Annotated in this window: 51 protein-coding genes, 2 pseudogenes and 1 riboswitch (2 of these 54 cut by a window edge); of the genes and pseudogenes, 15 read left to right on the top strand and 38 right to left on the bottom strand. The window is 55.2% G+C overall.

The features are described 5' to 3' along the window. Both EI42_RS14745 and EI42_RS14740 read right to left on the bottom strand, forming a co-directional pair. Window positions 1-744, bottom strand: the 5' end (the start) of a protein-coding gene (locus EI42_RS14745; protein ID WP_111323294.1) for a PAS domain S-box protein. 2,052 nt of this gene lie to the left of the window's left edge; only the first 744 of its 2,796 coding nucleotides appear in the window; its start codon is at window positions 742-744; the stop codon falls past the left edge of the window. 225 nt (window positions 745-969) lie between these two features. Next, window positions 970-3,999 carry a winged helix-turn-helix domain-containing protein gene (locus EI42_RS14740; protein ID WP_170142636.1) on the bottom strand — a complete coding sequence of 1,010 codons (3,030 nt, stop codon included), beginning with the start codon at window positions 3,997-3,999 and terminating at the stop codon, window positions 970-972. 184 nt (window positions 4,000-4,183) lie between these two features. Here EI42_RS14740 and EI42_RS14735 point away from each other — a divergent pair, with 184 nt between their 5' ends. Then, on the top strand, window positions 4,184-4,885 hold the full coding sequence (locus EI42_RS14735; RefSeq protein WP_111323290.1) for a response regulator transcription factor: 702 nt from the start codon (window positions 4,184-4,186) through the stop codon (window positions 4,883-4,885). Next, entirely contained in the window at window positions 4,878-6,431 is a 1,554-nt protein-coding gene (locus EI42_RS14730) for a sensor histidine kinase (protein ID WP_170142635.1), read from the top strand. The genes EI42_RS14735 and EI42_RS14730 overlap by 8 nt, the downstream gene beginning before the upstream one ends. 50 nt (window positions 6,432-6,481) lie before the next feature. Here EI42_RS14730 and EI42_RS14725 read toward each other — a convergent pair whose 3' ends face one another. The 3 genes from EI42_RS14725 to EI42_RS14715 form a co-directional block, all read right to left on the bottom strand. Then, window positions 6,482-7,300 carry an AAC(3) family N-acetyltransferase gene (locus EI42_RS14725; protein WP_111323286.1) on the bottom strand — a complete coding sequence of 273 codons (819 nt, stop codon included), beginning with the start codon at window positions 7,298-7,300 and terminating at the stop codon, window positions 6,482-6,484. 200 nt (window positions 7,301-7,500) lie between these two features. Then, window positions 7,501-8,328: an AfsR/SARP family transcriptional regulator gene (locus EI42_RS14720; protein ID WP_211326178.1), complete on the bottom strand. Its 828-nt coding sequence runs from the start codon at window positions 8,326-8,328 to the stop codon at window positions 7,501-7,503. A gap of 298 nt (window positions 8,329-8,626) precedes the next feature. Continuing rightward, on the bottom strand, window positions 8,627-9,103 hold the full coding sequence (locus EI42_RS14715; RefSeq protein WP_111323282.1) for an SRPBCC family protein: 477 nt from the start codon (window positions 9,101-9,103) through the stop codon (window positions 8,627-8,629). 365 nt (window positions 9,104-9,468) lie between these two features. On the opposite strand from EI42_RS14715, the gene EI42_RS14710 reads away from it, so the two are divergent. Further along, on the top strand, window positions 9,469-10,623 hold the full coding sequence (locus tag EI42_RS14710) for an acyl-CoA dehydrogenase family protein (RefSeq protein WP_170142633.1): 1,155 nt from the start codon (window positions 9,469-9,471) through the stop codon (window positions 10,621-10,623). A 260-nt stretch (window positions 10,624-10,883) separates the two neighbouring features. After that, on the top strand, window positions 10,884-11,399 hold the full coding sequence (locus tag EI42_RS14705) for a hypothetical protein (protein ID WP_111323278.1): 516 nt from the start codon (window positions 10,884-10,886) through the stop codon (window positions 11,397-11,399). A 44-nt stretch (window positions 11,400-11,443) separates the two neighbouring features. Here the strand turns inward: EI42_RS14705 and EI42_RS14700 are convergent, their stop codons facing one another. Then, entirely contained in the window at window positions 11,444-12,649 is a 1,206-nt protein-coding gene (locus EI42_RS14700) for an MFS transporter (RefSeq protein ID WP_170142632.1), read from the bottom strand. A gap of 611 nt (window positions 12,650-13,260) precedes the next feature. Here EI42_RS14700 and EI42_RS33275 point away from each other — a divergent pair. From EI42_RS33275 to cax, 3 genes are all read left to right on the top strand, one after another. Beyond that, window positions 13,261-13,419: a hypothetical protein gene (locus tag EI42_RS33275; protein WP_211326177.1), complete on the top strand. Its 159-nt coding sequence runs from the start codon at window positions 13,261-13,263 to the stop codon at window positions 13,417-13,419. A gap of 170 nt (window positions 13,420-13,589) precedes the next feature. Beyond that, entirely contained in the window at window positions 13,590-16,736 is a 3,147-nt protein-coding gene (locus EI42_RS14695; RefSeq protein WP_111323274.1) for a transglycosylase domain-containing protein, read from the top strand. Between the two features lie 340 nt (window positions 16,737-17,076). Beyond that, a complete protein-coding gene (cax, locus tag EI42_RS14690; RefSeq protein WP_170142631.1) occupies window positions 17,077-18,228 on the top strand; it encodes a calcium/proton exchanger in 1,152 nt (383 codons plus the stop codon). 158 nt (window positions 18,229-18,386) lie between these two features. Here cax and EI42_RS14685 read toward each other — a convergent pair whose 3' ends face one another. The 4 genes from EI42_RS14685 to EI42_RS14670 all read right to left on the bottom strand — a co-directional run bounded on the left by EI42_RS14685 (window position 18,387) and on the right by EI42_RS14670 (window position 22,229). Continuing rightward, window positions 18,387-18,746, bottom strand: a complete 360-nt coding sequence (locus EI42_RS14685) for a zinc-ribbon domain containing protein (RefSeq protein WP_111323270.1) — start codon at window positions 18,744-18,746, stop codon at window positions 18,387-18,389. Between the two features lie 391 nt (window positions 18,747-19,137). Beyond that, on the bottom strand, window positions 19,138-20,337 hold the full coding sequence (gene rocD / locus EI42_RS14680) for an ornithine--oxo-acid transaminase (protein WP_111323268.1): 1,200 nt from the start codon (window positions 20,335-20,337) through the stop codon (window positions 19,138-19,140). 57 nt (window positions 20,338-20,394) lie between these two features. Further along, the gene (proC, locus tag EI42_RS14675; protein ID WP_170142630.1) at window positions 20,395-21,276 is read right to left on the bottom strand and encodes a pyrroline-5-carboxylate reductase; all 882 of its coding nucleotides are present in this window, start codon (window positions 21,274-21,276) and stop codon (window positions 20,395-20,397) included. 515 nt (window positions 21,277-21,791) lie between these two features. Continuing rightward, window positions 21,792-22,229: an Hsp20/alpha crystallin family protein gene (locus EI42_RS14670; RefSeq protein ID WP_111323264.1), complete on the bottom strand. Its 438-nt coding sequence runs from the start codon at window positions 22,227-22,229 to the stop codon at window positions 21,792-21,794. A gap of 286 nt (window positions 22,230-22,515) precedes the next feature. Between EI42_RS14670 and EI42_RS14665 the strand changes: the two genes are divergently transcribed. Next, entirely contained in the window at window positions 22,516-22,821 is a 306-nt protein-coding gene (locus EI42_RS14665) for a GlsB/YeaQ/YmgE family stress response membrane protein (protein WP_111323262.1), read from the top strand. Window positions 22,822-22,884: 63 nt separating this feature from the next. Here the strand turns inward: EI42_RS14665 and EI42_RS14660 are convergent, their stop codons facing one another. The 7 genes from EI42_RS14660 to EI42_RS14630 form a co-directional block, all read right to left on the bottom strand. Beyond that, window positions 22,885-23,451 carry a hypothetical protein gene (locus EI42_RS14660; RefSeq protein WP_111323260.1) on the bottom strand — a complete coding sequence of 189 codons (567 nt, stop codon included), beginning with the start codon at window positions 23,449-23,451 and terminating at the stop codon, window positions 22,885-22,887. A gap of 331 nt (window positions 23,452-23,782) precedes the next feature. Then, window positions 23,783-25,366 (bottom strand): aldehyde dehydrogenase (NADP(+)), encoded by a 1,584-nt coding sequence (locus EI42_RS14655; RefSeq protein ID WP_174843894.1) that lies wholly within the window; start codon window positions 25,364-25,366, stop codon window positions 23,783-23,785. Between the two features lie 18 nt (window positions 25,367-25,384). Next, entirely contained in the window at window positions 25,385-26,305 is a 921-nt protein-coding gene (locus EI42_RS14650; RefSeq protein ID WP_111323256.1) for a dihydrodipicolinate synthase family protein, read from the bottom strand. Further along, a complete protein-coding gene (locus tag EI42_RS14645; RefSeq protein WP_111323254.1) occupies window positions 26,302-27,582 on the bottom strand; it encodes an NAD(P)/FAD-dependent oxidoreductase in 1,281 nt (426 codons plus the stop codon). Before EI42_RS14645 ends, EI42_RS14650 begins: the two co-directional genes overlap by 4 nt. Beyond that, window positions 27,579-27,815 carry a (2Fe-2S)-binding protein gene (locus tag EI42_RS14640; protein ID WP_111323462.1) on the bottom strand — a complete coding sequence of 79 codons (237 nt, stop codon included), beginning with the start codon at window positions 27,813-27,815 and terminating at the stop codon, window positions 27,579-27,581. The genes EI42_RS14645 and EI42_RS14640 overlap by 4 nt, the downstream gene beginning before the upstream one ends. After that, window positions 27,772-28,932, bottom strand: coding sequence for an NAD(P)/FAD-dependent oxidoreductase (locus EI42_RS14635; protein WP_111323252.1), 1,161 nt, complete (start codon window positions 28,930-28,932; stop codon window positions 27,772-27,774). The genes EI42_RS14640 and EI42_RS14635 overlap by 44 nt, the downstream gene beginning before the upstream one ends. Further along, window positions 28,916-29,866 (bottom strand): proline racemase family protein, encoded by a 951-nt coding sequence (locus EI42_RS14630; RefSeq protein WP_111323460.1) that lies wholly within the window; start codon window positions 29,864-29,866, stop codon window positions 28,916-28,918. The genes EI42_RS14635 and EI42_RS14630 overlap by 17 nt, the downstream gene beginning before the upstream one ends. A gap of 299 nt (window positions 29,867-30,165) precedes the next feature. Between EI42_RS14630 and EI42_RS14625 the strand changes: the two genes are divergently transcribed. Further along, window positions 30,166-30,951, top strand: coding sequence for an AraC family transcriptional regulator (locus tag EI42_RS14625; RefSeq protein WP_111323250.1), 786 nt, complete (start codon window positions 30,166-30,168; stop codon window positions 30,949-30,951). A gap of 101 nt (window positions 30,952-31,052) precedes the next feature. On the opposite strand, the gene EI42_RS14620 is transcribed toward EI42_RS14625, so the two are convergent. Both EI42_RS14620 and EI42_RS14615 read right to left on the bottom strand, forming a co-directional pair. Continuing rightward, window positions 31,053-31,559 (bottom strand): GNAT family N-acetyltransferase, encoded by a 507-nt coding sequence (locus EI42_RS14620; RefSeq protein WP_111323248.1) that lies wholly within the window; start codon window positions 31,557-31,559, stop codon window positions 31,053-31,055. Window positions 31,560-32,050: 491 nt separating this feature from the next. After that, window positions 32,051-32,734, bottom strand: coding sequence for an SDR family NAD(P)-dependent oxidoreductase (locus EI42_RS14615; protein WP_170142629.1), 684 nt, complete (start codon window positions 32,732-32,734; stop codon window positions 32,051-32,053). A gap of 209 nt (window positions 32,735-32,943) precedes the next feature. On the opposite strand from EI42_RS14615, the gene EI42_RS14610 reads away from it, so the two are divergent. Beyond that, window positions 32,944-33,885 (top strand): LLM class flavin-dependent oxidoreductase, encoded by a 942-nt coding sequence (locus EI42_RS14610; RefSeq protein ID WP_111323244.1) that lies wholly within the window; start codon window positions 32,944-32,946, stop codon window positions 33,883-33,885. A 115-nt stretch (window positions 33,886-34,000) separates the two neighbouring features. Here the strand turns inward: EI42_RS14610 and EI42_RS14605 are convergent, their stop codons facing one another. Further along, entirely contained in the window at window positions 34,001-34,960 is a 960-nt protein-coding gene (locus tag EI42_RS14605; RefSeq protein ID WP_111323242.1) for a trypsin-like serine peptidase, read from the bottom strand. 862 nt (window positions 34,961-35,822) lie between these two features. On the opposite strand from EI42_RS14605, the gene EI42_RS14600 reads away from it, so the two are divergent. After that, window positions 35,823-36,248, top strand: a complete 426-nt coding sequence (locus EI42_RS14600) for a hypothetical protein (protein WP_111323240.1) — start codon at window positions 35,823-35,825, stop codon at window positions 36,246-36,248. Window positions 36,249-36,472: 224 nt separating this feature from the next. Here EI42_RS14600 and EI42_RS14595 read toward each other — a convergent pair whose 3' ends face one another. The 9 genes from EI42_RS14595 to EI42_RS14560 all read right to left on the bottom strand — a co-directional run bounded on the left by EI42_RS14595 (window position 36,473) and on the right by EI42_RS14560 (window position 44,801). Continuing rightward, complete coding sequence (locus EI42_RS14595) at window positions 36,473-37,570, bottom strand: Gfo/Idh/MocA family oxidoreductase (RefSeq protein WP_111323238.1); 1,098 nt, start codon at window positions 37,568-37,570, stop codon at window positions 36,473-36,475. A 19-nt stretch (window positions 37,571-37,589) separates the two neighbouring features. Then, window positions 37,590-38,648, bottom strand: a complete 1,059-nt coding sequence (locus EI42_RS14590; protein WP_211326176.1) for a glycoside hydrolase family 130 protein — start codon at window positions 38,646-38,648, stop codon at window positions 37,590-37,592. 42 nt (window positions 38,649-38,690) lie between these two features. Next, window positions 38,691-39,602: a carbohydrate ABC transporter permease gene (locus EI42_RS14585; RefSeq protein WP_111323236.1), complete on the bottom strand. Its 912-nt coding sequence runs from the start codon at window positions 39,600-39,602 to the stop codon at window positions 38,691-38,693. An 11-nt stretch (window positions 39,603-39,613) separates the two neighbouring features. Continuing rightward, the gene (locus EI42_RS14580; RefSeq protein ID WP_346268193.1) at window positions 39,614-40,375 is read right to left on the bottom strand and encodes a carbohydrate ABC transporter permease; all 762 of its coding nucleotides are present in this window, start codon (window positions 40,373-40,375) and stop codon (window positions 39,614-39,616) included. A gap of 216 nt (window positions 40,376-40,591) precedes the next feature. Continuing rightward, window positions 40,592-41,896, bottom strand: coding sequence for an ABC transporter substrate-binding protein (locus EI42_RS14575; protein WP_111323232.1), 1,305 nt, complete (start codon window positions 41,894-41,896; stop codon window positions 40,592-40,594). A 110-nt stretch (window positions 41,897-42,006) separates the two neighbouring features. Beyond that, entirely contained in the window at window positions 42,007-43,023 is a 1,017-nt protein-coding gene (locus tag EI42_RS14570; RefSeq protein ID WP_170142628.1) for a LacI family DNA-binding transcriptional regulator, read from the bottom strand. 62 nt (window positions 43,024-43,085) lie between these two features. Next, the gene (locus EI42_RS33270) at window positions 43,086-43,295 is read right to left on the bottom strand and encodes a hypothetical protein (protein ID WP_211326174.1); all 210 of its coding nucleotides are present in this window, start codon (window positions 43,293-43,295) and stop codon (window positions 43,086-43,088) included. A 63-nt stretch (window positions 43,296-43,358) separates the two neighbouring features. Then, window positions 43,359-43,874, bottom strand: coding sequence for a hypothetical protein (locus tag EI42_RS14565; protein ID WP_111323228.1), 516 nt, complete (start codon window positions 43,872-43,874; stop codon window positions 43,359-43,361). Window positions 43,875-43,970: 96 nt separating this feature from the next. Continuing rightward, entirely contained in the window at window positions 43,971-44,801 is an 831-nt protein-coding gene (locus tag EI42_RS14560) for a GNAT family N-acetyltransferase (RefSeq protein ID WP_111323226.1), read from the bottom strand. Window positions 44,802-45,272: 471 nt separating this feature from the next. Here EI42_RS14560 and EI42_RS33860 point away from each other — a divergent pair. After that, window positions 45,273-46,568: pseudogene (locus tag EI42_RS33860) on the top strand (erythromycin esterase family protein); the annotation flags it as partial. Between the two features lie 110 nt (window positions 46,569-46,678). Here the strand turns inward: EI42_RS33860 and EI42_RS34690 are convergent. Together EI42_RS34690 and EI42_RS34880 are read right to left on the bottom strand one after the other, a co-directional pair. Then, window positions 46,679-46,888, bottom strand: a pseudogene (locus EI42_RS34690) (hypothetical protein); the annotation flags it as partial. Beyond that, on the bottom strand, window positions 46,840-47,106 hold the full coding sequence (locus EI42_RS34880) for a hypothetical protein (protein WP_170142627.1): 267 nt from the start codon (window positions 47,104-47,106) through the stop codon (window positions 46,840-46,842). The pseudogene EI42_RS34690 and the gene EI42_RS34880, both read right to left, overlap by 49 nt. Window positions 47,107-47,160: 54 nt before the next feature. On the opposite strand from EI42_RS34880, the gene EI42_RS14540 reads away from it, so the two are divergent. Further along, window positions 47,161-47,385 carry a hypothetical protein gene (locus EI42_RS14540; protein WP_111323220.1) on the top strand — a complete coding sequence of 75 codons (225 nt, stop codon included), beginning with the start codon at window positions 47,161-47,163 and terminating at the stop codon, window positions 47,383-47,385. A gap of 145 nt (window positions 47,386-47,530) precedes the next feature. On the opposite strand, the gene EI42_RS14535 is transcribed toward EI42_RS14540, so the two are convergent. The 3 genes from EI42_RS14535 to EI42_RS14525 all read right to left on the bottom strand — a co-directional run bounded on the left by EI42_RS14535 (window position 47,531) and on the right by EI42_RS14525 (window position 50,129). Beyond that, window positions 47,531-48,421: a metallophosphoesterase family protein gene (locus tag EI42_RS14535; protein ID WP_111323218.1), complete on the bottom strand. Its 891-nt coding sequence runs from the start codon at window positions 48,419-48,421 to the stop codon at window positions 47,531-47,533. 206 nt (window positions 48,422-48,627) lie between these two features. Beyond that, complete coding sequence (locus tag EI42_RS14530; protein WP_111323216.1) at window positions 48,628-49,536, bottom strand: DUF362 domain-containing protein; 909 nt, start codon at window positions 49,534-49,536, stop codon at window positions 48,628-48,630. A gap of 104 nt (window positions 49,537-49,640) precedes the next feature. Further along, the gene (locus EI42_RS14525) at window positions 49,641-50,129 is read right to left on the bottom strand and encodes an Lrp/AsnC family transcriptional regulator (RefSeq protein ID WP_111323214.1); all 489 of its coding nucleotides are present in this window, start codon (window positions 50,127-50,129) and stop codon (window positions 49,641-49,643) included. Between the two features lie 151 nt (window positions 50,130-50,280). Between EI42_RS14525 and EI42_RS14520 the strand changes: the two genes are divergently transcribed. Continuing rightward, window positions 50,281-51,114, top strand: coding sequence for a tryptophan 2,3-dioxygenase (locus EI42_RS14520; RefSeq protein ID WP_111323212.1), 834 nt, complete (start codon window positions 50,281-50,283; stop codon window positions 51,112-51,114). A 16-nt stretch (window positions 51,115-51,130) separates the two neighbouring features. Next, window positions 51,131-52,405: a kynureninase gene (gene kynU, locus EI42_RS14515; RefSeq protein ID WP_111323210.1), complete on the top strand. Its 1,275-nt coding sequence runs from the start codon at window positions 51,131-51,133 to the stop codon at window positions 52,403-52,405. A gap of 25 nt (window positions 52,406-52,430) precedes the next feature. Here kynU and crcB (EI42_RS14510) read toward each other — a convergent pair whose 3' ends face one another. The 4 genes from crcB (EI42_RS14510) to EI42_RS14495 form a co-directional block, all read right to left on the bottom strand. Further along, complete coding sequence (crcB, locus tag EI42_RS14510) at window positions 52,431-52,880, bottom strand: fluoride efflux transporter CrcB (RefSeq protein ID WP_111323208.1); 450 nt, start codon at window positions 52,878-52,880, stop codon at window positions 52,431-52,433. After that, window positions 52,877-53,260 (bottom strand): fluoride efflux transporter CrcB, encoded by a 384-nt coding sequence (gene crcB, locus EI42_RS14505; RefSeq protein ID WP_111323206.1) that lies wholly within the window; start codon window positions 53,258-53,260, stop codon window positions 52,877-52,879. Before crcB (EI42_RS14505) ends, crcB (EI42_RS14510) begins: the two co-directional genes overlap by 4 nt. A 71-nt stretch (window positions 53,261-53,331) precedes the next feature. Then, window positions 53,332-53,441: riboswitch (Fluoride riboswitch) on the bottom strand. Between the two features lie 44 nt (window positions 53,442-53,485). After that, a complete protein-coding gene (locus EI42_RS14500) occupies window positions 53,486-55,804 on the bottom strand; it encodes an ArnT family glycosyltransferase (RefSeq protein WP_111323204.1) in 2,319 nt (772 codons plus the stop codon). A gap of 122 nt (window positions 55,805-55,926) precedes the next feature. After that, window positions 55,927-57,671 carry the 3' portion of a M3 family oligoendopeptidase gene (locus tag EI42_RS14495; RefSeq protein WP_111323202.1) on the bottom strand. Its footprint extends 61 nt past the window's final position, so 1,745 of the gene's 1,806 nt are visible here — the last part of the coding sequence; the start codon falls outside the window, past its right edge — the gene reads right to left on this strand; it ends in the stop codon at window positions 55,927-55,929.

The raw sequence follows: 57,671 nt of genomic DNA, 5'->3' as shown, positions 1-57,671 counted from the left end.
CGCTTTCTGGATTGCTTCCCGGCCCTCGGGAGCGATATCGTCAAGCAGGGAGTTGGTCAGGATGGGCCGCTTCGTTTGCACGATCTCCCCTATAAGCTTCGATTGAAGCGGAATGCGCATATGCTCAACCCGGTTCTCTATGGGCACCCCGGCATCCGCCTGAAGCTCCAGCACCTTTTCTTGCTCATCAAGCGTCCAGATACAGGCCCGCTCTGCTCCAAGGTTCTTGACAAGCGCTGCGGCACAGTGTTTCAACATCTCCTGCAAGGACAACTCGCGGGTAAGCGCTATGCTAACATCCATGTTCAACTGAGCCAAGCGCAATTGTTCTTCCAATGCAGCTTGTATCTGATGATATGCTGTTACCTCACTGGTAAGAACAAGAAAATGATTCAATGCGCCCTGAGCGCCAAAAACAGGCAGAATCGTCACATCCCACCAATGCCTCTCACCCTTTTCGTCACGCATATCGCAGGTAACTGTTTTTATCTTTCCTGATCGTGCATCCTTCAGCATATCTTCTTTCTGTAATGGCGCGTATCGTTGCCAGAAGTGGAGCCATTCCTGCTCTTCTGCGGTCACAGTGGCAGGGCTTTCAGTCGAGGAAAGAAGTGGCTTCCCTTCAAGGTCAAGTCGATGCATGGAGGTAGGGCGAGAAAGGCACAGCGGTGACTCCCCCACCTGCTGAACTATATCTGGCGAAACAGAGGGGAGATTCTTCTTTTTATTGAAAGACCTGGTCATCGGGGTCGCTCCTTTTAGAGAAGGCCTCTCCTTCTACTCGATAGTCATTCATCCATTCTCAAATAGAAAGCAGGAAAAACACTTTCCACCATCTGTAAACTCAACTATAGTATGCGCTCTTACGCTTCGCTTTTTGCTATCGACGTGTTGTTTTCCCTCTATAGAGTAGATCACGTTTGTGACTGCTCTGTGAGTTCACCGCAAACACAACAAAAAGCTTTCTCACTACTTCTGCTGAGGCAAGAGCTGGAGCGCTCTGGCAACTGAGCATGCCTGCTGCCGCGTATTGACGCCAAGCTTCCGATATATACTGCTCACCTGCGTCTTGATCGTGTTGACCGAAACAAACAGCGCACGCGCAATGTCGCGGTAGGAGAGTCCTGAGGCAAGCAGACGCAAGACATGGAGCTCCCGGGCACTCAGCGGCTCAACTGGCTCCGCAGGCTGTGCTGAGTCCGCCGCCCTGACAATCTTCTGTATGACGAGCTGGAGCGGTCTTTCATGGAAATGCGGCGCATGCTGCTGCAAGAGGGACAACAGCGCAGGTCCCTCATCCAGAAAGCGACGCAAGAACTGGACACCGCTTTCAGCGCGGGCCTGCTGCAATGCTGCATGCAGCAGGCTTCTGGACGTTTGCTGTTTTGTTGCCTGAGCAAGCAGCAGACGTATTTCCAGCACATCACCCTGGCGATCGTCCTGTAAGGCAGCATCAAGCAAGGGGGCAAGTATAGCGTGAGCATCCGCACAACGACCTTCCGCCAGCGCCAGACGAGCAACCATACACTCCTCGCGCTCGTGTAGCAGACGCCTATGAGCATGCCTGTCTCGTTGACGATCATTAGCCCACTGACGCACCGCTTCAAGGTTGCCATTCAGCCAGTAGAGCTGTACCAGTGCCAGGCGAACTTCACTCAGAAGAGAAAGGCGCAGTGGCCAATCCAGCGCTTGCAGCCGTTCCAGGAGCGCCTGTAGCCGCTGGATGGCGTGCTCGCTCTGGTTGCCTGCCTGTTCTAGACGAGCAAGCAAGAGTTCAGCATGCATAAAAAGCTCCTCGTCACCGATCCGCCCGGCATAGGTCTGTATCTCCTGGACGGCCTCTCTGGCATTCTCCACTTCATTCCACTCATAATGGATCGCCGCAAGATTCAACCGCAAACGCATCACATCGTCCTGATCTCCCTGTTTGCTTGCTTCTAGCAGAGCGTGCTGATAATGAGCCGCGGCCTGGCGCAACCTGCCTCTAGCCACCAGCACAGCACCCTGCAACGCAAACTGCGCGCGCGCTAATCCCTTATTCCCGCTCTTCTCAGCGTTTGCCAGTGCCTCCGCGAAATAACGTGATGCATCCAGCAGATGACCCTCGTAGAGCGCCCCGATACCGATAATGCCCAGACAACTACTTCGCCAACCCTGCTCTTCTGGCAGCAACCAGGTAAGAGCCTGATGAGCCCAGGTAACAGCTTCCCGCATCTCGCCTCGCTGCCGAGCAAGCGTCGCCCGAAAGGCGAATACTTCTCCCAGACGAGAGAGATTCCCCTCACTCCTGAACCCCTGCTCGGCTCTTTGCAACGGCTCTTCAAGCTCTTTCATCTCTTGAGGAGGGCGGTTATTCAAAAGTGCCGCAAACAGTTGCGCCTCCGCATAACGCAAGCAGAGCAACGGATAACGCCAGAGCAACGGCTTCGGGAGCTGCTTGAGCCAGCGCAACAGCGTATAGTGCTCGTTGACCAGATGAAAATAGCGCAGTCCAACCCGAAACTGCGATTCGCTGACCATGCGCAGAATAAGCGCCGCGGCCCGCTCCATATCCCGCACCTGAAGCGAGCATTCAACCGCATCGACAAGCAGCCCTTCCTGTTCAAACCAGAAGCTCGCTTGTTCCAATGTCGCCTGTACCGCCTCATCACCCAGACGACGCCGCGCTTCAGCCTGCATAGCCTCAGCAAACAGCGGGTGATAGCGATACCAACGCCCTTCGCTATCGAGCGGTTCCAGAAACAGGCCGCTCTGATACAGCCGTTCCAGTAGATATGTCCCTTCGTCAGCCAGCCCGAGCACTGCATCACAGAGCGAACCTGCAACTCGTGGCAAGCCGCCAGTCAGCAGTAAGAAACGCTGCAGGGGCTCGGGTTGCGCATTGAGAGCCTCTGTCACAAAATACTCGCGAAGCGGGCGTGTGCTCCCTGCAAACCGATCGAGCTCCCGCAACGATTGCCGACCCTGAAGCGCCAGTGCAAGGAGCCGCAACCCGGCAGCCCATCCTTCAAGCCGCGCGTCAAGCCGATGTAGCGTTTTCTCGTCTGGCAGGCGCTCAAGAAACTGGCGCAGAAAAAGCCGCTCCTCCTCAAGCGAGAAACGTAGATCGCTTGCCTGAACTTCCCCCAGTTCGCCCCGAGCACGAAAGCGTGCAAGCGGCAAAGGAGGTTCCGAGCGACTGGTAAGCAGAACGTGTAAAGAGGGCGGAAGGTGTTCAAGAAAGAAGGCAAGCGTCTCATGAATACGAGGCATCGTGATGAGATGGTAATCTTCGAGCACCAGAATCCCAGGCTGATCGCTCTCAGCAAGCGCGTTCAGCAGAAGGGTCAGCGCGTTTTCAGGCTGTTGTAGCAGGGAGGCAAGGAGTTCCCGAGCCGTACAGGTAGCATCCTGATGCAGCGTCTGGCAGGCTGTTATCACATAGCGCCAGAAGCGTGACAGATCGTTATCTGCCTCATCAAGCGCAACCCACGCAACGGGCAACGCCTGGCGCTGTAACCACTGACAGACGACAGTTGTCTTGCCCGAACCAGCCGGAGCTGTAACCAGCAGCATCTGACGCTCACCAAGCGTGTCAAAGAGCTCAAGCAGCCGCTCCCGTCGAATCAACGAGGCAGCCAGGCGCGGCATTCGCAACTTGGCCGCAAGCAGCGGCGGATCCGCAGGCTCGGCTTCAGTCTCTTCTGCAAGCTTTTGCGCGATACGCTCAAGATGCTCTAACGTTAGCCAAGCATCGCGCCCGATATACAGCTTATGCGTGCGTCCGTTGCGCCGGCGATATCCATACCAGTAGCCCGAACCACGCTTGCGCGACTCCTTCCGCACCGTCATATGCCCATGTCTGCCCACAAAGCGAAATCCCGAGCAAGCGGCCAGATTGGAAAACCAGTCTGCGTCCTCGGTCTCGCTCCGATACAGGCACGTCTTCCCCGCTGTTTGCAGCTCGTAGGCCTGCTCCTCCTCGCACCAGACAATCGCCGTCAATCCACGTTGTGCCATCGCATCCCTCCTTTGATTACCCAACACCGGAAGCATTACTATAGCAGAACGAACGCCTCCTGACAATCCATCAGTGTTGGGTAATGTTCAGGGTGATTTTAGCTCAACGGAGCTTGCTGTCAGAACTCTGTCAGAATAATACGGGATACTATGGTATGGTGATTCTGGCAAAAGGAGAGAACTCATGCGTATTCTGCTGGTCGAAGATAATTACCAGCTTCATCAGCTCTTAAAAAAGAGCTTACAAAACGAGGGCTACGCTGTGGATGACGCGTTCGACGGGCTTGCGGGCCTGGAATATGCGGAAATCGGGCCATATGACGCTATCATCCTGGACATTCTGCTCCCCAACAAAGATGGTCTGAGCATCTGCCGCACGCTTCGCAGTCAGGGAAAACGAACGCCGATTCTGATGCTTACTGCCCGTGATGCCGTCTCTGATCGCGTGAAGGGACTGGATAGCGGGGCTGATGACTATCTGGTAAAACCGTTCGACATGAGCGAGCTTCTAGCGCGGCTTCGGGCGCTCTTGCGTCGCGATGCTCCTGATAAAAGCGGCGTGCTGCGTGTGGGTGACCTGATCGCTGATCCTGCCACCCACTATGTTGAGCGCGAAGGCTGCCCCATCGTCCTCTCAACGCGTGGCTTTTCGCTGCTCGAATACTTCATGCGACACCCAAATCAAGTGCTAACGCGTGAAATGGTCTCTGAGCACCTTTGGAGCTACGATGTGATAGGAACGCTCAATGCCGTTGATGTTGCAGTACGCCGCTTACGCCGTCAGATCGATGAGCCTTTCACTTTCAAAATGCTGGAAACCGTTCGCGGCGCGGGTTATCGCTTACGCGCCCCCGACTTTGGAAAGGAATCAACAAAGCATGGATGATGCAAAAATTTACGAGCCAGCAAGCAACCGACCTCTCACACGGCTATTCAGCTTTCTCACAAGCATTCGCTTTCGGCTGGTGCTCTGGTATGTTGGCATAACCGCTATCCTGCTCGTCATCTCGGGCGGGCTACTGTACTATACCCTTGCGCAGACGCTCTATCAGCGGGACGAGGCCCAATTTTCCAGCCAGGTTATGCAGCTCGGGAATACAGTACAGAACTGGTACCAGGTCACTGTTCAAGAGGGGAAAAATGGGAATGAGGAAACAGATGTGCAATTAAGCAGAATACAACAAGACCAGATATTCGAGATAGCACAAAAGGATCTTCCTCAGGACGCAGGGGTTGCTATTTACGATCAAAACGGGAATCTCGTCACCTCATATGGGGCGGTTCTGGGCATATCACTGGAGCCACTGAATCACATGGTCAGTAGCTATAGCTGTCAAACCGAACCCAAACAGCCTGAGATACAGGTCTGCAAGATGCAGCTTCTCACGGCTCAGGGACTGCCTGCCGGGTCTCTCGTAGTGGGACGTCAGATTGACTCACAGGTCATTCTCCAGCGCGTCCTGCTGAACCTTTCGCTTGTTATTCCCTTTATTCTCATTATTCTCGCCATTGGTGGCTATTGGATCGCGAGTCGGGCAATGCGGCCTGTTCATATAATTACCAGCACTGCCCGCCAGATCGGAAAAACAGATCTCAGCCGCCGCCTCAACCTGAAGAAGCGCGACGAACTGGGTGAACTGGCAGCGACCTTTGACAGCATGCTCAATCGGCTGGAAAAGCTTTTCGAGCATCAGAGGCGCTTTACTGCCGATGCCAGTCACGAGCTCCGTACCCCTTTAACGATCATGAATGTAGCAGTTAATCAGGCGCTCACGGGGCAGCGCAAGCCCGATACCTATGAGGAAGCTCTTTCACAAATCGAGCGTTATGAAAGCGCATTACAAACGGTACGCGCCGAGAACGAGCATATCAGCCGCCTCGTCAATGATCTGCTGCTGCTGGCACGCGCTGAAACAGGACAGGCCCTGCTTGAAAAGACGCGGGTCGATCTCAGTGAAGTCGTGCTTGATGTGGTCGAGCGTCTCGCACCCCTTGCCCAGGAAAAGGGCTTACACCTCTCGCTTGGAGAATTGCCCGAAGTACCAGTGACCGGCGATCGCACGTACCTTGTCTCGATGCTGCAAAATCTGGTCGAGAACGCGATCAAGTACAGTGCCGGGAAAGGGTCAGAAGTGCACATTGAATGTGGAACAGGCAAGAAAGACGGCTGGTGCTGGCTCCGCGTTGAAGATGATGGGCCTGGCATCGCTTCGGAACACCTCTCGCACCTGTTTGAACGCTTCTATCGCATCACGGTGAAGCGAGCAGACACCGAGCAACCGGAGGAGGCACCACGTGGTAGCGGCCTGGGTCTGGCTATCGTGCAATGGGTTGTGAAAGCGCATGGGGGGCGCATTCTGTTGGACAGCGTTGAGGGCAAAGGCTCACGCTTCGAGATCTGGCTACCTCTGCGCCGCAGCGACCAAGACTAGCTATCACCTTTTCTGCTGGAAGAGAGGGAAGTTGTTTCCCCTCTTCCTTTTTAGCTATCATGCCTTCTACGCTCTGTAAACCATTCTACCGTGAAATCGACCAGAGGGCGCATCGGTATCAGTTTCGTTTCTGCAAGGCCAATATGCCCTGTGATAACCAGATTCGTATGCTGCTCAAAGTCAGCACCGATTAGTGGAAAAATATCCGAATCAACCTCAATATCCTGATACACCTTCCAGACGCGTTCACCATTCTCATAGAGCGCCGCACCCTGCTGAACAGGTACCTGTCCGGGCGCTCGATGCTCCGCCAGATGCATCGACGTATTGCTATCATACCCGACGCCTAGCAGCAAAATCCAGCCATCCAGCTCGTAGAGCCGAGCCAGCGGTGACCCTTCGCCAAATGGGTAATCGAGCGAGTGAGAACCGACCAGCGCTTGCGCGTGCTTGCCCCAGGCGGCAAAAGAGACGGCAGGGTGAGAGCTACGCATGACGCCAGGAAAAGTCCGAAAAGCCTCAACAATAGCACCCATCGAACGTGTTGGTGTGATACGAGGATCATATGCAGGCATTGTATCACGAATAATTTGCCACCATTCGCGTGGAACAGGTGGATTGCTCCAGTTCGACGGCTCACTATTTCCTGCACTCTGGGTCGGCATCATCAGGGTACCATCGGGGGTAAGAGCGTCCATGAGAGCCTGCACGACAGTGATAGGACCACCACACACCCAACCAAGCGAGCTCAGCGAGGAATGGGTAATGATCGTCATGCCCGGCTTCACACCGAGCGCGCGAAATTCCCGGGTAAGGCGGGCCCGTGTCAGGGGGGAGGGGGTTCGCTCAACCAGATCTTTTTCTGACATACACTCTTCTATCCTTTATAGCTCTACATATATGTATCATTTCTTCGCTTTTTCAAGGAAAGGCAAACACAGAAGATTTCCCTATTATATCCATTCTTGCATGTTTTCGCAATGAAGGACTTCCAAAAATGATAAAACCAGGCGCTATTCATACGTGAAAAGCGCGCTCGTCTCTCACTCACGGTGAGAAGTGAGTATAGCTAGAGCTCTTCATTTTGCAGGGAACAGGGCTCAACTCCCAGTTCAGCTTTAAAAAAGTGACGGAAGCCGTGCAGCGTCCGAGAGGCGGCGGAATAATTCCCCTGAAGTCGATAAATACTGAGCAGCTTTTTGATTGCAGGTTCATGCAAGGGGTCAATCGCGAGGATCTGATAGGCATACTCGGCGGCATCATCCAGCTCGCGCTTCTCCATTGAGATGTCAATAAGGCGTGTGAGCATCTGAAGGTGTAGCCGCTCGTACTGGCTTCGGAAGGGGATCAGGTGCTCTTCATAAATATCTTCGGGCAAGAAGCCACGTTCAAAATAACTGACCAGCTTTCGATAGAGGAAAGCTGCCCGGTTGCTATTGCCATCGCGTTCCTGCTCTTTCGCCTCATCGAGCAGGCGCTGCACTTCCCAGACATCGCACCACCAGGAGGCGTCACGGCGAAAGAGATAGAAATTATTCGCCAGCCGACAGATATACTGTGACTCCTGACCGCGATCAATACAGGGTTCAAGCAGATAACGCAAATAGTGGATATTCACCCTGAGATTTCGGTGTGCAGCCTCGGCAGGGGTATCGGGCCAGAACAGTTCAACCAGATAATCGGAGGAAAAAGGCCGATCGGGATGCAGTAGAAACCACTTTAAGAGCGAACGAATCTTGTTGCGCCGCCAGATAGGGCCTTCCACAACCCTGTTCTGTTGAATCAGTCGAAAAGGACCGAAGAAATACGCCCGAAACGCCGCCTGCTGTTCCTGTCTTTGTGCTAATAGAACCGCCAGTAAAGCCGGTTCAGTGGTTGCCTCCTCAAACATGCTCATCCTATCCTTTCTTCCACGTTTCTCCAGAGGCCAGCCAGTATCCGGCATGGGTTTGCCTCAAGCAAGCCAACAAAGACATTATACACTTCACAGGATAAAGCGACAAATAGGGACATGTGCCTCTATCTTTAGAGTGGAATTTGCGGCCCGCTCATCGAGATTTCTTCCAGCAAAAAGAAGAGAAGGCCGGAGCTCACCCGACCTTCCCCCACGCTACATTACATCCATGCTCAAAACAAGGTCATTCGCACAAGTTCATCATATCGCGCAGCGTACAGGACTGAAATACAGCAGGTTTTTAAAACAGCCGCTCCTGAACAGCAGAAGTCCACAGCCGCTCCACTCTTTCTTTCATCACAGCTTGTTGCTGTCTGGCTTGCTCGCTAAAATAATTGACTGCCTTTTCATCGGATATGGGCGCACACTCCTGTAACGAGAACTCCTGCTCCCAGGTCATCACAGTGCTGTGCTCCTCAATGGGGTCATACCACCAGCGTATAACCAGACGTGCAAGCGGCTCATCAGAAGAGAGCAGCTCCGCAACGGTCAGACGGCGTTCCTGGCTGATATGGCGCACCATCTCCCGGCTACACTGCTTTCCCTGCTCATCAGGATGAGTTGTCAGGCGAAACGTGACCGTATCAGGCCCCTCATCGAGCACCGTACAGCTCTCATACTCACAAAAGAGGGTCGGCCAGGTGCGCACATTGCTGGTCAGACGAAAGACATCATCAAGAGGCGCGGCGATTACAATAGCGTTCCGAAGATATCCCATAACTGCATTCTCCTCTGGATCGTGATAGTATTTCTCGGCCAGGATTGCTTGATCATACGAATAATTCTCTGTCCTTCACTTACAATGGAAATGATACGCCGTTATAGTTCCTTCAGAGTTCTCAACTTGAAACTCTCAGGAAACTTTCCCTCTGGATACTGGAACGGAAAAGGCTTCACAGGCCCTTACACGATCCTGTACACTGATTCTTACAGAGATGTGTACACAGTCCGGTACACTGCTTCTTACAGTGAGGCTGACACGAGCGATTACACACTATCCGGCGTGTCAGCATGAATGGCGATCCGGGAGCTTTGCAAGCCAGCAGAGAGGCACAACCTGACACAGGTGATACAGCAAAAGATATGACAGAGGCAATAGATCAAGAAATAACCGATATAGTGAAGGGCGTTCAAGCGCTGCTTCCCATAATACAGGCGCATCGAGAGCAATCAGAGCAACAACGGAAACTGGCGCAAGAAATCGTGCAGGCTTTTCTTGAAAGCAGGCTGGTTCGGCTGCTCATGCCCGCTCAGTGGGGTGGACACGAGCTCTCGTTAGACGCGCTTGCCGCGACCATGACCGAGCTTGCGCGTGCAGACGCCTCAGCCGGATGGTGCTGTTCGCTCTACTGCATCCATAGTTGCTTGCTTGCTCTATTTCCGCAACAGGCGCAGCGCGATGTATGGGAAGCGCAACCCGATACCCTGCTTGCGGCCTCATTCGCCCCTCATGGCACGGCACGTCAGGTGAAAGGAGGCTACCAGATCAGTGGCGCGTGGCCGTGGGCAAGCGGCGTCGACTATTGCTCATGGGCGATACTCAACGCGGCTCTCGGGCAGGATCACCCCCAGGGCAGCGCGTTTTTTCTGGTTCCCCGCCACGATTTTCTGATAGAAGATACCTGGCATGTCTGCGGCTTAAGCGGCTCGGGAAGCAAAACAATCGTTCTACATGAGGCTTTTGTCCCCGAATACCGCCAGCTTCCATACACCGATTTCCTGAGCACTCACACGCCTGGTTCACAACTCTACACTGCTCCACTCTATCACCTGCCGCACTCGATCGCCTTTCCCATCGCACTGATCGCGCCAATTCTGGGAGCAACTACGGGAGCCTATGAGCAGTGGCGTGAGGCGCTTGAAGAAGGTCAGACGCTGTTCACACGACAACGCGTCGCCAACCTGACCCATGTTCAGATTCGCGTGGCGGAGATCAGCGTGCAGCTCGATAGCGCCCGGCTCCTGCTACAGCGTGGCCTCGACACCATTCGCACAGGCGGCCCATTCTCCTCGCACCAGATTGCCCGTCAGCAACGGGACTACGCCTGGATTGCACATCTCTGTCGACAGACAGTGGAACAAATGTACATCACCAGTGGAGGCAGCGCGATTTTTACCAGCAATCCATTACAGAGATACTGGCGCGATGTCCACGCGATGACGGCTCACGCTGTGCTGAACTTCGAGACCGCAGGAACCCGCTTCGGTCATCTGGAGCTGGACCCCATGCTGCATTAATCCTCACATATCACCCCGCAAGGATCCCCCGTCACAAAAGCATGGGGCTCCCGAGTTTTCTCAGATGGAGAAAACTCACAGCACCCTATATTTTTGCGCAATTCTATGGTATACTCCCAACAATCCAGAACAAGGCAGAGAGGTATAGAGAAGAAGCGCAATTCCCAAGAGAATGAACAAATACAAACGACAGTGCCACGCGTATAGATAGAGATATTCCAGTATTACCGCAATGGTAAGTGGAAAGGAGCAGAGAGCGCATGTCGCGAGAACTTTCTTCACCTCCCCGGATGGTTACCAGACCTCTCACCAGAACCCTGCTGACAGGCGGGATTGACGCGCTTTTCGTCCTCTTTCTTGCCTTTACTCCGCCCGCGCTGGCAGCGCCTTCATCGGCTGGACCCGGCACACCCTTCCTTCAACTTGTGCTGTTACTTATCGCGATCCTGGCAGCCGGCCTCAGTGCACTCTTCTGGCGGCTCCTGGTCGTGCGACGTGAGCACTACACGCTGAAACACTTTCTCATCGCCAGCCTGCTGACCGTCGTCCTGTTCTTTCCGCTTGCCTGGGCAATCCGCCTCTACGGTGAATTCCTGTTCCACGGCTCGGTGACAGGCATAGGCGTGCTACAACCTACCAAGCTTGCAGGCATCACGGGAGAACTGCTGACGCTCACCTTACTCTCCTATTGCACTTCGGGCCTCTTTATGCTGATGTTCAGTACAGCGGCGAAGATGGTACTGACGAAGCTGCTCCCTGATGAACGCTATTCCTGAAATGGACGGCAGAAAGGAAGCTTCCCTTCTGCCATCCAGAACGCCTACAAGCGAGCGCGGCGCATATGCGGACTCAGGGTAAACAGACTTGCGACCAGAATCAATATCAGCCAACCAAGCAGCACTGTCGACGTCGCACCCAGACGCTCCAGCAACAGACCCGTCAGCAATTGACCAAGCGGATTCGTCAGGCTGGTAAAAATTCGGCAGGCGCTGATGACGCGGCCCCGCAATTCATCGGGAATGACACGCATGCGATAGCTAAAGTAGGGCACATCTTCCAGCGGATCAACCAGCCCGATCAGCCCATTCACCAGCCCAAGCATCCAGCCACTCCCGCCAAGCAGACTAAGAGGCCAGAACAGCACAAAGCACCAGCGCACCAGAATCACCGACCAGCCAACCGGAAGCCGCAAGAATGGCGCGATCAATGCGCCGGCAATCGCGCCCAATCCATCAGCCGCGAAAATCAGCCCGACCCAGACATCAGGAACGTGATAGCTCTTCGCAAGCACCATCAGGATCAACACCTCTCCGGGCAAGACCAACGCAGCCAGCACACTGCACAGGTTCATCGTCCGCAGCACCGGCTCCTTCCACATCCATACCATGCCCTCCATAATCTCAAGAAGAAGATGCTGCCGCTTCTGGGGCGCTCTGGCAGGTAATTTCACCTGAAAAAGGGTAAACAGCGATACCAGATAGGATATGGCATCAAACAGGAACGGCAACAGGTGTGAGGCCGCATAGAGCACTCCGGCAAGCGAGGGACCGACCAGCCCGGTGATGCTCTCTGTGACCTCTTCCTGCGCCTGTGCGGCTCCAAGCTGTGTTTTCTGTACAAGAGCGGGCAAGCTGGATACATGCGCAATGCTGAAGAAAACAAGCAGTATGCCCTCCAGCAACGCACTCAACGCAAGCAGCCAGATCGATATCAGGCCAGAGAAGAGCATACCCAGGAGCATAAGCAGGTTCAACAAGCGCCCAAGATCACACCAGATCATCACGGCTTTGCGATTCCAGCGGTCAACCAGCGCCCCGGCTATCAGGTACAACAGATTTGGCAGTGTACGCATCATTCCAACGATGCCAGCCGCCGCCGGAGAGTGGGTCAGCGAGAGGACCAGCCAGGGAAAGGCGATCTGCGAGATGTTCCCACCAATACTTGAGACAGCCTGCCCAAACCAGAACACCACATAGGTGCGATTTCGCCAGAGGGCAGGGATAGATTGTCCTTCTTTCTCTTCCACGGGAAAGAGTCCTTTCATTCAAAAAGGCGCGGGAGAGAACAGACAGCACCACATCGCGCAAAATAGCAGAAAAAGAGCACAGAGCGCACGGGTAAGCGGTGGAGTTCTCACCCGGCGCGGATCGAAAAGAGGAGCAGGATGCAACGTCCCGAAGCAATGCTGCTCGGGCTTTCAAACAGGATGCACCCTGTCAGGCCGACGTAAACCCTGGTGCCGGGCTTACGCGGCGGAGGTGTTTGTCTTGTGATTGCGGTTCCGGTGAATCAGCCAATCAGGCCGAAGTAGAATGGAGTTCATAAGTATGAGTATACGCAAAAACGAGAGCGCCGTCAACTGATGCTCCATCCTTTTTAAGAATCAGTTTGACGAATGAAAGCACTCAATTTTACCTACCCAAAAGGCACAGAACACGCCATATCGTACCACTACTTCGTTTTATTGAATGGATGGGTTCAAGTCAGAGATCCCTGAGAGCGATACAGGAACCGATACTCTTGTGTTCTGCAAGTACCAGATACACTGGTATCAAAAGCAACATATTGTATACTCATAGCATACAGACCTGCACCTTGAGAAACGTTCGCAGGAACCCCTACGGAAAGGCTTGCATCATGCTCAACAATTCTATACGATTGGTCTGTCCCCGGGCGCAGCACCACATCGGACATATGATCGGCAAAACAGCTTTGTGGGCTTCTTCGGGCAAGAAGTCACAGGCTAAATTGGTGACTCCGGTTAACTTTATTGCTCTATTCCGTCTGATGATGTGAGGGTACATTGGTCGTCTGCCTGTGTTGAGGCAGAGCAGGCAAGTCGGGGCTCCTTCAATGAGGAAAAAATCACAAAAGCAGGATATACAGCTAAAAAATGGAAAATCTGATTGTACATACATGTTTCAGCACGCAAAAAACCACTCATTGCAAAAGAATGAGGGGACATTATGAGCAATAATTGGAGCCAACCAGGATTCTCAAATAACGACCAGCAGGGGCCACAGAACAAGCCTCGAACTGGTCTTCTCAGTAGTTACCGTCAGCAGCAAAATGGCGCGGGCCAACCACCTTCAGCACCCGGCATTGGGCCTAATCCGCCGTCGCCAGTGCCACCGGGCTCAAGCTGGCCAGGGCAGCCGGGCGGGCCTATGCCACCCAAAACGCCAACAAAATCGCTGTTAAGTGGTGCCTGGAACCAGCCACAGCCGGGGTTCGCGCCCCCTTCTCAACAGCCGACACAGCAGCCGGGGTTCGCGCCCCCTTCTCAGCAGCCGACACAGCAACCAGGGTTCGCGCCCCCTTCTCAGCAGCCGGGGTTCTCCCAACCAGCACAACAGCAGTACGGCTGGATGGCAAACGCCCAGCAAACACCCACAAGCCCGCCTCCGGTGCAGCCCGGGCCCGACATCAACAAGCGGAAGCCTGGCAACAAAGGGAGCAAGAAAACCAAAAAGCGTGGCTGGATCGGGAAACGCTGGGATAGCTGGAGTCAGAAACACCCGAAAGGCGCAAAAGCGGCCCGCTGGACCTCGCTTGCGCTCTTAATCGCAATACTGATATCAACAATAACCGGTGGCGTACTTGGTTTTCAGTATTTTCAGCAGCAGTCAGACCGTCTTGATAGTCTGGCAAATAAGAATATCCAGCAAAATACGCGTATCTATGACCGATATGGAAATCTGGTCGCTGAGGTCTACGACTCTCAATCCGAGGGCGCGGGACGGCGCATTCCCGTCTCTTATCAGGACATACCGCGTGTGCTGGTCGATGCACAGACAGCCGTCGAGGATGCTTCTTTCTGGGACAATGCAGGCTTCGATCCGATCGGCATTGTACGCGCCGCGATTACCCGTACGGGCGGCGGCAGTACGCTGACCCAGCAGGTGATCAAGAACCTGAGCGGTGACGATAGCCATACGCTGACCCGTAAAGCGACCGAGGCAATTCTTGCTTACAGCCTGACACAGAAATATCCCAAGTGGAAGATTCTTGAAATGTACTTCAATGTCGCAGGCTATGGAGCGCAAAACCTCGGAGTCGAATCGGCCGTCGAGAATTACTTTCATCTCAAGCAAGAATGCGACAAAAACTTTAAGTGTAAGCCTGGCATCTCCAAGCTTGAATATAACGACAAAGGCCAGAAGGACCCGCTTCTCGGGCTGGCTCGTGCCTCGCTGCTTGCCGGTCTTCCTCAGAACCCGGTCATCTTAGATCCGACCCGTGGTCAGAAGAGCAAGGCCGCAGCGCTGGAGCGCCAGAAAATCGTGCTTCAGCGAATGATCGATACAAAGGTCAACGTTGAGGGCCTGGGAGTGGTGACACCTGAGCTCGCGAAGAAAGCCAGTGATCTCACGGCCAAAATGGACTTCACACCCTATCGGACGATTAAAAAAGCGCCCCACTTTGTCGACTGGATTCAGACCCAGATGGAACAGATTCTCGGCAATGGAGACATCCAGCTCGGGCACCGCCTCTTCCTGACAGGCGGCTTCAACATCCATACGACAATTGATATGTCGCTCCAGGAGTTCGTTGAAAACGCCGTTGAGCGCCATCTGTACAAAGCGGAGATACAGCCCTTCAGTAACGGTCTGTTTGCCGTAGCAAAGGACCAATATAACCTGAACTCGTCGGCTGTGGTGGTACTGAACGCCAAAACGGGCGAGGTGCTCGCAATGAACGGGAGCCCCGACTATTACAGCACTGATGCCAAAGTAGGCGGTCAGTATAACATCGCGGCTGCTGGAAGCGGGCGACAGGTCGGTTCAACGATCAAACCGCTGATCTATGCCACCGCCTTTATGATGGGCATGTCCCCGGCGACGGTCCTGCCCGACTATCAAACGTTCTTCCCGAACGGCTTGCCCGCAGGAACGCCCGCGCCGACCAGTCCCGAGGATCAGTCAGGTATGTATCACCCGACCGACTACGGTGCGAAATACAATGACCAGCAGTCGTCCATTCGTCTCGCAACGGCAAACTCGTTCAACGTCCCTGCCGTGAAAGCGCTGGCCTATGTGGGCGTGGACAACTTTATCAACATCTCGAAGAAGCTCGGCCTGACCACGCTCAACAAAGACGCCAAGCTGACGCAGGCACTTGGTACCACCAACGGAACGCCGCTCCAGATGGCAAGCGCCTATCAGACCTTTGCCAATGAAGGCGTGCGCATTCCGCCCACCGGTGTCCTGGACGTCTGGGACAACTACGGTCATCAGCTCTATCATTATGATGTCGCGAAAGCCAAGCATATTCGCGTCTTCTCACCTGAGATCTCATACCTGATGACCTCGGTCCTTACCGATCAGAAAGCTCGTCACTTCGAGTTTGGAGATGAAACGACGCTCTCGTTCTGGGACTGGGACGGTGAGTGTTCCAATCTGGAATGGGAATGGAGCAACGGCGTGCTACCGCGCTGTCAGCATGAGGTTGCGGCCAAAACCGGTACAACCGACGACTTTAAAGATAACTGGACGGTCGGTTACACGCCGAACGCCGTGGTGAGTGTCTGGTCCGGTAACGCAAACGGCGAACCGATGAGCGGTGGTGAAAACGGTGGACCAACCGGTATCACCGGTGCAGGCCCGATCTGGAACAGCGTCATGGAATATGTTTCCGGTCGCTCCTGCGATGATATTAATCAGAAGTTCACCGGGGACAAGATCAAGTGTCCCACCAAGCCGTTCGATCCGAAAGCAGCCGGGCTCTCGCAGCAGACCCACTTCAATAAACCGGCAAAAGTGGTGCAGACCTGCACCTATTCACCGGTTGATGGCCTGCTTGCCAAAAACGGCGAACAGAGCGTCTGTGACTATTCTATCCAGGGTCTGGAACCACAGACAACCGGCGTCGTTCCGCCTAAAATCACGGTTACCGACGATAACAACAAGGGTGACAAGGGCGACGATGACGATGACAAGGATAAAGGCGGCGACAAGGGCGATCCAACCCCGACACCGTCTGTCACAGCAACAACGGAGCCTTCACCAACGGCAACGGAGACGACCACACCGGATCCAAGCCCGACGGTAACAATCCCTCCATCGCCGACGGTAACCTTGCCACCTTCGCTTGATGGAAACAAACAACACTGACAGCACTGAGGGAGCAGGTTTCTTGCCTGCTCCTCTCTTTTCCCTCTCACAAAGCCCTCTTGCTTCTCTCCTCATATACCGTTATACTGCACCATATATCAGGTTTTCTTCGGGAGCGCAAAAAGCCATTTGATGATGATACGCCCTTTGCGTTCTGTAAGAGGGAACAATCTATCAGGTGAAAGGGGAAACGTGGACACAGCCGCAACCTTCGCGCATACAATGCTCCCTTCCTTCCACGGGGAGCATCATTGTATCTTCCTCTTTTCGCCTCTCTCTGCCATTCAGGTAGAGCTGTTTCCATTTTTCGATATTCTTTGTTGAAATGTTAGGAGACGATATGCAGCGTTGGCTTTATCTGCTCATTCTTGCCGCACCGGCAGCCGTTATCGCCGAATTCCTCCACGCATCGCCTCTTGTTGTCTTTCTGCTGGCCGCTCTGGGCTTGATCCCGCTGGCTGGCTTGATTGGCTTATGCACGGAAGCCCTGGCCGAGCGCCTGGGACAGAGCATCGGAGGCTTACTGAATGCCACTTTTGGTAACGCCGCTGAAATCATCATAGGACTGGTCGCACTCACCGCCGGACTCCCTGAAGTGGTGCGTGCCTCTATTGCCGGTTCCATTATCGGAAACGCGCTCCTTGTGCAGGGGCTTTCCATGTTCTATGGGGGGTGGAAATATCGCAAACAGCGCTTTAACTCGCGCGTCGCCGGTCAGTACGCCGCGATGCTTGCTCTGGCCGTCATCGGTATGGCGATCCCCTCACTGCTTGCTGTTGTCGGCGAAGGCATGCGCCCCGGAGATGTCATCGTCCGGGGGAACCAGCTTCATCAAATCAGCATCGGAGTTGCAATCATTCTGCTCCTCTGTTACGTCGCCTACATCGCCTACTCGGTCTTCGGCCTTCGCGCGCATCCTCGCGACGTGCAGCCGGTTACCGCTCACGAGGCCGAGGCAGAACCAGAGCAGCACACAGAGGCCAGCAAACCCGCTACAGGCGTGTTCGCGAAATTTGGCACGTTATGGAAGGGCACGCTCTGGCTTCCCATCCTTGTGCTTGCGCTGGCAACCGCCGTCACTGCATGGATGAGTGAAGTGCTGGTTGGCACGATTGAGCCGCTGACCCATCAGATCGGGCTGAATCCGTTCTTTGTCGGTCTGATCATCATCCCGCTGGTCGGCAACGCCGCGGAGCACTTCACCGCTGTGACCTCCGCCGGACGTAACCATATGGAGATCTCGCTTGCTATTACCGCTGGTTCGTCCATTCAGATCGCGCTGCTGGCCGCGCCAATTCTGGTGCTGGTTGGTGCGATCATCGGCGTTCCTCTGGATCTCAACTTCACCCTGTTGGAAGTCGCGCTGTTCGGGCTGGTGGCCGGATTGCACGCGATTATCAGTCTTGACGGTGAATCGACATGGCTTGAAGGATTGCTGCTCTTTGCCTTCTATCTGATACTGGCTGTCAGCACCTTCTTCACTCCGGTCTAAGGCCCTCGCACGCTTCTTCGGCCTGAGATCAGCGGAACAGGCAGGTCTCAGGCTGACTGACAAAGCAGACGCCTGTTGGCTCATAAAAAAAAGCCAGGAGCCCAAAAGCCCCTGACTTTTTGCGATGTTCTTCTTTTTACTTGCAGAGCAGTGCGTTTTTACCAGCGAGAACGGCGGTTTCCACCACGGCTACCACCCCGATCCGAAGGGCGCTGTGACTGGAAACAGTCGCTACAGTAGACCGGACGATCGGCACGAGGCTCGAAAGGAACCCGTGCTGTATTCCCGCAGCTTGCGCAGGTCGTGGTATACATCGGGCGCTCCTCACGATAGGAATCGCGCTGATAACCACCACCACGGCTACCACCCATGCGACCCTTGCGGGCAGCACGACACTCGGGGCAGCGAGAAGGGGGATTCATCAGTCCACGGCTTGCGTAGAACTCCTGCTCTCCGGCAGTGAAAATGAATTCCTGATTGCAGTCGCGGCAATACAGTTTCTGATCGGTCGTTTGCATGTTCTTGATTGCTTCTTTCTTTACTTGCTTGCGGGGGCAATCCCCCAGACAAATGCTACGTGTGTATTGCGCACGGCTTGCAATAGGTTTGTTTCTCTACTTCTCGCACGGAGCACTCTACACTCTCTATCAATGATAACACAAACCTGGCAAGGATCATTCCATTTGCGAAGTCTGCTTCACATCATCGATAATCTTTTTCAGTATATCCCATACTGTCAAGAGGCAACAAAAAAGGGGTCATCCAGCGCTACAGGCCCCCTGAGCTGGTCCTTTCGTCAAAAACGCCCCCGGATCTTTTTTCAAAGTGCGCCATATATCCAAAAATTCAAATATAGTTGCCCTGAAAAAGAAGCAGAGCAGTCTGCGCGACTCCCCTGCTTCCATATGCCTAGGCCTCTAACACGCTGATGATCTGATCCAGCGCCCAATCAAGCGTCTCGCGCTCGATCACAAGCGGCGGAGCGAAGCGGATCACGTTCTCGTGCGTCTCCTTACAGAGCAGGCCACGCTCCTTCAGCAACTCGCAGTAGTGGCGTGCACCGCCCGCCTGCGGCATCAGCTCAATGCCGATCAGCAGCCCTTTCCCGCGAACCTCCTTCACCAACGGGCTGGAAAGCCGTCTCAGCTTCCCAAGCGCGTACTCGCCCAGTTCTGCCGAGCGCTCAATCAACCCCTCGTCAACCAGTACATTGAGTGCCTCGATCGCGACCGCCGCCGCAAGCGGGTTTCCACCGAAGGTCGAGCCATGCTCGCCTGGCACAAAAAGATCCATCAACGCACGATCCGCCAGAATCGCGCTGACCGGATACATGCCACCACCGAGCGCCTTCCCGATCGTCACGATATCGGGGCGGATGCTCTCGTGCTGGAACGCGAAGAGTTTCCCGGTTCGACCAAGCCCGGTCTGAATCTCGTCGGTAATCAGCAGAACGTTGTGGCGCTCACAAAGCGTCCGCACCGTTTGCAGGTATCCGGCAGGCGGCACATTGACCCCCGCCTCGCCCTGAATCGGCTCAAGCAGAACAGCCGCGGTGTGTGGCGTGATGGCCGCCTCAAGCGCGTTTGCATCGCCATAGGGCACCGTCACAAAGCCGGGCGTAAACGGGCCGAAGTACTTGCGATAGTGCTCCTCGGTCGAGGCCGAAATGGCCGTGATGGTGCGACCGTGGAAATTGTTTTCTGCAACAATCACCTCGGCCTGATCCAGCGGCACCTGCTTGACGACATAGGCCCACTTCCGCGCAAGCTTGAGCGCCGTTTCGACTGCCTCAACACCGCTATTCATCGGCAACGCGGCGTCAAAGCCGGTCAGCCGCGTGAGCCGGTAGAGGAATAACGGGTACTGGTCATTCTGAAAGGCACGCGAGGTCAGAGCGAGCTTTTTCGCCTGCTCGATCATCGCGTTCACCAGGCGAGGATGACAGTGACCCTGATTCAGGGCAGAGTAGGCGCTGAGCGCATCGAGATACTTACGGCCCTCGGTGTCATAGACCCAGACGCCTTCACCCCGCGTCAGAATGATGTCCAGAGGCTCATAGGTGTGAGCGCCATGAGCACGTTCAAACTCCCATAATTCGCGTACATCCATATTTCATTGTTCTCCTTGTTGATGCCGTATCGATTATATATCGAGAAAAAAGGTTCTCTAATGCCGTTTTGATGCAGGTAACGAGGAGGAAGAGATGTTACCTGTCGATGAGGGGATATGTATTTCCTGACCCATTTCAAGCGCTCGTTGGGTCGCTCGCTGCACAGCTCTCACGAACAGAGGCTTCAAGCCGCCCTGCTCCAGAACTGCGATTCCCGCCATAGTGGTTCCGTTCGGGGACGTCACCTGGCGGCGTAAGGTGGCCGGGTCCTCGCCGGTCTCCTGCAACATCTTTGCCGATCCAGCAAGCGTCTGGAGCAGCAACGAGCGGCAGATATCCGGAGCAAGGCCACAGGCTTCGCCCGCTTCCATCAGGGCCTCAACAACATAGTAGAAGTAAGCCGGGCCGGTTCCCGAAAGACCGGTGACAGCGTCCATCAGCGCCTCATCCACAACAACCGAGCTTCCGATTGCTGAGAACAAACGCTGTGCGATTTCCACATGCTCGGCAGTCGCCTGACGCCCCCGACAGAGCGCGGTCGCCGACTCACGGACAAAGCTAGACGTATTGGGCATTGCGCGTATGATCGGCACAGGTTTTCGGACAAGTTGCTCGATTGCCTCCGTACTCACGCCCGCAGCGACCGAGATCAGCAATTGAGCAGGCGTAAGGAAGGACGCAATTTCCTGTAAAGCGGCGACCACATCAAATGGTTTCACCGTCAGCACCACAAGAGTGGCCTCCCGAATGCTTGCCTCCTTCTCCCGACAAATAGTAACTCCATACCGCTCCTGAAGAGCCGCTAACCGTTCAGGGTGTGACCGATTGCTAATCGTGATCTGCTCAGGCGCAAGCAAACGTGCGTCGAGCAGCCCCTTGATGAGAGCTTCAGCCATAGAGCCAGCTCCGAGAAGCATCAAACGCTCTCGTGTACTCATCAGAATCCCAATCCTTTCTTGCACACCGAGGTCGGCGGACCAGAGCAAGCCCGGGAAAGATGCATGCATGCCAGGCTCCAGCGCCGCGTTCTCCTCTCAAACCACAAACCCGTCAAACAGGTATAAAAAAACGCCCTCCCGTCCTGAAGGACGAAAGAACGCGCTTCCGTGGTACCACCTTCGTTAGCAACAGAATGAGGCGCACAGCATGAGGCTCATTGTACCGTTGCTATCTCATGGCCCCGCTAACGGAGGGCAAACCCGGCTGATTCCTCATCAGCAGCTCAGGGGTGGGTTCCATCTGCTTTGTGGCGGTATCTCTCAGCTGCCAGATATCCACTCTCTGTGCACCCAGACAAATGTACTGGTCCCCATCACAGCAATTTCTTATCTTCTTACATGTGTACCATAGATTGTCCCCTGTCGTCAAGTACCCCCACCAATTTGACCGATACAGAGAAACGCGTTCAGCCCGATGGCATGCGCTCTTTCCCTGTATCCGGTCACAGAAAAAACTAGTGAACCTGCTTTGAAGCGGCTTCAGGGCGCACACAGACAGGAGGACGTCCGGCATTGCCGCGATGCTGTCCATGTGTCGCCGACATGCGCTCAAGAGTCAGACGAGCCGGACGCGTTTTCGAGCCGACCGGCAGCGTCACCGTCACGACTCCATTCCCATAAGTCACGTTGGCGCACTGTGCATCAACAGGCACGATGAGCTCAAGATCCCGGTAATATCTCCCAACACTCCATTCATCAATCAATAGCTCTTTCTCATTGTTATCTTTCAAAGCCCCGCGGAGCTTCCCCTGCAAAATCAGGTGGTTCTGGCTCGTGACTTCGATAGAGATATCATCCGGCTCCAGCCCTGGCATCGGCGCAACAATCATCACGCGCTCAGCCGTGCGATAGACTTTGACCGGTATCTGCTGTTGTCCAGCTTGCTCTTTCATAATCGCTTTCCCTTTCCTTCGTGACAGCACCAATCAGCGGAGGCTGGCACATCACGCCTCTCTAGAAAGCATTATACCCTCTACACTCTACATGCAAACGACACACGCCGCGCTCAAGCATAGCTGGAAAATGGCCGCTGAGAAAGAAGATGAGAATTGGCTTAGAGTATAGCCAGATTCGTTAAAAGATGAAACGATATACAGGGGAATCTCCGTGTCTATCAGTACAGTTTCACGTTTTCAGCAAAGCTGCCGTCATGCTGGTCGAAGAAGAAGGAGGGGAAACATGAACATAGCTCTTGCAGCATTCCTTTTCGGGGCCATCCTCGATCCCGGTGGAGTCATTGCCTGGTTGCTCATCGGGCTGATCGCAGGCGCAATCGCAGGAACGGTAATGCGTGGCAGCGGGTTTGGGTTGCTCAGCGATATTATAGTCGGGCTTATTGGTGCATTTCTTGGAGGCCTGCTCATGGAGCTCCTTGCACCGAACGCGATCTTCGGGTTCTGGGGAAGCCTGATCGTTGCCATTATCGGAGCCTGGATCCTGCTCGCCTTGCTCCGTGCCTTCAAAGACTCCCGCCGCGCTTTATAAGCCCTCACGCGAGCGAGAAATAGATGCTGGCCCGCTTACCCTGTGCGGGCCACGCCCCCGATTTCACCCCATCCTGAATTTGCCAACACGCCCAAAACGAGGGAAAATAACTTTAAACTGTTTCTTCTCTAAAAGGCTCTGGCTCTCTTCCTGCCACTGTTCCATCAAGAGCGCAGATGCTACCGCTTTGATACTGCGCACAATGGCGACAAAGGCATGATCGCGATCCGGCCAATCAATCACAGGTTGCTTGTTCTCGGGAAGCAGTGCATAGCCATTCGCGACCTCTTCCCAGACAATCGGACGCAGCAGGACAGGGATCACACATGCTTTGGTCACATGACGTGTATCCTGCTTTCCAAGTACTTCTGGCAGCCGACCATATTGCAGGTAATCCATTGCCAGAAAATCAGCGCTGAGTAGCAACAAGATGATACACGGTGATTCATAACATTGATAAATTGCTTGTCTCCAACATGCCCCTGTGTCTATTCGGTATTCATTCCATGAGTCTATCACCCCCAACAACTGTAATGCACTCATATGTTTCTTCAGCTCATCATGCAGTGGTTGATCAACAGAGGCAAAATAGCATGAAATGGGGATACCCTTCGTGGCCGTTTTCGTCATCTCGATGTTCCTTCCTCCCTCCGAACCTCACACCATACTTGTATATGGAGAATAGTATATAGTTTTTTGATTCTTTTCTCAATAGGCTGGAAAAGTATCCTATATTTAGTTTATGAATCTCTATTTTCAAATCGACTGTCTTGATGAAAAATATTTTCAACCATAGATATAGATATATCTGCTATACAGCAGGCAGGGAGGTCATGAAGAAAGCGAGTCAGGGTTCAATGAGAGGTTCAAGCATATATCGCATGGAGCCAGAACGGAGACCCGATCATTTTTGGAGAAGGAGCGCCCCGAAGAGCGCTCCGAGAAGCGGGATAAGGAAGCGCTAGTCGATATCCTGCTGTGTCCACTCGCCATCAATGAGCCGCCAGAGCCGCCCGTTCGGATTCTTGTTTTGCAGCTCAGGGGGCAAACGATGCGGACGCACGGCATCGTAGGAATGCAGCGCCGTGAAGCGACGCACCGCCGCGGGCAGTCCCACCGAGGTAAAGCCAGGATGGCCGGTCGAGGGATATGGCCCGCCATGATTCATCGCCGAACTGACCGCAACGCCCGTCGGCATCTTATCATTCAGCAAACGACCAACCTTTGTCCGCAAGACTGGCTCCAACTGCAGGTAGAGCGCCTCATCACGATCGCCGGTATGGCTATAGATCGTCCCGGTCAGGTCGCCCGAAAGCACCCGGGCAATCGCCAGTATCTGCTGCTCGTCCTCGGCGACGACAAAAAGGCTCACCGGGCCAAACGCCTCCTTTTCCAGGGCCTCCACATCACGCAAGAAGTGCTCACCCGACACCCGTAGCAGCGTGTTCGCATAGCGATAGCCCTCATCATCAAGCGGCTGGCCCCCGGTGACCACCTGCGCGCCATGCTCCACAAGCGCCTTGACGGTTGCATCAAGTCCGGTCAGGCCGCGCTCGCTGAACAGGACGCCCGATCGCATGCTGGCAAAGCGCTCGCTGACCGCATTGATAAAGCGCTCGGTTGTCTCACCGGCACGCAGAATAACCAGCCCGGGATTGGTGCAGAACTGACCCGCTGCCATCGTGCAGGACTCGGTGAACTCACCAACAATCTGCTCAAGGCGCTCCTCAAGCGCTCCCGGAAGCATAAAGACAGGGTTCACGCCCGACATTTCCAGATAGATCGGAATGCCTGCTCGATCGGCTGCGGCTTTGAGCGCTAGGCCTGCCGCCTGCGAGCCAGTAAAACCAACCGCGCCCACCAGCGGATGCGAGACCAGTTCCAGGCCAACTTCATTCGAGAAATGATAGAGCAATTGCACCGACGCCTCGGGCATCCCGGTCTCTTGCACGGCCTGAAAAGCCAGTTTCGCCAGCTCGTATGTAGTACCCGGATGACCGGGATTGGCTTTCGCGATCACCGGGTTATGGGCAATCAGCGCGGCCACGAAATCACCACCCGAGATCCCGTTAAAGGCATAGGGAAAGTTGTTCGGACCGAAGATCACAACCGGCTTACCAAGCGGGGCGAAGAGCGCCCGAATGTTCAGCTTTGTATCGATCACCGGTTGTTTCCAGGAACCTTCACGGGCCACCTGTGCCGCCTGCCGAAGCTGATTCGTGGTGCGAGGCAATTCCACCTTACGAAGACGCGGTTCGACTGGCAATCCAGTTTCCGCATGGGCCAGCGCCACCAGCGTCTCTTGATGCTCCTCAAGTAAAGCTGCATAGCGTTCAAAAAATGCTGCAATCGTTTCTGGCACAGTCTGGCGAAGCTGTTGCGCCGCCTCGGTTGCCGCGTTCAAGGCCGCAAGCATGTCTTCGCGATCCGAAACAGGATAGCGTTCAGGCAAGGGCTGACGCGTCGATGGATTGGTTGCCTGTATGGTTCCTGCCTCATGGAGAGCGGGCCGCCATTTTCCTGCGATAAGAACGGGTTGACTCATAATCCTCCTTGCTCCTCTCTAGAGGGGAAGCTGAGTACGTTGTTCAAGGGCATGAGAAATAATGCGCCGCGCTGTTTCAAGCTCGTCTCCGACGACTTCGAGACGTGGCGGACGCACCCGAGCACTTCCCATGCCAACCATCTCTTGTGTCAGTTTAATCAATTGAACGAACTTTGTCACGGTATCCAGGCGCAATAGCGGCAGGAACCAGGCATAGAGCGCATCGAGTCTGGCACGATCCCCACGCCCCTCGCGCACCTCCTGAGCCATGCGGAACAGCGCGACCGATTCAACAGGGAACGCGTTCACCAGACCTGCGATCCAGCCTACGGCACCCGCCTGGATGCCCTCTACGATGCAGTCATCAACGCCCACCAGGATATTCAAGCGATCGCCAAGCAGCGCCCGAAGCGCGGTCACACGCCGCACATCTGAGCTCGATTCCTTGACGGCTTCCAGATTGGCGTGCTCGCTCGCCAGTTCGGCAATCTGCTCCGGTAGAAAATCGGTTTTATAGGCAGGAGGATTATTATAGAGCATGACGGGAAGTTTCGTCGCCCGAATCACGGCATCCACATGGGCCTTCATCTCGCGCCAATCAGTCGAGTAGACATAGGGAGGCAGCACCATCAGCCCACTACAGCCGACCTCTTCGGCAGCCTGAGCAAGTCGCACCGCTTCAGCAGTCGAGAGCGCCGCGATTCCCGGAATGACGGGCACGCGCTCGCCAACCGCCTGCACCGCTACCTTGAGCAGTTCTCTTTTTTCTTCAAAACTCAACGTTGCGCTCTCACCAAGTGAACCGATGGGCACCAGCCCGACACATCCCGCTTCGATCATCCATTGACAATGCTGTGCAAAGAACGTGTAATCAATACTGCCATCTTCCATAAATGGTGTTGTAATGGCAGGCAGCACGCCTCTCCAATTAACCTTCATTGTGTTCTTCTCCTCATGATTGTTTCCGGTGTCAGGGCCAGTGTTTCCACCCGTGCAACCGAGACGGGAGGCCGCACCGAATCAGGCGTCCAACCAAATAGAAACGAGGCCGCCGCCCCACAGACGCGCCCCTGGCATGGCCCCATCCCACAACGCGTCTGTAAGCGAGCGCTCCGCCAACTTGCCTGCTGTTTCGCCTCACCATAGGGCACATCTTCACAGCGACAGAGCAGCGTTTCATCGGTGGCAAGATGTCTCAACTCATCGCGCAAGGCAAAATTCCGCGCCAGAAGCGCCGCGAAACGGGCCGCCTTCTCACGAGCAGGAAAATACGTCCGCGCCCGCTCTAGCTGACCGATGGCCGCATAGCCCGCAATCTGGCCTTCCGCCAGCGAGACATCAACCCCACCAATGCCCGTCGCCTCTCCAACGCAGTAGATTCCTTCAACACTCGTGCGCTGCCAGGCATCCACGCGCACAGAGCCCTCGAAGAGCTCACAGCCAAAAGCCGCCGCGAGCTCGCTGTTGGGCACCAGACCGAAACCACAGGCCAGATAATCACAGTCCAGCGTCTTCACCCGGCCTCCCATGCGCACCGAGACCGCCATGAGCCGCTTATCCCCATGTGCCTGCGTCACCCAGGAATCCGCGTGAAACGGCACGTTGTACAGGTGTAGACCGAGCTGTCCTGCCTGCCGAAACTGCCGCCCATACCGGGGAAGCTGCAAGGCAAAAGCGCCCAATCGGTGCCAGGGCGTTTGCTCGGCCACCAGCAGCACATGCGCACCCTTTGACTTCAGAAAGGCGGCCACCGCAAGCAGCAAAGGGCCGCTACCCGCGACCACAATGCGCTTGCCCTCGACCGGTAAACCGCCCTTGACCAGCGCTTGCAGGCCTCCTGCACCCATCACCCCCGGCAGAGTCCAGCCAGGGAAGGGCAGAAAGCGTTCACGCGCCCCCGTGGCCAGAATCAGCCGCTCGAACTCGATGAGCACAGGGCCGTCGGGCCGCTCAGCAAGCAGCGCCCGCGTCCCGAGAGGTGCAACCACCTTTGTACGATACAGCGGCGTGACCTCTGGCAGCTCAGCAAGCGAGAGCCAGACACGCGCCTGCTTACCGGGTGCATGCGTCCTGCCTCCGCGCCAGATCTGCCCTCCCGGCGCGGGGTTCTCATCAAGCAAACCAACCGAGAAATTGCCTCGGGCCGCACTGGTCGCCGCCGCAAGTCCCGCGGGTCCGGCACCAACCACAAGAACCGCAAAAGAGAGCGTCTTCATGTCGTGACCACTTCCATTCCGTCTTCACAGACCGTCTGGCAGCTCAGGCAATGCGCCTGACCATTGATCGTGACACGACACTCAAAACAGATCCCCATGCCACAGAGCGGCGCTCTGACGTCTCCCTGCACCGAATGTCGAAACGCGCCGACTTCGGCAACCATCAGCGCAGCCGCTACCATGCTTCCTTCAGGCACGCTCACGACGCGCCCGTTCACGGTTAGATGCACCATGCCCTCTCTCCTGCAAGAAACGCGACGGTAAATATGGTTCTACTGGTATTTCCGGTTCTCGCTGTAGAAGCTGTGCCGCCAGCAGGCGGGCCGTTGCCAGCGAGGTCGTGACTCCCAGACCCTCGTGACCGGTCGCCAGCCAGACCCCGGGCCGCGAGGGATGCGGGCCAATCAACGGCAACCCGTCCGGGCTGGCAGCACGAAACCCGACCCAGGTACGCACACAATGCAGCTCCCCGAGCCCCGGCAGATAGCGCAATGCCTGCTCAAGCATCCTGCTCACCATTGCATGCTCAACCTCGCGAGTTGCCACGCCAGGCTGACGCGAGGAGCCTATCAACAGTTGCCCGGTCGGTCTTGGCTGAACATTAAAGGAAACAGAGTCCCCATGTGTTGCATGGGCATTTTTGATATACCCAAACTCAACAAGCTGATGGCGCACATATCCGGGATAACGATCAGTAATCACGAGATGCCCTTTTTTCGGCTCAACCGGCACCTCGGGAAGCAGCTCAATAACCCGCGCTCCATTCGCGATCACCAATCGTTCCGCAAAGACAGAAATACTCGTATTCAGATAGACTCCCTGTGGCAACAGCTTCAGGACACGTGCATGAATCAGCTCTGCACCCAGATCCAGCGCCCGTTGAAGCAGCAGTGCCGCGCTTCGAGGTGGATAGACGGCGCTATCTTCCGGTACCAGCAAGCCGCCAGCCAGACCAGGACGCACATTCGGCTCCAACTCAGCAAGCTGCCGCTCATCCAGCACCTCACACGGAATCCCATGCGTCCGGTACAGCTCATACTTCTTATGCACCGCCTGCATCTCCGAGGCATCTTCCGCGACCCAGATCGTCCCACATCGAGTGTACTCGTGCGGCCTCGGATCAGGCCGCACCAGTTCTTCCCAGAGCGTTTGAGAATAGCGCGTGAGCTGTAACTGCGCCTCACTGTCATCCATCACGACAAGGTGTCCCATGCCCGCAGCGGTCGCGCCGCTTCCCACCGTGTCGCACTCGATCACTCCGACCGAAAGCCCGGCAGAGGCCAGTTCCAGAGCACAGGCCGCGCCCACAATCCCGGCACCGACGATCAACACATCAAAGGTTCTGCGCATGTCCGATTCCCCAACGGAAGGGATCGCGCTCCTCGAAGATCAGCTTCCCTTCCAGCATAATAGAGGCAGAACCAGTAATACAGGGAAGAATCTGACCATCCGCAGCAGGCGTATAGGTCGCCTCAAAACGGCTGCCTATGATGCTCTCCTGTACCCAGACCTCGCCCGGTTGAAGTCTGCCCGCAGCCGCCAGGCAGGCCAGTTTCGCGCTTGTTCCGGTCCCGCATGGCGAGCGATCATACTCCTTGCCCGGACAGAGCACAAAGTTCTTGCTGTGCGCCCCATGCGTGCCCGGCGCATAGAGAATAATATGGTCGATCTCCGCACCGTTCGCCCCGGTCAGGCCCTCGCGCACCAGCGCCTCACGAATACGCCAGCAACAGTCAGTCAGCACCTCAAGCCGCTCGAAGCGCAAGTCCTGCCCGTGATCCTCACACAGAAAGAACCAGTTTCCGCCCCAGGCAATCTCACCGCTGACCTGTCCGTAGCCCTCGACGACAAGCCGCACGTTCTCGGCATGCCGATACGCGGGAACATTGTATACGGACACCCGCCCGTCGGCGTGCAACTCGGCGGTGACGATCCCCACCGGCGTCTCAATTCGATGCCTGCCCGGCCCGATACGGCCAAGATAGGCCAGTGTCGCGACAAGACCAATCGTGCCATGCCCGCACATGCCCAGATAGGTCGCATTATCAAAATAGATAACCCCGGTCACACAATCCGGGTCCGTAGGCTCGCAGAGCAGCGCCCCAACCATTGCTTCAGAGGCGCGTGGTTCCGAAACAATCGCCGTCCGAAACCAGTCATAGCGCTCACGCAAGAGGTGCAGCCGCTCGGCAAGGCTTCCCGAACCGAGATCAGGAGCGCCCTCAAGGACAACACGCGTCGGCTCGCCTCCTGTGTGCGAATCAACAATCACAATGTTTCGCACGGTACCCTCTTTTCCCCGAAAATCGAGCAGAATGTTCTTTGCTCTATCATACTTCCTGAAATGGCGGCTGTCTTGTGGAATTGCCACAGAATTCATGACGATTTCTGCACAACTTTCCGACAAACCTGCCCCTCTTCTTGACCCCGGAAATGCCGCACTCCTGCCATTTTCCTGCATGGCTCCACTGGCCTCTGTGTGTCTTCCAGCTCCCAACCGCGCTCTTGCTTTTATGCATTCTTTTGCGTAATATGGAAGAAAGATCGTCTGATCCGCTGTGTGATCCTGCAAAAGGAGGAGCGATGCACCAGCTTTCAACACCCCTTCCTCCCATCCGTTCGGAGATTGAGCTTCAGCAGCTTGCTCAGGCATTGGCAACACCGTTCTTTGCCGAAGCTCTTTTCGATCAGCTCGATGATGTCGTCTTCTTTGTGAAAGATGCCGGAGGACGTTATAGAATAGTCAATGAGACGCTGATGCGGCGCTGTGGCTGCCGCCAGAAAAGCGAGATTGTGGGGCGCACGCCGCTTGAGGTCTTCCCGCCAGAGTTAGGCGCTTGCTACGTCGCACAGGATCAACACGTCATCAGAAGCGGGCAGGTCATCCAGAATCAGCTTGAGTTGCATCTTTACCTCAGTCGTGCGCCGGGTTGGTGTCTGACCTATAAAATACCGCTTTTCGACCATCAGGGGCATATTGTCGGCCTCACAGGCATCTCCCGGGATCTGCGCATGCCAGACAAAGGACACCCCGTCTATCAACGCGTCGCCGACGTTGTGACCTACATTCAGAATCACTATCAGCAACCGCTCAAGATCGAACAGCTTGCACAGATAGCACACCTCTCCGTCGCTCAGTTTGAGCGCTATATGCAGCGCATCTTCGATCTGACCCCCAAGCAGCTTATTATCAAGACCCGGCTACAAGCCGCGACACAGCTTCTCAAGAGCAACATGAGCATCGTAGAAATCGCGTATTCCTGTGGCTACACCGACCATAGTGCATTCTCACGCCAATTCAAGATGACGGTCGGCATCTCCCCGAGTCAGTATCGCTCTCTGTTGCGACAGACGCGCTGGCACACATAGATACATCCGCACCTATCACTGCGTCGTACGCTTTTAGAAAAGAGGAATCTTTCTTCGATAGAGGAGAAGCGGCGTGGTTGCTTGCGCCGCTTCAGTGTTCATTATTGTAGCTCTTTGATCATTTCAGCGGAAATAAAAGGCGCAACCGAACCCCAATCCCCGGCGGCACGCTGCTTTTCAGCGATCACGCGAAAGCCACGCCGCTCGTAAAACATTACATTCCCGATCTCCCGAACCGCATGCAGGCGAAGCCGCGACAGGCCTTGCTTACGCGCTACCTGCTCAACCATTCGTAGAACGGTACTGCCAAGCCCCTGCCCCTGCCGTGACAGCGCAACGGCAAACAGCCCGATATACAACGCCTCCGCTTCCGGGCGTACCATTACCGTTGCAATCAGCTCATCCCCCTCGTAGAGCAGCAGGACACGGTTCTCAGGATGCTCAGAGAGCTCTTCATACAGGTGCGACACATCATCAAGGCGATCCTCGCGGAAAATATCACGGTGCAGGCCATACGCGGCATTAATCAAGTTCACAAGCTGGACGGCCTCTTGCTCGTTTATTTCAGCAGTCGAGGCAAGCCGAGCCCGAATCGTTGGATCTGTCATAGAGTTCAACCATCAGAAAGCAACTAACAGAACGAAAGGTCTATAATATTGTTGACGAATATGCCTTCTCTGTCAAGGAATACGGGGGCAAATCTCATCGCTAACATTTGTATCACAATACAGCAGACAAGCAAGAAACCGGGGGCAAAATGCATTCCCTACAAGTGCAAAAACATGTTATACTTGAGAGAGAACAGAAATGGAAGATGTCGTTCCGAGCGTCGGAGTTCGCGTAGCAATTGGCGCCCCCGCTTCCCATGCGCTTCAACAGCGAGACGCCCTAAAAAGCTCAGATATATGCACGAAACGACAGTATTTCCCGGTTTTTGACAGTTTGTTTACAAATACCAGACACTTTTTCAATGGAATGTACACATTTCTTGTGTAGACTAAAGGAAAACCTACCTCACAAGCGCTCAACTAGCTTACGTGACAGGAGGTGCTCCCATGTAACGGATTCGCTGCCTGGGAGAAGTTCCAGGCAGCACCCCCTACACAAGTCCGTACTCTTGCACAATCCGCTCTGCAACCGCATCGGGCGCGGGTAGCTGCCCTTCCTCCTTCAGTCGCACATAGCGCTCCTTCTCGGGGAAATCAACCCCGCTGCGAATGACCCGCTGCATGTTCGTATCCATCACGCCCGGGTTCACGCTGGCAATCAGATAGCGCTCATCCTGCTTATATTGCGCAGCCAGCACATCAAAAAACTGCTCGCCGCCCGCTTTCGTGGCACAATAGACCGACCAGCCCTCAATCACCCGCTTTGCCGCACCAGACGAGATAAAGAGCAGCTTCACGCGCACGTCCAGCCCACTCACAGCCGCGAGAAACTCGTTCGTCAGCAGCATGGGCGCAAGCAGGTTCAGGTGCACCGCCGAAACCATCTGAGCGCTGTCCAGTTGCCCGACGGGACCAAGCGGCTCGACCATGCCAGCATTATGCAGAAATACGACCTCATCGCAGGGATGTTCGAGCAAGAAACAAGCAAACGCCTCCCGCTTTGGCACATCCTCGACCCGGCTCAGATCGTGCTGCCAGAGCGTTGCCCGTTGAACCTGATCGGGCAAGAAATGCCGCCCGATCCCCAGAAGACGCACATCCTGCTCCTGTGCCAGGCGATCAAACAGCGCTTTCCCCAGACCGCCAGAGATTCCAGTAATAATCACGGTTCTCATATCTACCTCCATAGCAAGTATCCAGGAGATGGCTTCTCACTCCCCTGCTAGATCAATTGTAGAACATAGCAACACGTTCTCGCTCATCCCTGTAGCGCTCGCACGCGGGTGAAACGGTCACCCGCTCCTTCATACGTGTACTCTATATCCATACTCTATACTGAAGAAAGAGCATTTTCCGCGATGGTTTCTAGAAGGGAGTACACCATATGTACCGTACTGCCACACTTCCTCTGCAATTCGGCATCAATGTTGATCCAGCCTTCAAGGCGCTTGATCTGGCGTTTGATCTGGCACAGCTTGCGGACGAACGTCGGCTTGATTTTATCGGCATCCAGGATCATCCCTATAACGGGCGGTTTCTCGATACCTGGACGCTCGTCAGCTATCTGGCAGCCCGAACCCGCCATGTACGCTTTATTACCAATGTCGCGAATCTGCCCCTGCGTCCTCCAGCAATCCTGGCAAAATCATTTACCACACTGGATCACCTGACTGAAGGACGGTTTGAACCGGGCATCGGAGCCGGAGCTTTCCAGGAAGGCATCACATCCTATGGAGGACCAAAGCGCACGCCTGGTGAGGCTGTGGAGGCGCTGGAAGAGGCAATTCATATTTTCCAGCTCCTCTGGTACAGCGAGCCACAGAAACGAGTTTCTTTTGAGGGTCGCTTCTACTCGCTCCGTGACGCCGAGCCGGGGCCATTCCCGACGCGCCCGCTTCCCATCTGGGTTGGCGGCATCAAACCGCGCATGCTCAGGCTGATCGGGCGCCTGGCCGATGGGCTCATGATCTCACATAACTGGGTCGAGCCAAAAAGCGTACCACAGATACAGGAAACGCTGGACGAAAGCGCACAGCAAGCCGGACGAGACATCAATAGCATTCGGCGGCTCTATAACCTGCTCGGGGTCATCGTAGGGCCGAAAGAGCGCATTCACGCCAAACAGCCGGGCTTTATCGTCGGCACCGAACAGGAATGGGCAGAATGGATCACCCATTTTTACACCGAGCTTGCCCTTGACTCCTTCATCTTCTGGCCGATCGCGGGCAACTATCGCGAACAATGCCGCTGCTTTATCAACGAGGTTATTCCCCGCGTCAAAGAATACATCTGTGTTGTGCCTCAAGAGGCTCTGCAACGGGATTAACAACGAGAAGACGGCCAAACCTCCTTGTCTGGCCGTCTCCACATATTGCCCTGCTCGGCAGGTATGTATTGTAACTGAGACAGTCCCTTGTCTCAGAGGGCGCACGCGCTGCTTGTTATGCGGCCTGAGCTGTATTGAACAGGCTCTGGGCTGCCGACCCATAGTATGGCGAGAACAGGACACCCGGACGGTTGGAGTAACCATAGTCGTTATGCCCGTTCACATACCATGTGCCATTCACTTGAATTAACCAGCCGCCGCCGCTACACCCACCGGTCATATTGCACGAGATGCCGATAGGCTGCGGGCTGCCGCTATCGTCTGCCACCTTCGTCGACACGCACTCATACATGCGGTTGCCGTTAAAAGGTGCAGCAGCAGGATAACCGAGGGCATGCCATGTCTGGGAGCGGGACAGGTTCGCGCCATACTGCACGCCACCCACCGTGGCGACCAGCGTCCTGCCGTTCAGTGTGTTCATCACGGCCTCACCCAGATCATAAGCGAAGTCAGCATTGTTCAGCCAGCGGCTATGCGCGAAGAGCCGACGGGCCGTCCATTTTCCTTTCGGACAGGAGCCGTCAAGATACTGCGGGCAGAAAATCCAGTTGGTGTAGTAATTATTGCCCGAGCCCTCTTCAGCAACACAGTGACCGGCGGTATCAACGACGCTTCCATTGCTGCTCTGAACCGCCGTGCCAGAACAGACATAGTTGGTGTTGGTGCGACTATCAGTAAAGAAGACTTTACCTATTGTCGCATAGGGGAAGGTCGAATAGGAAGAGGTCGGGACCGGCGTTGCAGCCAGCGGCTGAGGCTTGGGCTTCTTCTGGGCTTGCGGCTGGGTTAACGAGTCGCGCACCACCACCTGCTTGGGCTGGGCTGTCCGCATCCGTTCAGCAGTCCAGTAGTTCGCGGCAGACTCCGAGGACTGCGTGACCGTTTTGCTGGAAACATCGCTGCCAGACGCCTGAGCTGAGCTTGTCACAGTTGAAGCAAGCAACAACAGGAGCAGCGCCATCAGCGAGGGGATGAGAGCCAGACGCCATACTCGGGGGAATGGTTTTCCTGACATATGGGAGAATCCTTTCTCTCATGACTATGCTTCGATACAACACGATTATCTATGGATCACCTGCACCCGGTATAGAAGCCAGACAAGCGCGTACCAACATACCTCTAAGCAGGGCTACTTCTTTTCAGGATGCAGGATACCACGCAGCATCTACAGCTTTACTGCAATGGACGCGTCGAGAAAGTCATTACCCTTTCTGCTGTTTGCCAGATCTCTTTTCTTATTTTGCTTGAATATTTCGATTGACATAGAGAGTATACCATGTACTTTTTCTCTTTTCAATAGTCGCTCTCATGTACTACATGCCAGGTTGCTCTTACTTCAGTATAGCTTCAATACGCTCCACTCTGGTAGCACAACTTCTACTTCTCTGGACATTGCAGCTTTTTCGAGAAAAGCCCGATCTTCCGTCACATGCAGAGCTTTCTGCCGCTATCAAATACAAACGATAGAAATCTGCTCATTCGCGGATCCCTGACGTCAATAGACAAAAACAGGTTTAGAGAAGGCGCTTCGCCATGCTCAAGAGAGCGCCCCGGCTCTCCCGGAATGCCTTGCTGAATACATCGGCCTGCTCTCACATCTCGCATTCAAAAAGCAGCAGCAGAAGAGATCAAATGGATATTTGCGGAGAAAGGGAATGGGCGGTCACAATACGCTCTCATTTCTGAATGCGGCGCGTAATATACGCCCTTTTCACAGGAACAGGCTTGACAAATAGAGCGAACCGACATAATATCCTAGTAGCGAGATCGGAAATAACTCTTCCGTATGAATTCAGGCGGGGCGCGGCTCTACAGGCCGTGCTACCCGAACAGATAGAGAGAAGATCCACAGTATAGCAAAAAAGGAGTACAGCACCATGTTTCGTCTCGATGAACGTTCCTGGCCGCTGGTGATGATGGAGAGTGAAGGCGTTGTAACGTTGAAAGATGTACAGCTTTCTATGGCGGCCTGGGAGCGCTGGCTTGCTCGTAAGGAACCGTTTGGCCTTTTCATCCGACATCATGGAAGCAATCAGCAGATCGAGCCGGAAGCCGCCCGACTCGGAAGCCAATGGCAGCAAAACCGAAGGGATGCAATCGGGCGCTATTGTGTTGGGGTCGCTCTGCATGCACCCTCAGTTGAAGCAACCGCTTTATCGCACTATGTAAAGCGCTCACAGACTCTGATGGGTTGTCCCGCACAGGCATGTCAGACAGAAGACGAGGCGAAAATCTGGTTGACCAAACGGTTATTACAGCGTTCAGCACAGCCGTCAAACACGCTGGTTGAAAGCCACTCCTAGCATATTTCCCCTGCTGGATTTTGCTAGAATATAGTCGAAAAAAGACGGAAAAAAATCACCTTCTGGTCGTTTACTTAGATAGAGTGTTGGTGGTTTGCTCTCGCATACCACCCCCACTACGAACCGGGAAGGTTTGAGGGATATGAGAGTGCAGCACGTTCTGCACTCGGCAGAAAGCCTCCGCTGAGTTGGTTCAGGGGAGGCTTTCCTGCGCCTGAAGCTTGCTAGAAAGAGAGGCTCTGTCCCGTCTCAAGCGAGCGCTGAGAAAGATAGGCCAGGCGAAAGCTGTCGTAGGCATCTTCTAGCGTCACTTCAGGCGTATAATGCGGATCGAGAATCGAACGCACCAGATCCGCCATGCCGAGACGAATGGCCTCCTGATAATCGGCTGTCCGCTGCGTGCTGGTCAATGTTGCTTCCACCACCTGCCCCGCCGTCGCGCCTGTAATCCCTTCCGGGGCCGGCAGATTCAGCACGTTGAGATCAGTGCCAAGCAAAGTGGCAAGCGCGCCGCGTTGCTCCTCGGGCAACACTCCCCGCACATCCATCTGCTCCGGGATCCAGCCATAGACCGTCACGTTGCCCTGATCCAGCCCCACACGCAGCACGGTCTGTTCCAGAATCGCGGGCCGGTCAAAGGCGTGGTAGAAGCTTGCCAGCACGCCATTCTCATACGAAACCGCGGACAACACGCGATCCTGTCGCCCGTCAACGGCATTCCGCGCATAGGCCGTCACAGTCTCGGGCCGCACGCCACACAGTTGATTGCCCAGATCAAAGAAATGCACGCCATGCTCGATAAAAATACCGCCACTGCGCGCGCGATCCCAGAACCAATGATTCGCATGCAGCGCCTCATTAGAAGCGACATTCTCCAGTCGCAGAAAGGCGATGTCGCCAAGCAAGCGGCTCTTGATCAGCTTTTGCAGCGTCCGGTAGATCGGGATACGGCGCAGCACATAATCAACGCTCAGACGCACCCCCTGCTCCCGAACCCGCTTCAGCAGCCGGTCGGCATCCTCAAGCGTCGTGGCAAGCGGCTTTTCCAGGAACACATGCTTTCCGGCCTCCACAGCGGCAAGCGCCTGCGGCACATGCAACCAGGGAGGCGTAGAGATCGCCACAAGCTCGACCTCCGGATCTTGCAACAGGTGCTCCAGATCGGGGTAAGCGCGCGCCTGATAGCGCTGTGCCCCCTCCGCGAGCCGGTTGGCATCGGTATCGGTCAGCGCGACAATCCGCACCTCATCCATACGGGCATACACATCCGCGGTAAAAGCGCCAAAACCGCCATATCCAACAATTCCAAGCCCTATCGGCATGATCTCATCCTTTCCGCCGCTAGCGCAGCGAGTTCAGAATCTCGCGGATGGAGAACGTCGCCCCGCATACCACCTCGTCCGAGGCCCCATAGTACACAGTGAGCGTATCGCCATGCTCAATGACGCCATTCGCAAACACCACATTCCCGAAGAAACCGGTCCGCTCGTACGGCGCAATAGGCTCCATGAGCGGCTTCGTCGAGCGAGCAAGCACTTTTGTCGGATCGTTCAGGTCGAACAGGACCGCGCCGAGGCAATAGCGATTCTGCTCGTCCGCTCCATGATAGATCTCAAGCCAGCCCTCGTCCGTTCGGGTCGGAGCCGCACCCGCGCCCACACGCACCGAATCCCACATCCCCGGACGCGACTTGAGCACGCACGTATGCTCGCCCCAGTGCACCAGATCGGGAGATTTACTGATCCAGATATAGTTTCCGCCCAGGCCCTCATTGCCAAGTGTCGGGCGATGCATCGCATAGTAATAGCCGTTGATCTTTTCGGGGAAGAGCGCACAATCCTTATTGGGTGGCGGCAAAATCATCCCGTGGCGCTTGAACGTCTGCCAGTCCTCCGTACTGATCATGCCGACCCCATAGCCATTCTCGGAGACAGCGGTATAGGTCAGGTAATAGCGCCCCTCAAGCTGAAGCACGCGGCAATCCTCGATACCAAACGTCTCCAGCTCGCCATCACCAAGCAGCGTCGGCTTCTCATCTACCGTGAAATGCACGCCGTCCTCGCTCCATGCCAGCCGCAGATGCGAGAGCGTCGTCAGATACCACTTTCCCTTGTAGCCGAAACCACGCGGATCGCTGCCATAATCCAGCTCAGGATCATCCTTTTTGCACTTGAGAATCTGTAACCCGCTCTCCGTCGTCGGATCAATCGTCAGGGCGCTGACCTCATCCTCACTCTGCTCAGGCCGCTCGGCGACGCGCAGCAACAGCCCGGTCTTTCCCTGAAACTGAAATGCGCCGGGATTTAACAGGCACTCGACAACCAGCCCTTCCATGCTTGGTTTGACATCCCGGGGGCGCAAAAGCGGATTTGTTTCAAAACGCTGCGCAAAATCTGACACGATACACACTCCTACAACACTATTTCATTAGCTCTCGAGGCGCTACCAGCCATAGCGGCGGCCCCACGCCTCAACAATTCGACGAATAATGACAATGGAAACCAGCGTTACGACCGCATTAATCAAGGCCACGGTTGCACCATAGCCGGAACGGAACTGGTTGAACGCCTGATAGTAGATCTCTAGCTGCCAGGTCTGGGTAGCCATATTCGGCCCACCTTTTGTCAGCAAGAAGGGCTCGGTGAAGATCGAGAACATCAACCCTACAGCCAGAATCAACACGGTATAGAAGGCCGGGTAGAGCATCGGCAGAGTGATCCGCCAGAAGCGCACCCAGGCATTGGCCCCATCGATTGACGCCGCTTCATAGATCTCATCGGGAATGCCCTGCAACCCGGACAGAAAGATCAGCGCATAATAGCCCGAGAACTTCCAGACCATCAACAGGACAATCACCAGGGTCGCCGTCCAGCCGTTGTTCAGCCAGTCGATCGAGACGCCAAAAAGCGAACGCAGCGTCGCATTAAACGGGCCATCATACGAAAGAATGCCCTGCACCACCAGCGTTGACACCACACCAGAGGCCAGATACGGCAGGAAAAAGCCGACCGCAAAGAGCGACTTGAAACGCGGGATGCTATGCACGATCAGGGCCAGCCCGATCGAGGCCGCCATCACCAGCGGAATGAACAGGATCAGGAACTTATACGACACAAAGAACGCCTGCCAGACTCGCGGGCTTGCCAGCGCCTCCTGAAAGTTCTTCAGCCCGATAAAAGTAGGGTGCGGCGAGATCAAATTCCAGTTCTGGAAGACCAGAAAGATACTCCAAACGAGGGGTATCAAAAAGAAGATGATCGTAAAAATCAGGTATGGGCTGGTAAAGAGCCACCCCTGAATCTCTTTCGCCCATGACCGGCGCTTCTTCCACTGTTCCGCAGCTTGTACACTCATTCTTCACCTCTCTAACGCAACACGAGCTGGACGCCCTTGACGAAGTTGCGGCTGAACGCGATAAACAGCAGCAGAACCGGCAGGGTCAAAATCACACCAGCGGCATACAATGGGCCCTGATAGGTGCCATACGGACCAAACATGGTTGAGAGCAAGACGTTCAACGTCTGCCGGGAAGCATCCTTCACAACAATCAAGTCCCACATTAAATCCGTCCAGCGCTCCATACTCACAAACAGGAAGATAATGGTTGTGATAGAACGCGCCATCGGCATCATAATGCGGAAGACAATCTGTAGCTCGCTTGCCCCGTCCAGACGAGCGGCCTCGATCACCTCGGGCGAGACCGAGCGGAAGAAGCCGGTATACATAAAGACCGCCCAGAGACTCATCATTTTTGGGATAATCATTGCCCAGTATGTGTTATAGAAGCCGCTATAGCGAATAATCAAAAAGGTGGGCACCAGCAGAATGATGCCAGGATAAAACATCTGGAAGAGGATAAAGTTATTGATGAGCTTTTTCCCCCGGAACTCCATGACCGAAAGCGCATAGCCGACGATCGCGCCCAGAGCGACCATGCTGATACTATCAACGGCAGTGACCAGAATACTGTTCAAAAGGGCCTGGAGCCAGGGCTGAGCCAGATAGCCACCACCATTAAAGATCCACTGATAGGAACGCAGCGTAAAGGATGTCGGGAGAAAGGTTCGATTTACCTGATCCCACGATGCAAACGATTGCAGGATCAAAAAGAGATACGGGAAGGCCATCACCACAAGGAGCGGCACCGCCAGCACATAGAGCCATAACCCTTTGACCCGGCGTCCTGAGCGTTGTCGCGTCTTCTGCCCTTGCAGCACAGCCGCCTGCTGACTTTGCGTTTGAGCCATAGAACACATTCCTTCGGTACAAGCATTTCAAACAACGATGAGCAGATACAGCAAAGCAGGGGGCTCCCCTCCGAACGAGCGGAGGGGAAAGCGCTTCTACGGAATCATCGGTTGCACAGCCTTCTTCCAGCTCTCCCAACCCTGTTCGGGCTGCTTTTCATGCTTCAGCACCGGAATAATGGCCTGTGTGCCGAGCGAAAGCTGAATATCGGTGTACTTCGATGCAGTCAAAGGCGGAACCGCGTTCGGAATGTTCTCCGCGAAAGGCTGCAACTCAGGCTGCTTCGCAAAGTAGGCTTTAAACTCCGCGTTGCTGTTCAGATCATCGCGGGCAGGGGGCAGGCTGGTCTTTTGCATCCACTTCATGTCATGGGCGGGATCAGAAAGCACCCACTTCAGGAAGTCCCACATCTTCTGTTGCTGCTCTTGGGAAGCCTGCTTGTACATCACAATGCCCTTCGCGTCAGCAAACGTCTTGACCGGCTGATCGGCAGGGACGTTATCGGGCACCGGAGGCGGAGCCAGCACAAAGGTCTTGCCATACTTCAGATCGGGGTACTTCTCCTGCCAGCCAGCGAACGACCAGGGGCCGATCAGGTTCGCAACCGAGAGCCCGTTTTCAAAGGGATCGTTTGCGCTCTGCGTCAACAGCAGCTTCTTATCGTTTAACTCTTTGAAGAAATTGAGCGTCCCGATAGCAGCCTGATCATCAGCGGTGATCTTGTCGCCGGTAATCAGAGGTTTCCCATTGCTGGCCGCATCATAGAAAGTGAAAAAGTCGAACCAGCGCTCATACCAGGTATCCTGCAACAGCGGCTGACGCGCCCAGATAAACTTATCAGGATACTTCTGCTTCAGCTTCTCGCCAAGCTTGAGCACCTCGCTATAGGTGCGGGGAGGCTGCGAGTAGCCCAGCTCTTTCAGAATATCGCTCCGCCAGGCGAACAGCATGGGATTTGTATACATAGGCAGGATGTACGTATGACCATCGCTCCACTTCCAGCCAGCAATAGAGCTTTCCATGTGACGGGCCTTGATCAAGTCGTTCCATCCCGGCATCTGGTCAAGAGGAACGATTGCATCCGAGTCCTTGAGCTGGCCACCAAAGCCAGTGAAAATATTCTCGGAGGCGGTCGGTGCAGTGCCACCGGCAAGGGCGGACTGAATACCGGCCTCGGAGGTCGGCGATTCCGGGATTGCTTTTACTGTGATCTTGATGTCGGGATGTTGAGTCATATATTCCTTCGCCATCTCATCCCAGAAAGCCTGTTGAGGGGGATTCGGCGCGGCCCAGAACGTCAGCTCATTGGCTGATCCAGTGCTCGCCTCGCCACAGGCAGCCAGCACGCTCCCGCCGAGCAGGAACAGGGCCATAATCAGGAAAATACCTCTCAGCTTCATTGCTGCACTCCTCCTACATTGTGTTCCAGAAGCAAGTCATTCGTTGCTTCGGCGTGCCTATCTACTCTCAACAACAGAAAGCAGATAGACACATATCGATATACTGCGCGTCACTCTTCCTGTGAGACACAGCCACAGGAGTAACGCGGAATCAGGGTAGTCGAGACCAACGTGCGGATCGCTGGCATCTCGCGCCCTGTCAGCGCATCGAGCAGACGTAACGCCGCCAGTCGCCCGAGTTCTGCCGTATAGATCTTCACGGTGCTCAGAGACGGGGTACTCATCGCGCCAAGGTTGGTATCATCGAAACCGATAACCGCCACATCCTCGGGAACCCGCTTCTGTTGCTGCATCAGCGTGCGAATCGCGCCCAGAGCCATCGCATCATTCGCCGCAAAAACCGCCGTCAGATCGGGAACAGCCTGTAGCGCCTCACGCATCAATTGTTTTCCGGTCTCAAAAGTCGTGTCTTCTGCATGAAATAGGTGTGTGGGAAGGCCAGCTGCCTCCATGACAGCGCGATATCCATCCCCGCGAAGAGCCGAACTATGCCAGACAGCCGGGCCAAGCAGCGCCACAATCGAGCGGTGCCCGTGTGAACGGAGATGCTCGGTTGCCAGACGCCCCCCCTGCACATCATCGCTGTTGATTGTATCGACCACTACCGTCGAGGGAAAATTGTCGACCAGCACAACCGGAATATCCATCTCCTTGAGTTCGGCAATAAACTCCGCCCGAATATCCGGCCCAGCTAGAATAACACCATCTACCCGATTTTCCGCTACTGGCTTGAACTGTGCAGCCGATTTCATCTGCTCATCGCTGATCGTTGTCAGCAGCAGATGGTACCCATGCTTGCTTAACTCGGCCTCCACACCGTGCATGATGACCGGGTAAAACGGGTCAACCTCAAGCGGGGCGTGGCGCTGATGCACAACATAACAGATCGTCTCTGTGCGAGGCATCGTGTGCGCGTTTTGCAAAGCCGCAAGCTGCAACTCCTGCGCAATAGCAAGAATACGATCACGCGTCGCGGGCCGCACACCTTCTTTCCCGTTGAGTGCCCGAGATACCGTGGCAGGTGAGACGCCCGCGCGTTGCGCAATATCGGATAAGTTTATTGACATCTGCAACCTCATGCAAAAAACGAAAGCGTTTGCAAAATTATACGCTGACTTTTTGCAAATTGTCAAGCTTTTTGCAAATCACATCCGTCTCTCTTTTTCATTTCCGGAACGACTGAGAGAGCTCTTTCTTTCTGTATTAAAGGAATAATTTCATTTTTCAGGCAAGAAGAGTGGCTTCCTCCTTGCAACAGTTGTAAGAAACGCAACAAACTGCAAATCTTCCTTGCGATATGGAAGCTGATTCCATCAATTGGCCAGAAAGCGTGTTGCACTGTTTCCCTTTCTTGCATGCTGGAATGGAATTTCGTGCAAGCGTCCAAACATGTTCTCCGAGATTACTGGCCCTCGGAGGTCACAGGGGGTTGAGACACGGGCTGCCCGCAATTGCTGCAAAAGGCATCCGAGGAGGTCATAGCGTGGCCGCACGCGAGGCAGAAGCGCCTCTCTGGCGGCTGGAAACTCTGCGCGATGGTCGGGAGATCCGCAGGTGAAAAGCCGGGCGGTGGCGGTGGAACAGGCGTCACGGGCTCCGGCGACACATACTCAGGTGGCGGTGGTGGTGGAAGCGGGGTCGTCGCGCCCTGTTGCAAGAGCTTCAATTCAAGTTGTGCCTGTTCAAGTTGCTGTAACAGCGCATGAAACTCCTGGCAGACAGGCAAAAGCTCGCTTTGCACGAGGCGACCAGAGAGAAAAAGGTCCATTGTGGTCTGTGTCAGCACCTCCTGCTGGCGCTCCAATTGCCGTGTCACCTTATCGATTGTAGAACGCAACCGCTGCGTTTTCGCGATACGTCCCGCTTCCTGCGAGGCCTTTTCAAATCCCCGCTGTACCGACTCCCAGATATTGCCCATAGGCCGTTATGCTCCTGTTTTTTGCTCGTTCTCTTTTCGATAGTATAACAAAGCATATCGGGAAAAGTCGATAGGGAGGGACTGGCCTCGCACCAGCTAGAGTGTCAGGAACATCTCATATTGCCCGAAAACATCGAAAAAGCCAAAATCGCGACAGCGCCGCAACAATGCGCTCTCTTCTGGCTCATTGATAAGCTGGATACCCACTGCATCGCCCGCCGCATGCCGAAGCAGGGCCAGCAACTCGCCATCAGTCAGCGCGGTGTGGTTGATTGCCGCAAGGATACGCAGATGTGCCTTTCGCCGCTCGGTAATCAGCCCGGTAGGCCTGTCAAAGCGCTTGCCAGCGAGCGTATAGGCGCGGCTTTTCAGCGTGGCGATACTGGCAAGCTCACGCTGCCAGCTTGGTCGCACATCAAACGCCACCCAGGGAAACAGGCGCTCCGGGTCAAGCTCCTCCACTTCGAGCGCGGGCGACTCTGGAAGCGCTTTTGTCGCGATCTCGACGCTCAAGAGCTGCCGCAGCGTCTCAAAGCCGACGCGTTTGTAGAGCTTCTGCGCGGGTATATTCTGATGCAGCACTTCAAGCTGAATCGTCTTGAGCCCGGCTTCACGCGCCTTATAAATCATACGCTCGGCCAGATGAGTACTGGCCCCGGTACCGCGATATCTGGGAACGATGCCAAAGCCGCCACACCAGCCACGCCAGCCACGCAGAGCCAGGCGGGCAAGGCCCACAAACGCCAGATTCAGGCTGTGCATGACGACAGTGTGAACCATGTCGACATCATAACAACGCCAGACTTCGGCTGCCATTTCAGGTGTCATCGTCTGCGGAAAGAAATAGCCGCTAAAAGTCACATTTTGCATTTCTGTAATTTCAGCAGGCGTATAATGCAGAGTACTGCTGAAACGATACTGACTCACGTTTTTTACCTCGTTTCTTCCTGAAAATAGACCAGCATCTCCCTCTTAACGTCCCTGTACCACCTCTCTCTAGCCAAAAAAGAGAGAGGAAATGCTTTTCCTCTTCGTGCAGAATCATCAGTTCATCTAGATAAATCAAGAGTCATTATAACATAGATAAACTATACATGTTCACCTTTATACATATATATACGCTCAAACATAAAGGAAGGTCGTCTGTTTGTTCTGCAATCAGCGCGAAAGGATGGGGTATTCTGCCGGTGCAGCAGAACAGGCGCAAGCACAAAAATAATAGAACGAACGCTTTACGCATCTCGCCTCAAGGCCCGTTATTCCATACGACATTTCTGCGACAGGACTCTTACCACTTTGTGACAGGCATACCTATTTTTTGCGACAAAATGCAGTTATACTCCGCGCAGAAAGGAGAACTATACTGTATTTTTCCACTATTTCGTTCGGGAGGAAAGTATGTCCGTACCATGCATTCCCAGGAAAAGCCTGTTCCTCGGACTCCTGGGTGCTCTCCTGCTTCTGGCCGGTAGCCTGACACAGCCCGTCAGTGCGGTAGGGAACCCGGTCGAGCACTGGCTGAGCACCCATGCCAGGCCACTGCACACCACCAATCCTGAGGGATCGCTTGACGATTTGAATGTCCTGCGTGGCATGGTGGCGAACGCCTCGATTGTGGGCCTGGGAGAAGCAACACATGGCACCCATGAGTTCTTCACGCTGAAACATCGGCTGGTTCGTTTCCTGGTAGAAAAAATGGGGTTCACCACGTTGGCAATGGAAGAAAACTGGAACAATGCCCTGAACATAAATGAGTATGTTCTGTATGGGAAAGGAGACCCCAAGGCGCTTGTCCGCTCACTGGAACGGCCCTGGCGCACCCAGGAAGTGCTGGAGCTTGTCACGTGGCTTCGAGCATACAACGCCGATCCACGCCACACGCAGAAGGTGCGCTTCGCGGGCATCGATGTGCAAGGTCTGGACACCCATGTATTTGACCTTGTCATCGAGTACGTTGCGGCGAAGATGCCAGCTCAGCTTCACACGGTCGTGTCGCTTTACAACGGGTTTCGGACGTGCTTGAGTGAGGTACAGAACAGACCAGCCTGTCTGTCTGATCCGGAAGCCCTGCAAACCTATCGCGGCCATGCACGCACCGTAGAGAATCTGCTTCAGCAGCAGCCTTAACAGGATAGTGCAGCCAATTGGGCCCTGCAAAACGCCCATGTCATCTCGCAGGTCGGCAAGCTGGCCTCCATGATGCGCGTTGATCCGAACGCGGGCAGCAACTATCGAGATCTGGCGATGGCCGAAAATGCTTCCTGGTTGCAGCACCATCAGGGGAAGGTCGCGCTCTGGGCGCATAACTGGCATATCTCGATTGAGCATGATGCAACGGGCACAACGATGGGTGCACATCTTCGCAAGCTCTACCAGACAGGCTATCGACCACTCGGCTTCAGCTTCTATCAGGGTAGTTTCAACTCGATATACTATGGCGCGGACCGCGACCCGAAGGATCATACCATTCGCACCTTTACCGTTGGCGCTCCCGTGAAAGAGAGCTATAACAGTACGCTTGGATCGATCGGCCTTCCGCTCTATCTGCTCGATCTGCGCAAGGCTCAGGGAGCGGTTCGACAATGGATGAACGGGCCCGCCCCTTTTCGTCTGAATGGCATGGGATATGATCCCGCTCAATTCGATGCCGCGTATACCCGGGGCTCGCTTGCTCAATGGTTTGATCTGCTTATCCACGTGCAGAACTCGACACCCTCGACGTACCTGGGAAACTGTGCAGCCACAACACAATGTGAAACAATGCAGGGGAGTTCCCGCTTTGGGTTCTCCCCTGCCTGCGTGCGCTATATGCGAAGGAAGCGCCCGGTGACGCTCTCCGCGCAGCGTGTCACCGCATCAGGCGCCCCCTCAGCGATGATGTGCCCACCACTGGCACCGCCTTCCGGTCCCATATCGAACACCCCATCAGCCGTTTTTACCACATCCATATTATGGTCAATCACGATCACCGTATTGCCCGCATCAACCAGCCGATGAAGCACATCGAGCAAGCGCTAAACATCCGTTCCGGGAGCTCCTGCCAGGGCAATTCCAGACTGGTCTGATAATGCTGCGCGATTGATTCCAGCTCGCCACGCGCAAACGACATCTTCTTGCGGAGATCGCCATACCAGCGCAACGCTCCGTCCAGCACCGCGCGCGTCGGGTCCTCGACAATCAAGGCAGGGTCGACTTCAAGGCGCACATCAAGCCCGTTGCACTCCACACACATGCCCCCTGGTGCTGTCGGGCTAAAGTGCTATCAGCGGCATTATTCGATTTTAGCTTGGCTGCCCGGGGTGATCGCGCCTCTGATTTCGCCGCTCTCCTCTGCGCGGTCGCGTATGGTGAAGCGTTCCTTGCCCGTTTTACTTTTATTTACCCGGGGATCGAAACAATGCTGATTCTCGCGCGCTTCTATGCGGGCACGTTTGCGCTTCAGGAGGCTCTGTACGGGCTGGAAGACGGAGACGAGCAAGCATTCGAGAATGGCATTGCAGTCTACCTATAAAAAAGATAAATGGTGTCCTGCAGGGAGCATCTGCGCGCCAGAATCAGCGGGAGCAGCCACCACATGCTTAGGTCGCATGCAGCACTGCTCATCCCCCGTTTACGTACACGTATACGTAAACGGATACGTACACGTGTACGTTCTCTTATATCTGCTCAATGGTGAGAGAGCCACTCTCAAGCTCAATGACGTAGTGTGAAAGCCACTGTTTGCGCAGAAACTCACGGGCACGAATGATGACCGAGGAGCCCGAGACCTCGACCACAAGCCCCTGACTATCATCCGTCTCAAGCGGGATCTCGCCCTCTACCTCGTCATCACCCCACAACTGATAGACGGTCGCAGAATTCACCATTGTCCAGCGCTGCTGCACCACCATTGTAGGTGATTGTAGACTATAATGGGTATGGCCCGAAAAGAGGATCACCTGCGGATATGGCGCCAGCAACGCCCGCAATTCCTTGTCCTGCCGCACAGGGTGCCAGAGGTGGGAGCCCGAAACCGTGTTCGGGAGCGGCTGATGCAGGAAGAGAAAAATAGGGCCCGTATGATCTGTATCAGGCGAAACACTCCGCTGCAACTCCTGCTTGAGCCAATCAAGCTGCTTCTCGGTCAGCACCGCCGAGTCTTTGTATGGCGAACCAACCGGCCCCCAGCTCTCAGAGCCAAGAAAGAGAAACGGATACCCGCCTATCTTCCGGGAATAGTACACAGCACGCTCGCCAGTGACAGCAAGGAAGCGCTGTATTGCAACCTCGTTGCCCTCGCCATGAAAGAACTCATGATTGCCAATGGTCAAATAAGTGGCATCGGGGTGAGGACAACTGTTCAGCACCTCCTGAAAGGCGGCGTAACTCTGTGGCCTGCCAGTGCTGGTCATATCGCCATTGATAACCAGCGCACCCGCCTGGGGAGCGATTTCGTGAAGATCCTGCAATGCCGTCTGAAAGTGAGAAATAGCCCGGGTGTTCCCCGGTTCGATATGGACGTCACTGATCACAAAAAACGTAAAACTGTCTGCTGCCTGTCCTTGCATAAGAGTCCATCCTGTCCACTATTCTTTCTGCTGCTGTCTCGATGCAGAGATTATTCCCGGTATTATATCATGTGCAACAGCGTAAGAGAAAGAATACAGGCGAGCGGCGTAAAAAGCGAGGGATAGATTTTATTCTGTAGAACAAATGGTCACATACATAGTAGAGAAAAAGGAGGCGTCAACGTACCGCTCACGCCTCCTCGATTTCAGGGATGCTGGAAGGTCATTTCCTTCCCATACACCTTCCTGGTATAGATCTTAATCGCGTCCTGAAGCGACATCGCGGGAAACTGCATCTTCTCAATATCCGCTTCACCCGGCCCCAGGCGGCTCGCCTCCCACAAATGACGTACACCCTGCACATGAAAGCCCAGAAGCCGCGCCCCGACCACATCGGCAGCCAGCGTATCATCACTGACAATCACAATCCCTGTTTCCGCAGTGTAGCCACCAACAGGACCACTTGCGACCATTGCTGGATGTCCCACTGTAATCGCCAGTTGAGCAGGAAAGCGGTGATGCATTGCAGCAATAAAAGAATGGAGATCCTCAAAAAAATGATGCTTGTTCGCCTGTGAAGCGCGTGGATGCCCGTAATAATCGGCAGCAGGGAATGACATTGCAATGTTTTTCAATGCCAGGGTCACAGTGGCCGACTCATGCACTTTGAGCTGGCTCAGCACAATCAGCGTCTCATAGCTCAAAATACGCGGATTTACCATAATACTCTTCTGCGGCCCAGCAACATCTATCTCTGGCGCGTAAAAGAGCTCGATTTCCTGAAATGGCCCGCGATTGTGGTCAACAAACGTCGCACCTTCTTCCCTGACCACAGCCATCAGGTCAGCGGTCTCAAACACCTGATCCGTTTCGGCTGCTCCGGCCCCACCCGTCACGATCAGCTCACTCGGCTCGTAGAGCTTGATATGGCGCAGTACCGACCGCAAGGTATCCGGCTGTGTCACCGCGGTCTTATCCTGATCTGAGGCCCACGTATCGTTTGGTTTTACGGCTACCCGCTTGTTCCGAATCAGCGGCTCAAGCCGAAAATACTGCAACGCCTCGGTGATTGCTTGCCCGATCTGCTCGCTTTGCGTAAGCGCAACGGTCGCCATAAGCCACCCTTTCCTGTACTTCGTGCAAGAAGCGTAAAGAATTCAGGAATACTCGTTTCTCTGACAGAGCACGAATGCGGCCCGGAAAAGGTTTCTCGCTGTGGCTAACGCTCGTCCTCAGGCGGCTGCAACGTCTGGCGTGTGATTGTGCGATGCGTCACGGGGGCCGAGAGCACAATAGAGGTCGTCACCTGCCCGTAGACCGAAAGGCGATCAATCAGCGACTCAAGATGCTTGACCGAAGAGACAGCAACCTTCATCACCAGGGCATCATTGCCGGTCACATGATAGCATTCCAGCACTTCCGCGATCTCGGGTGCCGTAGTCGCGAACTGCGAATAGCGCTCCCCCATTGGAGTACTGATGCGCACAATAGCCGTAATTGGGAGCCCGATAAGCGCGGTATCTATTTCCGCACGATAGCCTTTTATAATACCGGCATCCTCCATTCTACGTATGCGCTCGGCGACGGCTGGCGCCGAGAGGCCCACCCGTTGACCCAATGCCTGAAAGGAGAGCCGCGCGTTCTCCTGAAGCGCCTGCAAGAGCTGCCACCCTGTCTCATCAAGCAATCTTTCGATATCAGCAGTCATTCTTTTCTTTTCCTTGAACTCTAAAGCATTTTGCTGAAAACACCTTTGTTTTCCCATTTATTGTATCAAAATTTAGGGGTATCATAGTCTTTATAGAATACCTGAAAATGAGACAGCAGGCCCACAGGCACGAGAGAAGGATCATTGTGTCATGAAAACGATTGATTCACAGCAGACAACGCACGGCACAGAAGAGCAGTCATCTCAGGCATTGACCTATGTCAGCTATTTGCGCCTGGAAGACCTCTTGCGCCTGCAAGTCCCCAAAAGCCCGGGACCGGAGCATGATGAGCTCCTCTTTATCGTCATCCATCAGGTCTATGAGCTCTGGTTTAAGGTACTGCTCCACGAGTTCGACTATTTAAAGACCCATTTCCAGAATAAAGATAACCCACATATTGAGCATACCGCGAACCGCATTCTCAAAATCCTCAAGACCGTCGTCGCGCAAATCGATGTTCTGGAAACCATGACGCCGCTTGAGTTCAACGCCTTCCGGGGCTTGCTCGGCTCGTCCAGTGGCTTCCAGTCGATTCAGTTTCGCGAGATCGAATTCCTGCTCGGGCACAAGCGCAGCGCCATTCTACGTCACTATCCGGCAGACTTTCCGGGCCGCGATCGGCTTGAGCAGCGGTTCTATGCGCCAGGCCTCTGGGATGCCTTCCTGCACTACCTGCATCAGAACGGCTATCCCGTCCCGGAGTCACTGCTGAATCGCGATGTCACACAGCCTCTGGAGCCATCTGAAGAGCTACAACGCATCCTGATCGACGTCTATCGCCAGAATCCGTCGGTCCAGAATGTCTGTGAACTCCTGCTCGATATCGACGAGGGATTACAGGAATGGCGCTACCGTCATGTCAAAATGGTCGAACGCACCATTGGCAGCAAGCCGGGGACAGGTGGCTCTACCGGAGCCCGCTATCTGGCAACAACGCTCAAGCCCGTCTTTCCCGATCTCTGGGCCATTCGCTCATCACTATAAGAGGGGAGGTTTTGGAGTGACGCCTTTTCGACTCGATGAACATTATGCGGACGAGCTGGACCGTCAGGACCCGCTCGCATCGTTCCGGGAGCGCTTTCATATCAGCGATCCTGACCTGATCTATCTGGACGGGAACTCGCTTGGTCGCCTGCCAAAACTGGCCATTGAGCGAGCAAACAGGCTGGTTCAGCAGGAATGGGGCGAGAGCCTGATTCGCGGCTGGAATGAGGAGGGATGGTATACCGCGCCCGAACGCGTGGGGGCGAAAATTGCCCGGCTGATCGGCGCACAGCCCGATGAGGTCATTGTTGCAGACTCGACCTCGGTCAATCTTTTCAAGCTGGTCGTTGCCGCGTTGCGCCTCCAGCAGGGTAGAACCCACATCCTGACTGATAACCTGAATTTCCCGTCAGATCTCTATATCCTGCAAGGAGCTATCGAGCTGCTCGGGCATCAGCATCACCTGGACGTGCTCGCCTCGCCAGACGGCATTCATGGCCCTGTAACGCGCCTGTATGATAGCCTGAACGAGCAGACGGCGCTGGTCTCGCTCTCACATACCGCGTTTATCAGCAGCTTTACCTATGACATGGCCGAAGTGACGCAGGCCGCTCACAAAGCCGGGAGCCTGGTCTTATGGGATCTCTGTCACTCGGTTGGAGCCGTGCCCATCAAGCTGAATGAGGCCAACGTTGACCTTGCTGTCGGCTGTACGTACAAGTACGTGAATGGCGGTCCTGGCGCGCCCGCATTCCTCTACATTCGGCGCGACCTGCAAGACCGGCTGCGGAACCCGTTAAGCGGCTGGTGGGGCCAGAATCACCCGTTTGAGCTGGGCCTGAACTACGAGCCCGCCAGCGGCCTGAGACGCTTCCTGACCGGCACGCCGCCGATTCTCTCCCTCTCCCTCATTGAGCCCGGGGTTGATCTGCTGCTCGAATGCGGCATCGACGCCCTGCGTGCCAGGTCGATTCGACAAAGCGAGTACCTCATCCTGCTCTGGGAGGAGCTGCTGAAGCCACTTGGCTTTACGCTGAACTCGCCACGAGATGCGGGGCTGCGCGGCTCACACGTCTCACTCGGGCATCCCGAGGGTCTGCGCATCGATCAGGCCTTGATTCACGAAATGAAGGTACTACCCGATTTCCGCGCACCCGATACCATTCGCCTCGGCATCGCTCCGCTGTATACTTCCTATCGCGACATTCATACCGCTATCATGCGTCTCCGCCAGATCGTGACCGAACGGATATACGAGCGCTACTCAACAGAGCCGCCCTCTGTCACCTGATACACGCAGCAAGGGGAGCAAGCCGCTAGAGCTTCTCCCCCACCTGTTCTACTTCTTCCTGGATGATTGGTCCGGACACTATCGCCTTTCGTTTGATGCGGCGGCCCAGGAAGCTTCCACACACGCTCCCCAGATAGACCGCCAGCAGACCACCTATCACGCTGACCACAAGGTACAGCAGCCCGGGAAGCCATTGCCCACGCTCGAAGAGCTGCACATCTCCCAGGGCAAGGCTGCTAAAGGTCGTGTATGCACCACAGAAGCCAGTCATCAACACCAGCCGGCGCGTCGGGCCAATCAGGTCGGTTGTGTCAGCAAGCAGCGTCAAACAGGCAAACAGCAAGGCCCCCGTCAGGTTCGCGAACAGAATGTCATACGGCCAGCCATGCGCCTGAAGCACCGTTACCACCAGATAGCGGGCCAGCGTGCCACAGAAGCCGCCACAAAAGACCGCCAGCAACGCACGTGTTCTCATAGCGCCCTCCCCACCAGCAGGCCCAGGATCTCCGCGCCAAGCCCGAGCACGTATGTCAGGCCAAGATAGAGCAGGCCACGAGGCAGCGCCCCTCTCATCAATTGGAACGCCTCCCAACTCATGGTGCTGAACGTCGTGTAGCCGCCCAGGAAGCCAGTTGCAAGCACGGTTTGTGTCGCCGCGCTGAGAAATCCACGCGAAGTAAAAGCAAAGATCAGACCGATCACAAACGCGCCACTGACATTGATGATCAGTGTGCCAGAAGGAAAAGCGGAAGAAGTATGCTCCGAGATGAAACTACCAAGCAGATAACGCGCCACGGCTCCCAGAGCGCCAGCAAGCCCGACGCCGCCTGTCAGCAAGAGTGATGCAAACGTCATACAAATCAAACAACTCCCTTGTTTTGATGATACAACATGGCGGAGGGAAACAAAAAAAGCCCCTGCTTCCCCGTTTTGCAGGAGCTATCAGCGCAATGCGCGGTTTCGTCTTATCCTTCTTTTCTAATGAGTTCCCTGTTACAACTCAGGAGACGTGGCAAGCCCCATTACCATTCATTGTTCTCTACTATATCATAGTCGGCAAACAGACGACAAGCATACAGATCAGTCCCGAAGCTCCATTTTCGGTCGGCTGCTATCCAGCCTGCTATAATAAACACGCCCATCAGTGCCGACCGTCACCATATACAGATCTCGTTGAGGAAAGGCCTTGCGCAGGCTCTCTACCTTACTCGAATCAGACGCACAGGCGTAGATCACATCGCCCTGTAACCCGGGATCATTGAGCGGAAACAGCACATTTTGATAGAGTAATACATCATTTGTAATAATGAGCGCGTTATGTATGTTGGGATGATAGAGTGTATCGAGATCCAGTCTTTGCCCGACCGGAAAGCCGTTGTAATTGGTGTAGCGCTCGATCTGGCGCGGCAGGTAATAGCCCAGATTGCAGGCCAGCAGGAGCAGAACCAGCACCACCGTAACGGCACCGCTTCCCCACTGAGCCAGCTTCAGACGCACCCGCAGCTCCTTCGCCAGCTCGATCAATACAACGATCCCGCGAGCTGTCAGCATCAGCAAGAACGGCAACGACTCGTAGAGATAGCGCGGACCAAGATAGATACCATGATAGAAATAGCCGACATACGCCCCGATCAAGACGGCTCCACAGGCCAGACAATACCAGTCGAGCAGCTTCGCACGCCTCGCCAGAAACGGCACCAGCAACAGCGCAAAGGTGCAGTAAAACGGCCAGCCATAGAGATCAAGCGCGAGGCTCGTGAGCAACTCGTCCAGGTTGACCAGCCCCGCCGCCAGCGTGTGCTTGCCATAAAATCCGATCCCCTCGCCAAAACCAAAACGATCACCGGCAAAGAAAAGTTGCCTCGGCGGCAACAGCATATTCCCGGTAAGAATTATATTGATGACAAGCGAAATCGTCAGGAAGAGGATCACCACGCTTCCCATCCAGACCAGCGGCAATGACCATGCATACCAATCGCGCCCGAGTCGATTCCAGAGCAGCCAGACAAGCCCGGGAACGACCAGCCCGATGCAGAGCAGGCCCACCAGATCACGCGTCAAAGCCAGCATGCCGAACGAGAACAGCCCAAGCACCAGGCTCCACATTCTGCCGCCCTGCGCATAACGCACCACGCCCCAGATCCCCCACACCAGATAAAAGAGCGCGATGGTATGGCTCATGTAGCTTGCAGCCAGATAGCTATAAAAGGGCGAGAGCGCCCCGAGCAACACCGCCAGCGAAGCTACCCGCCGATTGAAGAGCCGCGCCGCAATCAATCCAATACCGAGCAAGGCCAGTGTCCCTAAAAGCGGCTCAACAAGCCACGGCACACCAAGCCAGAAGCCCGGCGTCAGAGTCAGCGCTGTTCCCGGCGGATACTGAGCGAACCACTTTCCCGCAAGCTGCACCATAAATGGGCCCGGGAAGCTCTCGGGAACCGGCGGCTCAGGCGCGAAAAGCCGTCCCTGGGCGTAGGTTTTGGCGGCGAAATAATAGGCGCTGGCATCAAAAATATGCGGCATCGCGTGATACTGCACAAGCGCGATCCAGGAGACAAACAGAAATGACCCGAGCAGAAGCAATAAAACGAGCGGGTGCAGCGCCTTCGTGAGAGCAGACGACCAGGAGAACAGCCGCCATGCCTTCCGCTCTCGCTGTGGGAACCAGCGCAGCAACCAGCCAAGCCCAAGCTCAAGCAAGAGCACCCCGCCAAGCAGGATCACCGCCCACAACAGCGAGCGAACGACCGTGCTCAGGTTCATGGCCACAAACGGCCCGGGATCCTCGGGAAAAAAGACGCGAGCAAGCTCCTGATCCGGTCCGCTCGTCGGTGAATCCTCCGTGACAGCAAGGAAGCGATCATTACGATTCAGGATGATATGCAACACCGAGCCGTCATCAAGCCACAGATTCAACTGGCGCGGCGTCTCTGGAAGCTGCCACTGCAAGCGCACGCTATACGAGCCGTTCTGAGGCAGGGTGATCCGCTCTCCGTTGCCGGGCCAGGACTTCGAGACAAGCGTTCGCTCGCCAGCTCGCACCTCAAGATCACGCCACCGACTCAGATCATCGAGGCCGCGCATCCAGGCATAGAAGCGATAATACGGGGAAGAAGAGATGTGGCGCAGATAGTTGACATCAAGCGAGAAGTTATTCGTGCTATCACTGCCATCAAGCTGATATTCGTGCACCAGCGGATCATAGCGCACCAATTCCAGCTCTCGCGGCTTGCCGGGCATCCCCAGATTGAGTGTTGTACTGCCGGCATGCAACGTCTTCGTCTGTCCCTGCACCGTCAGCTCTATGGGGAGCGCCTGCTGCGCACAGAGCCAGTTCAAAGCAAGCAGGACAAGCACAGCCAGCGGCCAGAGCAGCAGCCTGAGCCGTTTCAAGATCATATCGAGAGCTCTCCATGCGTCATTTTTCCCCTGTTATGACATACCAAAGCGAAGAAGTCAAGTAGGCCGGGGAAGCGCTCTCCCGGCCCTTTTGATTGACATCAGGTTATGATAGATACGCTCTACGCCTCACGCGCCAGACGCTCGAACTCGTCAATATCCTGGCGGATGATATCAAGGCTTGAGCGCCAGAACGCTTCACTCCGAATGTCGATCCCGAAGCGCTGCGCCAGTTCCGCCGCATCAGCCATGCCGGTTGACGAGAGTAGCTCATCATAGCCCGCCTTGAAGGTCTCCGGGTCACGCTGATAGTAGGCATAGAGCCCGAGCCCGAAGAGCAGACCGAACATATACGGGTAATTGTAGAAGGAGAGGCCAGTGCTGTAATAGTGCCCCTTCACAGCCCACATGTACGGATGCAGCAGCGACTCGTCGAGGCCATCGCCATAGGTCTGACGCTGCGACTCAAGCATCAGCTCATTGAGCTCACCCACAGACAACTCGCGCTGAAGCCGCTTCTCGAAGACGCCCTGCTCAAAAAGGAAGCGGCTGGTGATATCGACCACCACCTGACATGAGTCCTGAAGCGAGGCTTCCAGGATTGCCAGCTTCTCCTGCTTATCTGCTTCGGCAAGCGTCGCCTGCTTGATAATCGTTTCGCAGAAGATACTGGCCGTCTCGGCAAGCGTCATCGGGTGCCCGCGCTGCAATGGCGTGCGATGCACCATGTTGAAGTTATGATAGGCATGTCCGAGCTCGTGCGCCAGCGTGCTCATGCCACCATAGGCCGGTTTAAAGTTGGCAAGAATGCGCGATTCATCAGCACGCAGCGAGGTACAGTAGGCGCCGTCACGCTTGCCCGGGCGCGGCTCGGCATCAATCCAGCCCTCTCGAAAAGCGCGTTCAGCCAGACCGGCAAGCCGTGGCGAGTAGGTGCCAAACTGCTTGACAATAAAGGCCGCCGCTTCCTCGAAATGCCAGGTGCGGCTTTCTCGTGCCACCGGCGCAAACAGGTCATACCAGGCCAGCTTCTCAAGCCCGAGCAGCCGTGCCTTTGCCCGCAGATAGCGCCGAAAATCGGGGAATGAGGCACGAGCCGCGGACATCATCGCGTCAAGTGTCTGGCGATCAATGCTGTTGGCGAACAGAGACGCGTCGAGTGGCGTCTCCCAGTTGCGCTTCTGTGAGAGCACATTGACCTCATGCTTGATGCTGTTCATGGCAGCAGCCAGCGGCAAGGCTACGCGCTCCCAGGCGGCTAGCTCGGCCTCGTAGGCCTTACGACGCACCTCACGATCCGCCTCAAAGGCGAAGTTGCGAATGGCGCTCATAGGGTACTCTTTCGACTCGCCGGCCAGCTCCAGCGACACCCGCATCTGTGAAGCGATATTGCCATGCAGGCGGCTCCACGCGGCCCCACCGCTCAGATTCAGTTCGGAAGCCAGCACCTCTTCAGCGGGCGACATCAAGTGCTTTGCTTCCTTGCTCGCTGTTCTCAGCGCATAGGCATGGTCAGCGGCCACCTGAGAGCGCTTGATAAGCTCCTCAACCTCCAGTGAACCGATCCAGGCAGTCAGGCGCGTTGAGAGCTGATAGAGCTTCGTGCCGGTTCGGCTATACTCACTGTAGCGAGCCTGCGCGGTTGTATCACGCGAGTTCGTGTTCACATGGCTGGTAATATAGACCACCAGGGTACGCGCTGCATCACGAATCGCGTTATAGCGCTTAATAATCTCTTCAAAGTGCTGCACCAGCGTCTCATCAACCGGCGCTGTCACCCCCCCATTCACACCGTACGTGTCAAAGAGGGCAGCCAGTTCGTCAACAGAACGAGCAAGCTGCTGGAAGTCAGCGGTAAACTCGGGGG

Source organism: Thermosporothrix hazakensis (assembly GCF_003253565.1).
In the GTDB taxonomy this organism is placed as follows: domain Bacteria; phylum Chloroflexota; class Ktedonobacteria; order Ktedonobacterales; family Ktedonobacteraceae; genus Thermosporothrix; species Thermosporothrix hazakensis.
The sequence above is the reverse complement of the archived record's forward strand: the minus strand, read 5'-3'. Positions and strand labels throughout refer to the sequence as shown.

Excerpts from the sequence above, each read along its gene's own strand:
- EI42_RS14575 (WP_111323232.1), bottom strand. The coding sequence starts at position 41,896 with ATGAAGCTGAGAGGTATTTTCCTGATTATGGCCCTGTTCCTGCTCGGC.
- EI42_RS14695 (WP_111323274.1), top strand. The coding sequence starts at position 13,590 with ATGAGCAATAATTGGAGCCAACCAGGATTCTCAAATAACGACCAGCAG.
- EI42_RS14665 (WP_111323262.1), top strand. The coding sequence starts at position 22,516 with ATGAACATAGCTCTTGCAGCATTCCTTTTCGGGGCCATCCTCGATCCC.
- EI42_RS14580 (WP_346268193.1), bottom strand. The coding sequence starts at position 40,375 with ATGGCCTTCCCGTATCTCTTTTTGATCCTGCAATCGTTTGCATCGTGG.
- EI42_RS14710 (WP_170142633.1), top strand. The coding sequence starts at position 9,469 with ATGACAGAGGCAATAGATCAAGAAATAACCGATATAGTGAAGGGCGTT.
- EI42_RS14720 (WP_211326178.1), bottom strand. The coding sequence starts at position 8,328 with ATGAGCATGTTTGAGGAGGCAACCACTGAACCGGCTTTACTGGCGGTT.
- EI42_RS14615 (WP_170142629.1), bottom strand. The coding sequence starts at position 32,734 with ATGAGAACCGTGATTATTACTGGAATCTCTGGCGGTCTGGGGAAAGCG.
- EI42_RS14715 (WP_111323282.1), bottom strand. The coding sequence starts at position 9,103 with ATGGGATATCTTCGGAACGCTATTGTAATCGCCGCGCCTCTTGATGAT.
- EI42_RS33275 (WP_211326177.1), top strand. The coding sequence starts at position 13,261 with ATGCTCAACAATTCTATACGATTGGTCTGTCCCCGGGCGCAGCACCAC.
- EI42_RS14635 (WP_111323252.1), bottom strand. The coding sequence starts at position 28,932 with ATGCGCAGAACCTTTGATGTGTTGATCGTCGGTGCCGGGATTGTGGGC.
- EI42_RS14525 (WP_111323214.1), bottom strand. The coding sequence starts at position 50,129 with ATGACTGCTGATATCGAAAGATTGCTTGATGAGACAGGGTGGCAGCTC.
- EI42_RS14570 (WP_170142628.1), bottom strand. The coding sequence starts at position 43,023 with ATGTCAATAAACTTATCCGATATTGCGCAACGCGCGGGCGTCTCACCT.
- EI42_RS14685 (WP_111323270.1), bottom strand. The coding sequence starts at position 18,746 with ATGCAAACGACCGATCAGAAACTGTATTGCCGCGACTGCAATCAGGAA.
- crcB (WP_111323206.1), bottom strand. The coding sequence starts at position 53,260 with ATGACGTTTGCATCACTCTTGCTGACAGGCGGCGTCGGGCTTGCTGGC.
- EI42_RS14650 (WP_111323256.1), bottom strand. The coding sequence starts at position 26,305 with ATGAAGGTTAATTGGAGAGGCGTGCTGCCTGCCATTACAACACCATTT.
- EI42_RS14535 (WP_111323218.1), bottom strand. The coding sequence starts at position 48,421 with ATGCAAGGACAGGCAGCAGACAGTTTTACGTTTTTTGTGATCAGTGAC.
- EI42_RS14620 (WP_111323248.1), bottom strand. The coding sequence starts at position 31,559 with ATGACAGATCCAACGATTCGGGCTCGGCTTGCCTCGACTGCTGAAATA.
- EI42_RS14600 (WP_111323240.1), top strand. The coding sequence starts at position 35,823 with ATGTTTCGTCTCGATGAACGTTCCTGGCCGCTGGTGATGATGGAGAGT.
- EI42_RS14605 (WP_111323242.1), bottom strand. The coding sequence starts at position 34,960 with ATGTCAGGAAAACCATTCCCCCGAGTATGGCGTCTGGCTCTCATCCCC.
- EI42_RS14625 (WP_111323250.1), top strand. The coding sequence starts at position 30,166 with ATGCACCAGCTTTCAACACCCCTTCCTCCCATCCGTTCGGAGATTGAG.
- cax (WP_170142631.1), top strand. The coding sequence starts at position 17,077 with ATGCAGCGTTGGCTTTATCTGCTCATTCTTGCCGCACCGGCAGCCGTT.
- EI42_RS14660 (WP_111323260.1), bottom strand. The coding sequence starts at position 23,451 with ATGACGAAAACGGCCACGAAGGGTATCCCCATTTCATGCTATTTTGCC.
- proC (WP_170142630.1), bottom strand. The coding sequence starts at position 21,276 with ATGAGTACACGAGAGCGTTTGATGCTTCTCGGAGCTGGCTCTATGGCT.
- EI42_RS14595 (WP_111323238.1), bottom strand. The coding sequence starts at position 37,570 with ATGCCGATAGGGCTTGGAATTGTTGGATATGGCGGTTTTGGCGCTTTT.
- EI42_RS14705 (WP_111323278.1), top strand. The coding sequence starts at position 10,884 with ATGTCGCGAGAACTTTCTTCACCTCCCCGGATGGTTACCAGACCTCTC.
- rocD (WP_111323268.1), bottom strand. The coding sequence starts at position 20,337 with ATGGATGTACGCGAATTATGGGAGTTTGAACGTGCTCATGGCGCTCAC.
- EI42_RS34880 (WP_170142627.1), bottom strand. The coding sequence starts at position 47,106 with ATGTGTGTGGAGTGCAACGGGCTTGATGTGCGCCTTGAAGTCGACCCT.
- EI42_RS14500 (WP_111323204.1), bottom strand. The coding sequence starts at position 55,804 with ATGATCTTGAAACGGCTCAGGCTGCTGCTCTGGCCGCTGGCTGTGCTT.
- EI42_RS14670 (WP_111323264.1), bottom strand. The coding sequence starts at position 22,229 with ATGAAAGAGCAAGCTGGACAACAGCAGATACCGGTCAAAGTCTATCGC.
- EI42_RS14520 (WP_111323212.1), top strand. The coding sequence starts at position 50,281 with ATGAAAACGATTGATTCACAGCAGACAACGCACGGCACAGAAGAGCAG.
- EI42_RS14730 (WP_170142635.1), top strand. The coding sequence starts at position 4,878 with ATGGATGATGCAAAAATTTACGAGCCAGCAAGCAACCGACCTCTCACA.
- EI42_RS14725 (WP_111323286.1), bottom strand. The coding sequence starts at position 7,300 with ATGTCAGAAAAAGATCTGGTTGAGCGAACCCCCTCCCCCCTGACACGG.
- EI42_RS14655 (WP_174843894.1), bottom strand. The coding sequence starts at position 25,366 with ATGAGTCAACCCGTTCTTATCGCAGGAAAATGGCGGCCCGCTCTCCAT.
- EI42_RS14585 (WP_111323236.1), bottom strand. The coding sequence starts at position 39,602 with ATGAGTGTACAAGCTGCGGAACAGTGGAAGAAGCGCCGGTCATGGGCG.
- EI42_RS14640 (WP_111323462.1), bottom strand. The coding sequence starts at position 27,815 with ATGGTGCATCTAACCGTGAACGGGCGCGTCGTGAGCGTGCCTGAAGGA.
- EI42_RS14530 (WP_111323216.1), bottom strand. The coding sequence starts at position 49,536 with ATGGCGACCGTTGCGCTTACGCAAAGCGAGCAGATCGGGCAAGCAATC.
- crcB (WP_111323208.1), bottom strand. The coding sequence starts at position 52,880 with ATGAGAACACGTGCGTTGCTGGCGGTCTTTTGTGGCGGCTTCTGTGGC.
- EI42_RS14645 (WP_111323254.1), bottom strand. The coding sequence starts at position 27,582 with ATGAAGACGCTCTCTTTTGCGGTTCTTGTGGTTGGTGCCGGACCCGCG.
- EI42_RS14735 (WP_111323290.1), top strand. The coding sequence starts at position 4,184 with ATGCGTATTCTGCTGGTCGAAGATAATTACCAGCTTCATCAGCTCTTA.
- EI42_RS14740 (WP_170142636.1), bottom strand. The coding sequence starts at position 3,999 with ATGGCACAACGTGGATTGACGGCGATTGTCTGGTGCGAGGAGGAGCAG.
- EI42_RS14565 (WP_111323228.1), bottom strand. The coding sequence starts at position 43,874 with ATGGGCAATATCTGGGAGTCGGTACAGCGGGGATTTGAAAAGGCCTCG.
- EI42_RS14610 (WP_111323244.1), top strand. The coding sequence starts at position 32,944 with ATGTACCGTACTGCCACACTTCCTCTGCAATTCGGCATCAATGTTGAT.